General features: G+C 61.5%; 36 protein-coding genes, 1 pseudogene and 1 riboswitch. Of the genes and pseudogenes, 23 read left to right on the forward strand and 14 right to left on the reverse strand.

Annotated elements, in window-relative coordinates; genetic code table 11:
- The 4 genes and pseudogenes from ACFC20_RS14240 to glmS form a co-directional block, all read left to right on the forward strand.
- Positions 1 to 377: pseudogene (locus tag ACFC20_RS14240) on the forward strand (F0F1 ATP synthase subunit beta); the annotation flags it as partial.
- Between the two features lie 47 nt (positions 378 to 424).
- The gene (locus ACFC20_RS14245) at positions 425 to 847 is read left to right on the forward strand and encodes a F0F1 ATP synthase subunit epsilon (protein ID WP_008172596.1); all 423 of its coding nucleotides are present in this window, start codon (positions 425 to 427) and stop codon (positions 845 to 847) included.
- A gap of 149 nt (positions 848 to 996) precedes the next feature.
- Positions 997 to 2361 (forward strand): bifunctional UDP-N-acetylglucosamine diphosphorylase/glucosamine-1-phosphate N-acetyltransferase GlmU, encoded by a 1365-nt coding sequence (glmU, locus tag ACFC20_RS14250; RefSeq protein WP_375193591.1) that lies wholly within the window; start codon positions 997 to 999, stop codon positions 2359 to 2361.
- 29 nt (positions 2362 to 2390) lie between these two features.
- Positions 2391 to 4223, forward strand: coding sequence for a glutamine--fructose-6-phosphate transaminase (isomerizing) (glmS, locus tag ACFC20_RS14255; protein ID WP_375193592.1), 1833 nt, complete (start codon positions 2391 to 2393; stop codon positions 4221 to 4223).
- A 25-nt stretch (positions 4224 to 4248) separates the two neighbouring features.
- Here the strand turns inward: glmS and ACFC20_RS14260 are convergent, their stop codons facing one another.
- The 4 genes from ACFC20_RS14260 to ACFC20_RS14275 form a co-directional block, all read right to left on the reverse strand.
- On the reverse strand, positions 4249 to 5439 hold the full coding sequence (locus tag ACFC20_RS14260) for an MFS transporter (protein ID WP_375193593.1): 1191 nt from the start codon (positions 5437 to 5439) through the stop codon (positions 4249 to 4251).
- Positions 5440 to 5494: 55 nt separating this feature from the next.
- Positions 5495 to 7636, reverse strand: coding sequence for a TonB-dependent siderophore receptor (locus ACFC20_RS14265; protein ID WP_375193594.1), 2142 nt, complete (start codon positions 7634 to 7636; stop codon positions 5495 to 5497).
- Positions 7637 to 7708: 72 nt separating this feature from the next.
- Positions 7709 to 8626 (reverse strand): helix-turn-helix domain-containing protein, encoded by a 918-nt coding sequence (locus ACFC20_RS14270; RefSeq protein WP_375193595.1) that lies wholly within the window; start codon positions 8624 to 8626, stop codon positions 7709 to 7711.
- A 26-nt stretch (positions 8627 to 8652) separates the two neighbouring features.
- On the reverse strand, positions 8653 to 10728 hold the full coding sequence (locus tag ACFC20_RS14275) for a TonB-dependent siderophore receptor (RefSeq protein ID WP_375193596.1): 2076 nt from the start codon (positions 10726 to 10728) through the stop codon (positions 8653 to 8655).
- A 398-nt stretch (positions 10729 to 11126) separates the two neighbouring features.
- Here ACFC20_RS14275 and nhaB point away from each other — a divergent pair, with 398 nt between their 5' ends.
- On the forward strand, positions 11127 to 12632 hold the full coding sequence (gene nhaB / locus ACFC20_RS14280; RefSeq protein WP_375183366.1) for a sodium/proton antiporter NhaB: 1506 nt from the start codon (positions 11127 to 11129) through the stop codon (positions 12630 to 12632).
- A gap of 91 nt (positions 12633 to 12723) precedes the next feature.
- On the forward strand, positions 12724 to 13575 hold the full coding sequence (locus ACFC20_RS14285) for a substrate-binding periplasmic protein (protein WP_375193597.1): 852 nt from the start codon (positions 12724 to 12726) through the stop codon (positions 13573 to 13575).
- A 6-nt stretch (positions 13576 to 13581) separates the two neighbouring features.
- On the opposite strand, the gene ACFC20_RS14290 is transcribed toward ACFC20_RS14285, so the two are convergent.
- Positions 13582 to 14307 (reverse strand): DUF3047 domain-containing protein, encoded by a 726-nt coding sequence (locus tag ACFC20_RS14290; protein WP_375193598.1) that lies wholly within the window; start codon positions 14305 to 14307, stop codon positions 13582 to 13584.
- A 126-nt stretch (positions 14308 to 14433) separates the two neighbouring features.
- Positions 14434 to 14613: riboswitch (cobalamin riboswitch) on the forward strand.
- Positions 14614 to 14722: 109 nt separating this feature from the next.
- On the opposite strand from ACFC20_RS14290, the gene ACFC20_RS14295 reads away from it, so the two are divergent.
- The 4 genes from ACFC20_RS14295 (at position 14723) to ACFC20_RS14310 (ending at position 21092) form a co-directional block, all read left to right on the forward strand.
- Positions 14723 to 17500, forward strand: coding sequence for a ribonucleoside-diphosphate reductase subunit alpha (locus tag ACFC20_RS14295; RefSeq protein ID WP_375193599.1), 2778 nt, complete (start codon positions 14723 to 14725; stop codon positions 17498 to 17500).
- Between the two features lie 214 nt (positions 17501 to 17714).
- Entirely contained in the window at positions 17715 to 18773 is a 1059-nt protein-coding gene (locus ACFC20_RS14300) for a ribonucleotide-diphosphate reductase subunit beta (RefSeq protein WP_375193600.1), read from the forward strand.
- Positions 18774 to 18943: 170 nt separating this feature from the next.
- Positions 18944 to 19735 carry a substrate-binding periplasmic protein gene (locus ACFC20_RS14305; protein WP_375193601.1) on the forward strand — a complete coding sequence of 264 codons (792 nt, stop codon included), beginning with the start codon at positions 18944 to 18946 and terminating at the stop codon, positions 19733 to 19735.
- 79 nt (positions 19736 to 19814) lie between these two features.
- Positions 19815 to 21092 carry an ABC transporter substrate-binding protein gene (locus ACFC20_RS14310; RefSeq protein WP_375193602.1) on the forward strand — a complete coding sequence of 426 codons (1278 nt, stop codon included), beginning with the start codon at positions 19815 to 19817 and terminating at the stop codon, positions 21090 to 21092.
- A gap of 40 nt (positions 21093 to 21132) precedes the next feature.
- Here ACFC20_RS14310 and ACFC20_RS14315 read toward each other — a convergent pair whose 3' ends face one another.
- Positions 21133 to 21816 (reverse strand): DUF4396 domain-containing protein, encoded by a 684-nt coding sequence (locus tag ACFC20_RS14315; RefSeq protein WP_375193603.1) that lies wholly within the window; start codon positions 21814 to 21816, stop codon positions 21133 to 21135.
- A 176-nt stretch (positions 21817 to 21992) separates the two neighbouring features.
- On the opposite strand from ACFC20_RS14315, the gene ACFC20_RS14320 reads away from it, so the two are divergent.
- From ACFC20_RS14320 to ahpC, 6 genes are all read left to right on the forward strand, one after another.
- Positions 21993 to 22205 (forward strand): acetyltransferase, encoded by a 213-nt coding sequence (locus ACFC20_RS14320; RefSeq protein ID WP_375193604.1) that lies wholly within the window; start codon positions 21993 to 21995, stop codon positions 22203 to 22205.
- A 204-nt stretch (positions 22206 to 22409) separates the two neighbouring features.
- On the forward strand, positions 22410 to 23015 hold the full coding sequence (gene betI / locus ACFC20_RS14325) for a transcriptional regulator BetI (RefSeq protein WP_375193605.1): 606 nt from the start codon (positions 22410 to 22412) through the stop codon (positions 23013 to 23015).
- A 61-nt stretch (positions 23016 to 23076) separates the two neighbouring features.
- Entirely contained in the window at positions 23077 to 24546 is a 1470-nt protein-coding gene (gene betB / locus ACFC20_RS14330; RefSeq protein ID WP_375193606.1) for a betaine-aldehyde dehydrogenase, read from the forward strand.
- Positions 24547 to 24573: 27 nt separating this feature from the next.
- Positions 24574 to 26259: a choline dehydrogenase gene (gene betA, locus ACFC20_RS14335; protein ID WP_375193607.1), complete on the forward strand. Its 1686-nt coding sequence runs from the start codon at positions 24574 to 24576 to the stop codon at positions 26257 to 26259.
- Between the two features lie 160 nt (positions 26260 to 26419).
- Positions 26420 to 27676: a BCCT family transporter gene (locus ACFC20_RS14340; protein ID WP_375183337.1), complete on the forward strand. Its 1257-nt coding sequence runs from the start codon at positions 26420 to 26422 to the stop codon at positions 27674 to 27676.
- A gap of 180 nt (positions 27677 to 27856) precedes the next feature.
- Positions 27857 to 28420, forward strand: coding sequence for an alkyl hydroperoxide reductase subunit C (gene ahpC, locus ACFC20_RS14345; protein WP_091989094.1), 564 nt, complete (start codon positions 27857 to 27859; stop codon positions 28418 to 28420).
- A 75-nt stretch (positions 28421 to 28495) separates the two neighbouring features.
- On the opposite strand, the gene ACFC20_RS14350 is transcribed toward ahpC, so the two are convergent.
- Both ACFC20_RS14350 and ACFC20_RS14355 read right to left on the reverse strand, forming a co-directional pair.
- Complete coding sequence (locus ACFC20_RS14350; RefSeq protein WP_375183336.1) at positions 28496 to 28975, reverse strand: peroxiredoxin; 480 nt, start codon at positions 28973 to 28975, stop codon at positions 28496 to 28498.
- A 4-nt stretch (positions 28976 to 28979) separates the two neighbouring features.
- The gene (locus tag ACFC20_RS14355; protein ID WP_375183335.1) at positions 28980 to 29711 is read right to left on the reverse strand and encodes a DUF3581 family protein; all 732 of its coding nucleotides are present in this window, start codon (positions 29709 to 29711) and stop codon (positions 28980 to 28982) included.
- Between the two features lie 257 nt (positions 29712 to 29968).
- On the opposite strand from ACFC20_RS14355, the gene ahpF reads away from it, so the two are divergent.
- The 3 genes from ahpF to ACFC20_RS14370 all read left to right on the forward strand — a co-directional run bounded on the left by ahpF (position 29969) and on the right by ACFC20_RS14370 (position 33740).
- On the forward strand, positions 29969 to 31555 hold the full coding sequence (gene ahpF, locus ACFC20_RS14360; RefSeq protein WP_375193608.1) for an alkyl hydroperoxide reductase subunit F: 1587 nt from the start codon (positions 29969 to 29971) through the stop codon (positions 31553 to 31555).
- A 173-nt stretch (positions 31556 to 31728) separates the two neighbouring features.
- Positions 31729 to 32499 carry a hypothetical protein gene (locus tag ACFC20_RS14365; RefSeq protein ID WP_375193609.1) on the forward strand — a complete coding sequence of 257 codons (771 nt, stop codon included), beginning with the start codon at positions 31729 to 31731 and terminating at the stop codon, positions 32497 to 32499.
- A 101-nt stretch (positions 32500 to 32600) separates the two neighbouring features.
- A complete protein-coding gene (locus ACFC20_RS14370; protein WP_375193610.1) occupies positions 32601 to 33740 on the forward strand; it encodes an ABC transporter substrate-binding protein in 1140 nt (379 codons plus the stop codon).
- Between the two features lie 4 nt (positions 33741 to 33744).
- Here the strand turns inward: ACFC20_RS14370 and ACFC20_RS14375 are convergent, their stop codons facing one another.
- The gene (locus tag ACFC20_RS14375) at positions 33745 to 34413 is read right to left on the reverse strand and encodes a transglutaminase family protein (RefSeq protein ID WP_375193611.1); all 669 of its coding nucleotides are present in this window, start codon (positions 34411 to 34413) and stop codon (positions 33745 to 33747) included.
- A gap of 115 nt (positions 34414 to 34528) precedes the next feature.
- The gene (locus ACFC20_RS14380; RefSeq protein WP_375193612.1) at positions 34529 to 35257 is read right to left on the reverse strand and encodes a TrmH family RNA methyltransferase; all 729 of its coding nucleotides are present in this window, start codon (positions 35255 to 35257) and stop codon (positions 34529 to 34531) included.
- A 156-nt stretch (positions 35258 to 35413) separates the two neighbouring features.
- Here ACFC20_RS14380 and rlmE point away from each other — a divergent pair, with 156 nt between their 5' ends.
- The gene (gene rlmE, locus ACFC20_RS14385) at positions 35414 to 36034 is read left to right on the forward strand and encodes a 23S rRNA (uridine(2552)-2'-O)-methyltransferase RlmE (protein WP_375193613.1); all 621 of its coding nucleotides are present in this window, start codon (positions 35414 to 35416) and stop codon (positions 36032 to 36034) included.
- A gap of 1 nt (position 36035) precedes the next feature.
- Here the strand turns inward: rlmE and ACFC20_RS14390 are convergent, their stop codons facing one another.
- Entirely contained in the window at positions 36036 to 37070 is a 1035-nt protein-coding gene (locus tag ACFC20_RS14390; protein WP_375193614.1) for a histone deacetylase family protein, read from the reverse strand.
- Between the two features lie 118 nt (positions 37071 to 37188).
- Between ACFC20_RS14390 and ACFC20_RS14395 the strand changes: the two genes are divergently transcribed.
- On the forward strand, positions 37189 to 37737 hold the full coding sequence (locus tag ACFC20_RS14395; protein ID WP_375193615.1) for a YgjV family protein: 549 nt from the start codon (positions 37189 to 37191) through the stop codon (positions 37735 to 37737).
- Positions 37738 to 37744: 7 nt separating this feature from the next.
- Here the strand turns inward: ACFC20_RS14395 and ACFC20_RS14400 are convergent, their stop codons facing one another.
- Positions 37745 to 38614, reverse strand: coding sequence for a carbohydrate kinase family protein (locus tag ACFC20_RS14400; RefSeq protein WP_375193616.1), 870 nt, complete (start codon positions 38612 to 38614; stop codon positions 37745 to 37747).
- A 213-nt stretch (positions 38615 to 38827) separates the two neighbouring features.
- On the opposite strand from ACFC20_RS14400, the gene ACFC20_RS14405 reads away from it, so the two are divergent.
- Positions 38828 to 40354, forward strand: a complete 1527-nt coding sequence (locus ACFC20_RS14405; protein ID WP_375193617.1) for a flavin-containing monooxygenase — start codon at positions 38828 to 38830, stop codon at positions 40352 to 40354.
- Positions 40355 to 40367: 13 nt separating this feature from the next.
- On the opposite strand, the gene ACFC20_RS14410 is transcribed toward ACFC20_RS14405, so the two are convergent.
- A complete protein-coding gene (locus ACFC20_RS14410) occupies positions 40368 to 41435 on the reverse strand; it encodes a transporter substrate-binding domain-containing protein (RefSeq protein WP_375193618.1) in 1068 nt (355 codons plus the stop codon).
- Between the two features lie 52 nt (positions 41436 to 41487).
- Positions 41488 to 42861, reverse strand: a complete 1374-nt coding sequence (gene mltF / locus ACFC20_RS14415; RefSeq protein ID WP_375193619.1) for a membrane-bound lytic murein transglycosylase MltF — start codon at positions 42859 to 42861, stop codon at positions 41488 to 41490.
- Between the two features lie 357 nt (positions 42862 to 43218).
- Here mltF and ACFC20_RS14420 point away from each other — a divergent pair, with 357 nt between their 5' ends.
- The gene (locus ACFC20_RS14420) at positions 43219 to 44541 is read left to right on the forward strand and encodes a DEAD/DEAH box helicase (RefSeq protein ID WP_375193620.1); all 1323 of its coding nucleotides are present in this window, start codon (positions 43219 to 43221) and stop codon (positions 44539 to 44541) included.
- The last annotated feature ends 99 nt before the right edge of the window (positions 44542 to 44640 follow it).

The following is a 44640-nucleotide window of genomic DNA, read 5'->3' on the forward strand; positions in this document are numbered from 1 at the left end:
CTCGTCAGCTGGATCCGCTGATCATCGGTCAGGAGCACTACGAAGTGGCTCGTGGCGTGCAGACCAACCTGCAGCGCTACAAGGAACTGAAAGACATCATCGCCATCCTGGGTATGGACGAACTGTCAGAAGAAGACAAGCTGACCGTTGCCCGTGCCCGTAAGATCGAGCGTTTTCTGTCCCAGCCGTTCCACGTTGCTGAAGTATTCACCGGCTCTCCCGGTAAGTACGTTTCCCTCAAGGAAACCATCAGCAGCTTTAAGGGCATCCTGAATGGCGACTATGACGAACTGCCCGAGCAGGCGTTCTACATGGTTGGTACCATTGAGGAAGCGGTCGAGAAAGCGAAGGAAATGAAGGCCAAGGCCAAGAAGTAATTTGCGCTTGAGCCCTTGTTTCCGGATCGATCAAAGAGGCAACTGACATGGGTATGACCGTGCATTGTGATGTGGTAAGTGCCGAAACAAAGATCTATTCCGGATTGGTTGAAATGCTGATCGCGGCGGGTTCGGAAGGTGACCTGGGTATTGCCCCGGGTCACACTCCCCTGCTGACCCAGCTGAAGCCGGGCCCCATTCGGATTATCAAGCAGGGCGGTGAGGAAGAAATTCTTTACGTGTCCGGCGGGTATCTGGAGGTTCAGCCCAATCTGGTGACTTTGTTGGCCGACACCGCGGTTCGTGCAAAGGATGTGGACGAAGCCGCAGCGCTCGAGGCACAGAAAGAAGCCGAGAAAGCACTTGCCAACAAGACCGGTGAATTCGAGTACTCCCGTGCCGCTGCAGAGCTGGCCGAGGCTGTGGCCCAGCTTCGTACCATCCAGCAGCTGCGTAACAAGATGCGTTAAGCATCGTCGTTTCGGGTTTGCCGAACACCATAGCCGCATCCTGAGCGGCTGGAAGACCACGCGTTTGCCTGGGCTTTCCGGCTTCAAAGGATGCGGTTTTTTTATTTTTCGAAAGCTGACAGTAAACACTCCGGGAGCCTGACGTTGCCATGAGCCCGCTACACGTTGTCATTCTGGCCGCCGGCCAGGGGTCCAGAATGAAGTCCGCCCTGCCCAAGGTACTGCATCCGATTGCCGGTCGGTCGATGCTCCATCATGTCATTGCCACGGCCGAACAACTGGGTGCCGAGAGGATTCATACGGTGATTGGCCATGGGGCAGACAAGGTACGGGAAGCTACCCGGGCCGACTCGGTGAACTGGGTAACCCAGAGCGAGCAACTGGGTACCGGCCATGCAGTCGCCCAGGCGCTGCCGGATCTGCCGGACGAGGCGCGGGTGCTGGTGCTCTACGGTGATGTCCCGCTAACGCGTCATGAAACCCTCGAAGGGCTGGTGGGTACCCTGGATGATTCCACCCTCGGCCTGCTCACCGTTACCCTGGACAACCCCCAGGGCTATGGCCGCATCGTGCGTGACGCCGAAGGCGCGGTTCAGTCAATCGTCGAGCAGAAAGACGCCACCCCCGAGCAGCAGCAGATCCGTGAGGTGAATACGGGTATTCTCGCGGTCTCGGCGAAGCATCTGAAAGCCTGGCTGCCAACTCTCTCGAACAGCAACGCCCAGGGCGAATACTACCTCACCGACATCATCGCCATGGCGGTGGCGCAGGGCCTGAGGGTGGCGGTGTCCCAGCCGGAAAATCCGTTCGAGGTTCAGGGCGTGAACAACCGGTTGCAGCTGGCCGAGCTTGAGCGCTGGTACCAGCGTCGTCAGGCCGACCGGCTGATGACTGAAGGCGCGACCCTGGCCGATCCGGCCCGCGTGGATGTGCGCGGCGAACTCACCATCGGCAATGACCTCTGGATCGATGTAAACGTGGTGTTCGAGGGCAAGGTCGCCCTGGGCAGTTACGTCTCCATTGGTCCCAACTGCGTCATCAAGGACGCTACCATTGCCGACGGGGCAGAGATCAAGGCCAACAGTGTGATTGAAGGAGCCAGCGTTGGTGCCAATGCCCAGATCGGGCCGTTTGCCCGCCTGCGTCCGGGCACCGAGCTGGCTGCCAACACCAAAGTGGGCAACTTTGTGGAAACCAAGAAAGCCGTGGTGGGCGAGGGCAGCAAGATCAATCACCTCAGTTACGTGGGTGATGCCTCACTGGGCCGTAATGTGAATGTGGGTGCAGGAACCATCACCTGTAATTATGATGGGGTAAACAAGTACCAGACGGTACTCGGCGACGGCGTCTTTGTAGGCTCCAACACCGCGCTGGTGGCGCCGGTGACCATTGCCGCAGAAGCCACCATCGGTGCCGGCTCCACGATTACCCGGGATGTGGCGGACAGCGAACTGGCCGTGGCCCGGGCCCGGCAGCGGAACATCACCGGCTGGGAAAAGCCGAAGAAACACTGATCACGACGAAAACAGACAGGTAGAGCAGCATGTGTGGAATTGTAGGAGCGGTTTCGGAACGGGACGTCCAGGGCATCCTTCTCGAGGGCTTGCGCCGTCTGGAATACCGGGGCTATGACTCTGCCGGCATGGCGGTGATTGCCAGCGACCACAGTGTCCAGCGTGCCCGCGAAGTGGGCAAGGTCGCGTCGCTCTCAGACGCCATGGATGCCAGGCCCCTTCCGGGCCACCTGGGTATCGCCCACACCCGCTGGGCCACCCACGGCGAGCCCTCGCAGATCAACGCCCACCCGCACATGTCGGGCGATCGGCTGGCGATTGTCCACAACGGCATTATCGAGAACTACCAGGAACTGCGCGACGAGTTGCGGGCGGATGGCTTCACGTTCACGTCCCAGACCGACACCGAGGTGGTGGCGCACCTGATCGAAAAGAATTATCGCAGCCTTGGTAATCTTCATCAGGCCGTGCGGGCGTCCATCGCCCGGCTTCGCGGGGCCTATGCCCTGGCCGTGGTGCACGGCGACGAGCCCGACCATCTGGTGGTGTGCCGCGAGGGTAGCCCCCTGGTCATCGGCGTGGGTATCGGCGAAAACTTCATCGCCTCCGATCAGCTGGCGCTGCTGCCGGTGACCGACCGCTTCATGTTCCTGGAAGAAGGCGACATCGCCGATATCCGGCGTGATGGTGTGTCGATCCTGGACCGGGATGGCAAAACAGTGGAGCGCGAAGTCACCCGCTTCGAGCACGGTGCCGACTCCGCCGACAAGGGCGAGTACCGCCATTACATGCTCAAGGAAATCTACGAGCAGCCCAAGGTGGTCAAGGCCACCATGGAAGGCCGGGTGACCAGGACCCGGGTGCTCGAGCAGGCACTGGGCACCGAGGCGGCGAACCTCCTCGAAAACGTGCGCCACGTGCAGATTATCGCCTGCGGCACCAGTTACCATGCCGGTATGGTGGCCCGTTACTGGATTGAGGAGCTGGCCGGCGTGCCCTGTTCCGTGGAGGTGGCCTCGGAGTTCCGTTACCGCAAGCACGTAATCCAGCAGGACACCCTGTTCCTGTGCATCTCCCAGTCCGGCGAAACCGCCGACACCCTGGCGGCCCTGCGCCAGGCCAAGAAAGCCGGCTTCCGGGCCGCACTGGCCATCTGTAACGTGCCGGGCAGTTCCCTGGTGCGGGAGTCGGACCTGGTCATCATGACCCAGGCCGGTCCCGAGATTGGCGTGGCTTCCACCAAGGCCTTCACCACCCAGCTTACCGCGCTGCTGATCTTTACCCTGGCCCTGGCCCGCCATAACGGCCTGTCAGAGGAAAAGGAAAAAGAGATCGTGGAAGCCATCCATCTGCTGCCGGGCCAGGTCAGCGATGTGCTGGCCCTGGACGGCGAGATCTCAGAGATGTCCAAGGCGTTCATGGACAAGAACCACAGTCTGTTCCTTGGCCGGGGCTCCCAGTTCCCGGTGGCCCTGGAAGGGGCGCTCAAGCTCAAGGAAATCTCCTACATCCATGCCGAGGCTTACCCGGCCGGCGAACTCAAGCATGGCCCGCTGGCCCTGGTGGACAGCGAGATGCCGGTGGTCACCGTGGCGCCCAACAACGACCTGGTGGAGAAACTCAAATCCAACCTGGAAGAAGTGCGTGCCCGGGGCGGCCAGCTGTTCGTGTTCGCTGACAAGAAAGCCGACGTGAAGCCGGAGGAGGGCATCCACGTGATGCAGATTCCTTCGGTGCATCCGGTCACGGCGCCCATTGTCTACACCGTGCCGCTGCAGTTGCTGTCCTACCACGTTGCGGTGCTCAAGGGCACGGACGTGGATCAGCCCCGCAATCTGGCGAAAAGTGTAACGGTCGAATAGGGTTCCGGGCCTCGGGGGCGGTCCTTCAATCCCGCCCCCGCCGGACCCAGAGCAACACCATCACCACCACACCAACGGCGGCACCTGCCTGGAAGGTCAGGGCCGCCCCGCCCCAGACCCAGAGCAGCCCGGCCAGGGCGTTGGCCAGGAACAGGGTAACGCCGGTCACCAGATTGAATACGCCAAAGGCGGTCCCGCGCAGGGCCTCTGGTGCGGTGTCGGCCACCAGTTTGGCAAACAGCCCCTGGGTGATTCCCATGTGCAGGCCCCAGGCAAGGGCGGCCGCGAGGGTCCAGGCCCAGTGGTTGGCCGTAGCCAGCAGGGCGTCAGCGAGTATCAGCGGCACCAGCCCAATGATCAGCAGGGAATGGGCAGGGACCCGATCGGAGAGCTTGCCAAAGGGGTACGCCGAGAGGGAAAACGCCAGATTGAGCGCGACCACCACCAGTGGCAGCCAGGCCGGTGCCAGGTTCAGAGCCTCTGCGCGCAGCAGAATGAAGGCCTCGCTGAACCGGGCCAGGGTGAACAGGGCACCGATGGCGACGATGCTCCAGAACGCCCGGTTCAGTCGTTTGAGGTTGGCGCGCTGGATCGGATTGGTCCGTTGCCCCGGCGCCGTCCTGGCGGGTTCACGAACTCCGAATACGAGCAGCTCTACGGTCAGCACCGCCGGGATCACCGCTGCCCAGAACACCGCCTGGAAGTCGTTTTGCCAGAGCAGCATCAGAGCGATGGCCAGCAGCGGCCCGGCCACCGCGCCGGCCACGTCCAGGGATTGGCGCAGGCCGTAGGCTGCCCCGCGCAGGTCGGGCGGGGCCAGGTCCGCTATCAGTGCGTCCCGTGGGGCACCACGGATGCCCTTGCCCACCCGGTCCACGATCCTCGCCGTGACAATCCAGCCAAGGCCTGAGGCGAGGGCGAACACTGGTTTGGAGAGCGCGCTCAGGCCATAGCCCAGAATCGCAAGCCCCTTGCGCTTGCCCAGGTAATCACTGAGGGCGCCGGAAAACACCTTGATCATGGGCGCCGTAGCGTTGGCGGCGCCCTCAATCAACCCGACAGCCAGTGCGCTGGCCCCCAGTACTGAAACCAGATAGATGGGCAGCAGGCTGTGGATGATTTCCGAGGACACATCCATCAGCAGGCTGACGAACCCCAGAACCCAGATGCTCCGGGGCAGCCGGGAGGCCTGCGAAGGATCGGCAGGAGATAACATCGGTCAGTCCGCTTCCAGGGTCGTGATGCCATTCATGTCAGGGCCTTTCTGAGGCTCAGAACGTGTAGGAAACGGATGCTTCGACCGTTCTTTCCTCGCCAAACCAGCAATTGGAGCTGTCGAAACAGCTGTAGTAGCGCTCGTCGGTCAGGTTATTCACAGACAGGCCCAGCTCTGTGCCGCGGAGGCTGCTGGACACCCGTCCCAGGTTGTAGCGCAGGGCAATATCTACCAGGGTGGCGTCGGGTACCTTGCCCTCGTTGGTGGCGGCGTTGTACTCCGCCTCACCAATGTAGCGGGCGCCAATACCGGCCACCAGACCATCCAGCGGGCCCTGGTAGAAGCCGTAGTCCGCCCAGACCGACAGCAATTGTTCGGGCACCCAGACCGGTGTCTGTCCTTCCAGTCCGGTGTTGTCCCTGGTCACCTCGACATCCTGGACAGTGTAGCTCAGTGTCATCAACAGACTGTCGAGCGGCTGGGCCCGGGCTTCAAGCTCGACCCCACGGGACCGGACTTCACCGGCCTGTATCTTGTCGTAGGGGCCACCGTTGGGATCGCGGGTGGGAACGTTTTCCTTGGTAATCTGGTAAAGCGCCAGGTTAATGGAGGTGCGTCGATCCGATGACTGGTACTTCGCGCCCAGCTCCCATTGCTCGCCGGTAGAAGGGTCGAACTCGTTGCCGTTACGATCACTGCCGGTCTGAGGCTCGAAGCTCTCGGCGTAATTCAGATAGGGTGAGATTCCACTTGCCGCCTGGTACATCAGGCCCGCCCGTGTGGAGAGGTTGTCCTGCTCCAGCTTGCGGTCAATCGAGGCTCCGTATTGCTGACCCTGCTCTTCACCGGTGAAGTCGTCCCAGCGAACACCGCCGATCACCACAAACCGCCCGAGTTCGATCTGATCCTGCAGATAGAGGCCCAGCTGCTTTTTGCGGATGGTGAAATCGGAGGAGTAGGCGGTATCGGTAATGTCGATGGTGCTGCGTGAGATCTGGTAGTAGTCGGGGTCGTAGAGATCGATGGCCGGGGCGCCGCTGCCGAACGAGGTGTCTTCATAGATCACATCGGAGTCCAGGCTCAGGTAGTCCACGCCCAACAGCAGGTTGTGCCGGGCCATGCCGGTCTGGAACCGCCCGGAAAACTGGTTGTCGATCGTGAAGCCGATGGTGGCTTCGTCGGTGAGGTAGGCTTGCCGGGACAATGTCCGGCCGTCCGCTGCCAGTCCGGCGCCATAGGTGTTGGTCTGGAAAGCTTCCGCATCGGTATAGCGAAAGTTCTGCAGGAAGTTCCAGCTGTCGTTGATGTTGTGGTTGACCTTGTAGCCGGCCAGCAGCACCTCTTTATCAAATTCGTTCCAGTTGGCGTCGCCGGAGAAGGCATCTTTCGGCAGCTCGCCGTTGGGGTTGGGCAGGAACAGGCCGGAGGCGGGCAGGGTGGTGTAGATACCCATGGCCGGGTCTTTCTGGTAATAGAGGTTGACGTTGATGAGTGTGTCCTCGCTCACCTGCCAATCCAAGGAGGGCGCGATCATGTGGCGCTCTTCCTCGGATGTCTCGGCCTGGCCATCGCGGGTCCGGGTGAGACCTACCAGGCTGTACGACAGGTTGGAATCGCCCAGTTGGCCACGGCTTTCAATGGACGCCTCGGCCAGATTGCGGGAGCCGCCGGCCAGCTCGATCTTGTTGAAACTCCCGGTGGCCGGTTCCTTGCCGATCAGGTTGACCATGCCCCCGGGGGGCATGGCTCCGTAGAGGGTGGAGGTGGGGCCCCGGAATACCTCAACCTGCTCCACCGCTTTCAGATCAATCTGGGGCTGCAGGTTCCAGTCGTTGTAGAGCAGTTGCAGGCCATCGTAGTAATTCTGGTAATTGATAAAGCCACGGATGCTGAACAGGTCCAGTCGGCCGACGGCGCCGCCGCGCAATTCCGTGTTCACCCCGGGCACGTAACGGAGGGCAGTGGCCACTGAGTCCGCATCGCGCATTTCCAGGGCCTGCTGATCCAGTACCGAGATGCTCTGGGGTGTTTCGCCAGGCTCCAGCGCAGTCTTGGTGGCGGTGTTCCTGTAGGTTTCCCCGTACACCGTCATGGTGTCCAGCACCATGGGTTCATCGGATTGGGCGAAAACCAGCGGGCTGCTGGCGAGGCCTACAGCAACAGCAAGTAAAGACGGTTTGAGCAGGTGTGAAGGCATGTTGAGTCCTGTCTGGCGTGGGAATTATTAATTGCGAATCATTCCCATTATATTTATCTGGCGAAACAGGACTTAACCGATTGGTGCATGGCGGGCAATGAATGGCTCATTCAGGGTAACCGGGATCCAGTATTCCATGGTCACTTCCGGCGCCTCCGCGTCAAAGCCGGGCGGGTAGACCTCCAGATCGTAGCCGTAAACGGCGTTGCAGCCAGCGTGGGGCAGCCAGGCCTTGAAGAACCACTTGAGGATCTCCGACAGCGACCGGATCGGACCCTGGAAAGAGATAACCACATAGTTCTGGGCCGGTACCTCCAGGACCTCCAGATCCGTGCCGGTGCCGCCGCTGTCTGTCCCGAAGCCGGCCAGATAGCGGAATTCGGAATCCGGCCCCCGGGACAGATCGAGAACGCCGAACCTGGGCCGGTCATCGGGCAGCATCTCGCGGTCTGACAGTTCAGCCCAGAGGGCGGGGACCTTGATACCAAAATCGGGACTGGGCGAGAACAGCCCCCGGACTCTGTCGGAACGACCGGCCACCGAAAACGCGGGTTTCGAATCCAGCCGGATGGCGGGCACCCGTGCCCTGAGTGCGGCATCCGGCAACATGGCCGGGTCGAGGCAGAGGGGAGTGGTGAGCAGGCAGGGGAGTCCTCGCCGGCGGTACCGGGCAGGTGGACACCCGAAATGCTGTTTGAAGCTGCGGGTAAAGCTGATGTCCGAGCTGAAACCGCAGGCCAGGCCAATATCGATGATGCGCTGGTCGGTGAACAGAAGCAGTTCCGCCGCCAGGCTCAGCCGCAGTTCCCGGACATACTGTCCGACGGACTGTCCGGTTTCATCCGAGAACACGCGGTTGAACTGCCAGCGGGACCAGCCGCCAATCCGGGCGAGGCTGGCCACGGCCAGCGGCTTGTCCAGGTTCAGGTGGATGTGCCTCAGAACCTGATCGATCCGACCCAGGTGGGCCTGTCGGCTTGCCGTCGTCACGTCAGGTTCCGGAAGTGGTTCGCCCATTACCAGCGATAGCGCAGGCTGGCCACCACACTGCGCTCTGCGCCGTAGTAGCACCAGTAATCGCAGCTCGCCACGTACTCGCGATCGGCCAGGTTGCTCACGTTCAACTGGGCCTGCCACTGGGGCGCGAGAGCGTACTGGGCCATCATGTCGAACACGGTGTAGGAAGGCACTTCCGTACTGCCGTCTTTGGTTTCGCCGACGAAGCGAGCGCCGGCGCCTACCTTGAGGCCCGGGGCCAGTTCGGTGAAGCTGTAGTCCAGCCACGCCGACGCCTGGTGGCGGGGAATCAGCGGGGCCTGGCGTTCGCTGCCGGCGGTGGCCTGGTCGCGAACCTTGGCGCTGTTGTAGGTGTAGGCGGCGGTCAGCTCGAGCTGCTCGGTGAGGTAGCTGACACTCTCCAGCTCGAAGCCTTCAGTGGTGCGCTCGCGATCCTGGATCTGGAAGCCACCCTGGCTGGTGCCCAGGGAATTCTCCTCTTCAATCCGGTAGACCGCGGCGGTTACGTAACCGTCCAGGTTGCGGGGCGCAATCTTCACACCCAGCTCGATCTGCTCGCCAGTGCGCGGCTCGTAGAGATTGCCGTTGCCGTCGGTGCCGGCAATGGGCTGGAAGGATTCAGTGTAGGACACATAGGGGGAGACGCCGTTTTCGGCCAGGTACATCACGCCACCCGACAGCGACAGCTGATCATCGTCCGCCTCCTGACGGGTGTTGGCGTCGCGGTTGATGTTGTCCACCTTCGCCTGGTCGTAGCGTGCGCCGGCCAGGAACACCCAGCGGTCGTCCAGGCGCAGCTGATGCTGGAGGTAGTAGCCGGTCTGCTGCTTGTCGATTTCGGTAACGACCAGATCGGCGGGCGTGATTGGTGTGAAATTACCGTACTGCGGATCGAACAGATCAATGGGGCTTCCGAACATTGAAAAGCCGCCGACACCGTTCTGTTGACCCTTGTTATTCAGATCCTGGTAATCGACTCCCGCCAGGAAGGTGTGCTCGGTGCGATCCGTGTACCAGTTGCCCACCACGCGGTTATCGACCGTCCAGCTGTCGATCTTGCCGTCCCGGTAGGTCAGGTAGCGCTGGCCTTCCCGCGGACCGGTCTGGAAAAAGATGTAGCTGCTGCGCAACAGCAGATCCAGCTCGCTGTACCGGAAATCCTGCTCGAACCGCCAGACATCGTTGATCTGGTGGCTCAGGGCATAGCCCAGGGAAGACTGGGTGCGCTCATTGGTGTCGTAGCCGGGCTCACTGTAGTTGGTGGACGGATCCACCTTGCCAAACGGCGTGCCCTGAACGGTGCCGTAGGCCAGTTTGAACGGATTGGTGGGAACGGCGTCGTCCTTCTGGAAGCTGGCCAGGAGCGTTAGGCTGGTCTGGTCCGTGATATCCCACGCCAGGCTGGGTGCCAGGTAGTAGCGCTCGTTCTCGGTGAAGTCCAGGTCGCCTTCGCCATCGCGATACAGGCCCACAAGCCGGTAGCGGACGTTATCACTTCCGGCGACCGGTCCGGAGGTGTCGACGCCAAGCTGGCGGTGCTTGTCGGTACCCGCCTGCACCAGCACCTCGCCCTGAGCCTCCTTGGTCGGGCGTTTGCTGATGGCGTTGATCACGCCGCCCGGAGGTGCCTCACCGTACAGGATGGAGGCCGGACCCTTGAGCAGTTCGACCCGTTCCAGGCCATAGGTCTCCGGCAGCCACTGGTAAAAGCCCTCGCGGTAGATGCGCAGGCCGTCCTGATAGGTGGCCTGGTCAAAGCCCCGGATCTTGAGCCAGTCGGTGTCGTTATCGTCACCGTAGTGGCCCGACAGCACGCCGGCCCGATACTGGAAGGTTTCATCCAGGGACTGCACGTTGCGCTCCCTGAGTTCTTCCTCCTCGACCACCGACGCGGGCCGCGGGGTTTCCACCAGCGGCGCCTCCACTTTGAGCGCCGTGGCAGAGACCACCAGGGCGTCCAGACTTTCTGGCGAGTCATCCTGCGCCAGGGCGGGCATCGACGTGGCAACAATACCCAGGCTCAGGGTAAGTCGGATGGCGTGTGCCAGGGGAGTGGGTAAGAAAGCGGCAGACATAGGGAGAGCACCTTTGCATCACGGATGTTGGTCGGGCGGTGAAGAACTCACCGAAATTCGCCGAATCTTATTCTTTAAGAAATCGTAATGCAAACCAATATCATTAACATGAATCCGGTGAACTGCACGGACACCCGGCCCTGCCGGTTAAATATTCATGAAAACACCGAATGTGGCGGGAAATCGGTTAGAATGCGGTCGCCCCTGGGGTGTTAATTAAGTAATATTACGAAAATAATGCTGGTGGCCAGACCTGTTCCCTTTTCTTTTTGCTATTAAGACCAAAAGCGGTTGGGAGTTTGTACCTTTGAACCATACCCTGGTACGCAAATATCAAGGAAGATGCGGGGCCTCTGGCACACAATACCAACAAACCGCTTTCTCAGAAGATGTTCGCCATGCCCACAACCGTTCTCTCCGGCTTCACCCACAATTTCCTTGGTAAAGCGCCCGTCTGGTACAAGCAGGTCATCCTGCTGTTTCTGGCTGCCAATCCTATCGTGATGTGGACCCTGGGCCCCGGAACCGCCGGCTGGCTCCTGATTGCCGAGTTCATTTTCACCCTGGCCATGGCACTCAAGTGCTACCCGTTGCTGCCGGGTGGCCTGCTGGCGGTGGAGGCGTTGCTGATCGGGCTGACAACGCCGGATGCGGTCTACCTGGAGGTACTCACCAACTTTCCGGTGATCCTGCTGCTGATGTTCATGGTTGCCGGCATCTACTTCATGAAAGAACTGTTGCTGGTGACGTTTACCCAGATCCTGGTGGGCGTGCGCTCCAAGTCGGCGCTGTCGCTGTTGTTCTGCAGTGCTGCGGCCCTGCTGTCGGCCTTCCTGGATGCCCTGACGGTAACCGCCGTGATCATCAGTGTGGCGGTGGGTTTCTACTCGGTGTACCACAAAGTGGCCTCGGGCAAGGGCTACCAGCACAAGGACCACAACGCTGGCAGCGATGACGAAGTGATCGAGCTGCACCGGGAAGACCTGGAAAACTTCCGGGCTTTTCTGCGCAGTCTACTGATGCACGGCGCCATCGGCACTGCCCTGGGTGGCGTTGCCACCATGGTGGGCGAACCCCAGAACCTGCTGATTGCCAAGGTCGTGGGCTGGGACTTTGCCGGGTTCTTCCTGCATATGGCGCCGGTAAGCCTGCCGGTGCTGGCGGCGGGGCTGGTTACCTGCTGGGCCCTGGAGAAGCTGCGCTGGTTTGGTTACGGCGGTCGGCTGCCCAAGCCGGTGCGCCGGGTGCTGGAGGAGTTTGCTGAAAACGAGCGTGCCAAACGCACCAAAGCTGACCAGGCCGCACTCTGGGTGCAGGCGGTTGCCGCCGCCATCCTGGTGGTGGGCCTGGCCCTGCACCTGGCGGAGGTAGGGCTGATCGGCCTGTTGGTGATCATCCTGATTACCTCCTTTACCGGCGTTACCGACGAGCACCAGATTGGCAAGGCCTTCCAGGAATCGCTGCCGTTCACCTCCCTGTTGGTCGTGTTCTTCGCGGTGGTGGCGGTGATCCACGAACAGCACCTGTTCAAGCCGATCATCGATTACGTGCTGTCGCTGCCAGAAGCCCAACAACCGGGCATGTTCTTCATCGCCAACGGCGTGCTCTCGATGATCAGCGATAACGTGTTCGTAGCGACTGTGTACATCAGTGAGGTCAAGCAGGCACTGGAAGCCGGCGCCATCAGCTACGAGCATTTCCAGGAGCTGGCGGTGGCGATCAACACCGGTACCAACCTGCCCAGTGTGGCCACGCCCAACGGCCAGGCGGCGTTCCTGTTCCTGCTGACCTCGGCAATCGCGCCGCTGGTTCGGCTGTCTTACGGCAAGATGGTTATCATGGCGTTTCCCTACACCCTGGTGATGGGCGGCGTGGGCCTGTACATGGTGGTTAACCACATTTGACATCCCGGCCGGATTTTTTGCGGCCTGGGTCAGTGCAGATCTGCGGGTGTCTGTTAATCTTCCCTTAAATAAAAGCGGATAAACGGACTCCATGTACAGCTGTTGTTTCGACGTTCCCGAGTTCAGGAGGCTGGCGAACGGGCGTGTGTTCATCGCTCGGCTCGCCGGCCTGTGCCTTTTGATGTTCGCGGCGTGGGGCGCTTTCGCCCAATCAGATTCCGAACCGGGGGCGGCGGCCCCGATCCTGCGGGTGGCGTACCTTGAGTTTCCCCCGATTACCTATCAGGCCAGCAACGGCCAGCCGGCCGGCAGCTTTATCGAGCTGACCCGCAAAGTAGCGGTTGAGGCCGGCTATCAGCCCGAATTCATCTACCTGCCGGTGAGCCGCGTGTACCTGTATCTGACCAACGGCCTGATTGACGTGTGGCCCGGGGTCACCGACGTACCAAGATTGCAGGGCAATGTTCTGGAGAGCTGGATAAGTCCGGCGCCCGTCCATCTGAGCGCCTGGTACCTGGAAGGTTCGCCACCGCTGAGCCATCTGGATGAATTGCGCGGCAAACGGGTCATCGTTATTGGCGGCTATACCTACGCGGGGCTGCTGGACTGGCTGGACGCCCACCCGGACATTCGCATCACCGAGGCGCCCAACCACCGATCGGCCGTGGATATGCTCAAGCGCAGGCGGGGGGATTACCTTCTGGATTATCGCCAGCCTGTACGACAGGTACTGGTTCCGGGATCCGATGACATGCTCCGGGAATCGGAAGTGCGCACCCGGGATCTCGCCTGGATTTTCTCGCTGGCCCATCCCCGGGCGGCACTGATGCGGGATGAGTTCGATGACGCCTATCTGCGTCTGGTGGAAAGGGGCGAAGTGCCCCCGGTTCGGGACCTGACCGGCGCCTACGTCATTCCCGGCTACCCGGAGCAACTCCAGTGACTGTGATCAGGGTGCCAGCCGGACATCGCCATACCAGGCGGTGGCCTGTTCGCCCGTGTTGTCTGAATCCGACATGATGGCCACCCCCACAATGGGCGGCGGCGCCTCGCCAAACGCCTGCCGATAGTCGGCTACAATGTCTCGTTCCACCGTTACCCAGTCACCGACCCGTTCCCTGCCGGAATTGACCGCCACCATCATGGTCTTGTCGGTGTAGGCGTTGGCGATGAAGGTGCCCTCCGGCAGGGTGTTGGCCCAGATGTAGTTCAGGGCATTGCCGGGCAGGGACTCACCGAACAGCACTTCCACGGTCTTGCGCTTTGCCCGCTCGAAAAAGCCAGCCTTTTCCGGTTGGAACTCGAACGCCACGTAAATCCGGGCCGGGTAGTCGTCCCCGGATTTGCTGCGGGCGTTGCCTTTCTCGAAAACGTTGGAAACCTTCCAGCGCCACTTAAGAATCAGCGAATCACCCGGCTCGACGCTGACCCGGGCAATCAGACCGGATGCGCTGCCATCGGTGGTGGCCTTGACCACCTGCTGGCCGTCGTCGGTGACCAGCTCATAGCGGGTGTGCTGCTCGATATTCGGGAAATTCAGGGGTTCCCAGCCGTCGGTAATCGAGTTTATGGCCGAGAAGGGCTTCAAAGTAGCGTCCTGAGCCTGGGCGAGGTTGGGGCTGAAGAGTCCGGCGAGCAGCAGCGCCGCCCATACCGGGTAAAGGTTCCGGACCATGGTGTTCTCTCGAGTCTGAAAGTTAACGGTGCAGACAGGGGTTTTACCGAAAAGTGCCTTGTTGTTGAAGGGTGACCTGTATATAGTGTTCGTATCCTTGGTCAAATACCAGATATTGTGATTACTTCGTAATCAACGCATTCTGGTATCGGGAATCCGGTGAGACTCCGGAACTGACGCGCAGCGGTATTGGGGAACAAGCACGGCATTACGACACTGGTTGGTACCGGGAAGTCGCCGAGCGAGGCCGAATCCAACGATTCACGCCCCTGAGTCCGAAGACCTGCCAGGGAGATAACTGCACCTTCGCGTTTCAAGGTGAGCAGACCGGTGTCGCCCAGCCATGCCCATGGCGAGGTGTGCCCCTGCGTACGCGAAGGTGAAAGGAACTCAACGCGTATTCAGGAGAACAACCATGTCCGCCTCCGCTCTGGCCGAAGCCCAGCCCGAATCCCAGTCCAAATCGAACACCTCCACCCAGGCCCTGCAGGTGATCAAACGCAACGGCACCCTGGTGGGCTTTGATGCCTCCAAGATCACCGTGGCCGTCACCAAGGCCTTCCTGGCCGTGGAAGGCGACCAGGCCGCCGGTTCCGCCCGGATCAACCACGCCGTCAAACTGGTCACCGACCAGGTGGTGCAGGCCATCAGCCGGCGCCTGAAAGCCGGTGGCAAGGTGCATATCGAAGACATCCAGGACCAGGTGGAACTGGCGCTGATGCGCGCCGAGGAACAGAAAGTGGCCCGCGCCTACGTGCTGTACCGGGAAGAACACGCCCGCCAGCGGGCCATCGATGAGCCGGTGGAAGCCCACCCGCACCTGACCGTGAAAAAGGCCGACGGCACCATCGCGCCCCTGGACCTGGGTCTGATGAAACTGCAGGTGGAGCAGGCCGCCGCCGGGCTGGAAGGCATCGACGGTGAGTCCCTGGTGGACGACGCCCTGCGCAACCTCTACGACGGCATTGAAGAAACCGAAGTGCTCTCGGCCCTGATCATGACCGCCCGGGGCCGCATCGAGCGGGAGCCGGACTACAGCGCCGTGACCGCCCGCCTGCTGCTGGAACAGCTGCGCCTGGAAACTGGCGAAGCCCTGCAACTGCCGCGCAACCAGTCCCTGGCGGAGGTATACCCTCAGGCGTTGACCGCCTTTATCCACGCCGGCATTCGCCACGAACTGCTGGACGAAGCCCTGGTCGGCTTTGATCTCGAGCGCCTCGGTGAGGCCCTCAAGCCCGAGCGCGACCTGCAGTTCGGCTTCCTTGGCCTGCAGACTCTGTACGACCGCTACTTCCTGCACTGGAACAAGGCCCGCCTGGAACTGCCCCAGGTGTTCTTCATGCGTGTGGCCATGGGCCTGGCGCTGCGCGAGGACGACCCGAACCAGCGGGCCATCGAGTTCTACAACCTGCTGTCCTCGTTTGACTACATGGCCAGCACGCCCACCCTGTTCAACAGCGGCACCCGTCATTCCCAACTCTCCTCCTGCTACCTCACCACCGTGCAGGACGATCTGGAAGGCATCTACGGCGCCATCAAGGACAACGCCCTGCTGAGCAAATGGGCCGGCGGCCTGGGCAACGACTGGACGCCAGTCCGTGCCCTGGGCTCCCACATCAAGGGCACCAACGGCCAGAGCCAGGGCGTGGTGCCGTTCCTGAAAGTGGTCAACGACACCGCCGTGGCGGTGAATCAGGGAGGCAAGCGCAAGGGCGCCGTGTGCGCTTACCTGGAAAGCTGGCACCTGGACATCGAGGAATTCCTGGAGCTGCGCAAGAACACCGGCGACGAGCGCCGCCGAACCCACGACATGAACACCGCCAACTGGGTGCCGGACCTGCTGATCGAGCGCATGCGCGAAGACCGGGAGTGGACCCTGTTCTCCCCGAGTGACGTCCCGGACCTGCACGACCTCTACGGCAATGCCTTCCGCGAGCGCTACGAGCACTACGAAGCGCTGGCCGAACAGGGCCAGATCAAGCTGTTCCGGAAAATCTCCGCCAAACAGCTCTGGCGCAAGATGCTCACCGTGCTGTTTGAAACCGGCCACCCCTGGATCACCTTCAAGGACCCCTGCAACCTTCGCTCGCCGCAGCAGCACCGGGGCGTCGTGCACAGCTCCAACCTGTGCACCGAGATCACCCTCAACACCAGCGCCGACGAAATTGCCGTGTGCAACCTCGGTTCGGTAAACCTGGCCGCCCACATCAAGGACGGCGAGCTGGACGTCCAGCGCCTGGAACGAACCGTTAACACCGCCGTGCGCATGCTCGATAACGTCATCGACATCAACTACTACGCCGTGCCCCAGGCGAAGAACTCCAACCATAAACACCGCCCGGTCGGCCTCGGCCTGATGGGCTTCCAGGACGCCCTCTACCAGCTGGGCCTGCCATACTCCAGCCCGGAAGCGGTGGAGTTCGCCGACGTGGCCATGGAACAGCTCAGCTACTTTGCCCTGCGCGCTTCCGCCAATCTGGCCGGCGAGCGCGGCGCCTACGAAAGCTACGAAGGCTCCCTCTGGCAGCAGGGCATCCTGCCGATTGACTCCATCAACCTGCTGAAAGAAGCCCGCCGCGACGGCGACCTCTCGGTGAACACCAACGTCCGCCTGGACTGGACCCCGGTGCGCGAGCTCATCGCCAAAAACGGCATGCGTAACAGCAACGTCATGGCCATCGCGCCCACGGCCACCATCTCCAACATCGTGGGCGTGTCCCAGTCCATTGAGCCTGCCTACCAGAACCTGTTCGTCAAATCGAACCTCTCCGGCGAGTTCACCGTGGTCAACCCGTCCCTGGTCCGCGACCTCAAGGCCGAAGGCCTGTGGGATAACGTGATGGTCAACGACCTCAAATACTTCGACGGCAGCGTGCAGCAAATCGACCGCATCCCGGCCGAACTCAAGGCGAGATACGCCACCGCCTTCGAGATCGACGCCCGTTGGCTGGTGGAAGCCGCGGCCCGCCGCCAGAAATGGCTCGACCAGGCCCAGAGCCTCAACCTCTACATGGCCGAACCCAGCGGCAAAAAACTGGACGCCCTGTACCAGCTCGCCTGGGAACGCGGCCTGAAAACCACCTACTACCTGCGCTCCCTGGGCGCCACCGGCGCAGAAAAAACCACCCCGGTGGCGGCACCGCAGCCACAGGTATGCAGCATCGACAACCCGGACTGCGAGGCCTGTCAGTAGGGCGTTAATCCGACCTGCAACGGGCACATACGACTACAACTGCCAAGCCTGAGAACCTGGCTGGTACACCCTCCAGAAAATGTCTGTGGCCATGGATGGCCACAGCCAAGCCCTACAGAGATGTATTCACGGGCATTTTTCGGGAGGGTGTACCAGACAGGTTCCGCCCCCAAGCCCAGTAGGCTGGGAGACAAAGAACTCGGAGGTAAAAAACATGCTCGATTGGGACGACGAACCAAAAACCCAAACCAAGGCCGCCAACCCGAATGGCCCGGCCCCCGTCAATGTCGACGACAAGCGCGTGATCAACGGCGAGACCGACATCAACCAGCTGGCCCCGTTCAAGTACCCCTGGGCCTGGGAGTACTTCATGAACGCCAACAAGAACCACTGGACCCCCCTGGACGTGAACATGGCTCAGGACGTTTCCGACTACCACCACCGGCTGACCCCGGCGGAAAAGCACGTCTACGAGAACGTCCTGGCCTACCTCACCACCTCGGACATCCTCGCCATGCGCAACATCGGCCTGGCGGTGATGGAGAAAATGAGCGCCCCGGAACTGCAGATCTATCAGGCCCGCCAGGTGTACGAGGAAGCCATGCACACCTGGGCCTACCAGCACTGCATCGAGACTCTCAACCTGGACCAGAGCGAAATCTACAACCGCTACCGCGTGGTGCCGGCCATCAACGGCAAGATCCAGATCGCCAACCGCCGCCTGGACGCCGCCATGCGCCCGGACATGAACCTGCGCAACCGCGACGACCTGCAGGAGTTCATCATGAGCTACCTGTTTTTTGCCGCCGTGTTCGAGGGCACCTGGTTCTACAACGGTTTCAGCCCCATCTTCGCCCTGCAGCGCCGGGGCCTGATGCGCGGTACCGGCGAGCAGCTCCAGTACATCCTGCGGGACGAAGCCATGCATTTCTCCTTTGGCCTGAAAGTGGTGAACCAGATCGTCGAGGAAGAAAACATCACCTTTGACCCTAAAGCGGTGCGCGAGATGTGGGACGAATCCGAGGCCGCCGAAACCGCCTACGCCAACTACATCCTGCGGGACCCCATCCTGGGCTACTCTGCCGAGTATCACAGCGAGCAGTTCCGCTTTGTGGCCAACCGCCGGGCGCGCACCGTCGGGCTTGAGGAGCCGTTCCCGGGGGCAAAAAACGTCTCTCCCTGGCTCGACGAGCAGGCCACCCTGCGCAAGGAGAAGAACTTCTTTGAAACCCGGGTGATTGAATACCAGACCGGGGCGCAGCTGGAATGGTAGATTATCGATAAGCGTTGGTGCCGTGCGCCCTCGACCGGCCTGAACCATCCGGGGCCAGAGGGCGTATGGGTTTGGTAGAAGTGGCTTTGGGATTGCCCGGCTTTTCGATATTGTCCATGGGCGCGCCATCGTTCGCGTGACAGGCCGAGAGCTCTCCAGAGGTAAACCAGGTGAACAAACGACTTTCAAGTGCAATCGCCGCAACCCTGCGTCTTGCGTTCCTGGTTGTGCTCCTTGCGTCGCCGGGTGTTTCGACGGGCGACGACAGGCTGACGTTTGCGTTTGCCGAAAATGCACCACCCTACAGTTACTCGCTGGACAACCGGGCAGCGGGGCTGTTTCCCGAGTTGGTGCAACTGGCGTTCAGTTTTACGCCAGATTACTCCGTTAACAGTACGGTGATGCCCTGGTCCAGGGCTCAGCACAATGTCCGACGGGGCCTTGCCGATGGGTTCCTCACCTATCCGTCGGGGGAGCGACAGGACTACGCCATTTTTTCCGAGAAGCCCCTCTTTACACAGGACTTCGGCCATCTGGTGTACTCGGCCGACAATCCCAACGCCCAACTGATTGAATCCGCTTCTGGTTTTGCCGATCTCGCCGATCTCAAGGTGATTGTTGAAAAGGGTTCGAAATGGGAAGACGAGAATCTTCCAGCCTATCTGGAGCGGGTGCCAGGCCGCGACCTTGAGACCATGATGCACCTTCTCATGTTGCGGAAAGCCGGTGATTTTTTTGTGCAGCCCGCCGAAGACGCGAGATTCATCGCCCGAAAACTCGGCTATGGGGACCGTCTGAAAGTTCGCAAGGTGGATTTTATTCCCAATGCCCTGATCCCGTTTCACATCGGCGTGTCGCGGAACGCCCGCTCCGCGGCGCAGGTGATCCAACAGGTGGATGAGGTGATGCAGACCCCGGAATTCGTGTTGCAGCGGAACCAGCTGATTGAACGCTATCGATAAGGTCAGCCGGGTTCGTCACCTCCGGATTACCACGCTACACTTATCAAGCGACTGACCCGTTGTGAGAGGAGTCCGGCGGATGCCTGTAGGTCGATGTACCGCGGCCCTGTTGATAATCATCCTGACCCTGCCTGTCCTGGCCATTGCCAAAACCGTGCGTGAGCCGCTCGATGTGGTGCTGATGGTGTCCGGTGGCGAGCAGCGGCAGGTATACATGGAGCTGCTCCGAACATTCGAGGCGCAGCATCCTCACCTGGACGTACGCCACCGTGAATACGAACAGGAGGACTACAAGGCCAACATTGAAGGCTGGCTCACGGGCGGCAGCCAGGCCCCGGACGTGATGTTCTGGTTTGCCGGGCACCTGATGAACGATTTCTACAGCAAGGGGCTGATCCGGCCGGTCGGTGACCTTTGGCAGGCGCAGAACTGGGACACGGCGTTCCCGGAAGGTATTCGCAGGGTAGTCAGCTTTGCCGGACAACCCATGGGCGTGCCGATTGCCTATTATCACTGGGGGCTTTACTACAACAAGGCCCTGTTCCAGCGTCTTGGCCTGAACCCGCCTGCGACCTGGGACGCATTGCTGGAAGCGGGCAAGCGCCTGAAAGCCGAGGGTATTACGCCGGTGGCGGTTGGTACCAAGGCTGGCTGGACGGCCGCCGCCTGGTTTGACTACCTGAATCTGCGTCTCAATGGTCTGGCCTTCCATGAGCGCCTGATGCGCGGCGAAGTGCCCTTTGACGACGACCGGGTTCGGGCCGTGTTCGAACACTGGCAGCAGCTGGTAAAGGGCGATTTTTTCCTGCAGGGCCATGCCGGAATGTCCTGGCGCAATGCCCTGCCGTTCCTGTACCGGGGCCACGCCGGCATGATGCTGATGGGTGGTTTTGTGAAACCCCAGTTTCCGGATTCGGTGCTGGACAATATCGGTGTGGTGCGATTTCCCCTGCTCCAGAGCAACCTCGGCGTTTATGAAAACGCGCCCACCGATATGTTCTTCATACCTGCCGGTGCCGATAACCCGGAGGGCGCGGAAACCTTGCTGGCCTACATGGGCGAACCAGAGACCCAGGCCTGGTTTAATCACCGCCTGGGTACAACGGCACCCAACCTCAACGTGACCGGCTATCAGGATTCGATCGATGAGCAGGGCGGCAAGGTGCTGGCAGGCGCTGATGGCTACTCACAGTTTTTTGATCGCAACACCCCGCGCACACTGTCCAATCCGGCCATGGAGGTCTTCGTGGATTTCATGGCCGGTGACATGGACGTGGACCGTGCCTTATCGCGCCTTGAACGCCTGCGTGCGACGGTGTTCGGGTCGCCCGCAGAGGAGCCATTGGTTGCAGAGTGACCGCCGCCGGGGTTGGCGGCGACCGCACTCGGGTCCGGGGTCAGTGGCAGTGCGCGTGCGCGGCCGCGTCTTCATCCCGCGGATCGCCCATGCCACCCTTGAGGCCGTATTTGATCAGCAGCAGGTTGGCAGGCCAGGCCGCGAACAGACCCAGTGAGAGGGATACATACAGCGAGGACCAGAACAGGGCGTCGCCCATGGTGGACTTGCCGCCCAGGTAGAGGTCGGTGGTGATCGCCACAGACTCCATGACCACGATGCTGATGGTCTCGGCCACAAAAGCGCCCTTGAAGGCTTCCTTGAAAGGCATGCCATTCTGCATCATCGGCCCGATGTTGAGGGCAAAGCCAAAGATGTAGGCCAGACTGAAGGTGATAATCGCGGCCCAGAAGTTGCCCATGGCAAACAGGCCAACGGAAATGATCACACCCAGAATCTCACCGATACCACAGCCCGAGTAACAGTGCGCAACGGAACGAAAACCCTTGCGCGCAAGGCTGTCGGTGGGAATCTGTTTGCGCCCCGAAAAGCGGTAGATAGCGAGACCGATGGGCCCGGAGTAGAGCACGGTCAGGCCCCACACCCATTGCATCATGGAGGCAATGTGGCTGTTGCGGGTCCGAAGATCGTGGATGACCCAGGCAACGCTGGCAGCCACCAGGGCCAGCCAGATGCCAAGACCGGTCCAGGTGTCGATCAGATTCTGGATGTACTCGAGGCTCACGATCGGGACCCTCCTGTCGCTGGAAAATGAGCTTATAACCCTAGTCGTTAAGAAGGAGTTTCGGTTTTTCAACCCCGCGCCTGTTGCCGACCCGGCGTGAGGTTGCCTCCGACCTGTCTGTAAGTCCGAGCCTCTGCTACGTTTAAAGGAGTATTTTCCCGCTTTCGGAGGTTCCTATGTTTGTCGCTGAGAAAGCAACCGGACACCTGATCGAGGTGCTGGACACCCAGGCGTTGTTTGACCCCCACATGCCCGAAATTCGCGGCAGCCTGCACTATGGTGAGGAGGCCCAGGACCCTGAGCCCTTTGCCAAATCGGAACTGGCCTTTCCCTCCGGCGAGTCTCTGCCCCGGTGCTGGACCGATCCTGACTATCGCCGCCATGGCTGAGCGCTGCGGCGTCGGTTGAATCGCTGTGGCCCGTTCCCGACGGGCCCGGCCCTGTTCATTTTCTGTACCGATTTGAATTTCCCATCACGCTTCTGTAAGCTTTTTATTAATTGAACGTTCAATTAAAAAAGATCGACCGAATGTCTCCGGAAAGAGCGAACAAGACTTCGACGATCGAAGCGGTCATCAGGAAACGACATCGCCATGCCGAAAGTAGGAATGAAAGACACCCGCCGGCAGCAACTGATTGACGCCACCATGGCCTCGATCGCCGAGCTGGGCATGCAGAACACCACCATCGTGAGCATCAGCAAGCGGGCGGGGCTGTCGTCCGGCATCATCAGCCATTACTTCGGAGGCAAGCAGGGGCTGATCGAGGCGGCGTTGAGGTACCTGCTGGACCAGCTGGGCAAGGAGCTTCGGGAGCGCATGGCGAAAACCGACGGTTCGCCCGAGCAGCGGCTGAACTGCATCATCGAGTCGAATTTTTCCGAGTTCCAGCGCTCGGCGCTGGCGGCGAAAACCTGGCTCAGTTTCTGGGCCCGCTCCATGCATGAGCCCGGGCTGAAGCGACTGCAGCAGATCAACAACGCCCGGCTGTATAGCAATCTGCGCTATTCCTTCGCCCAGGTGCTCGCGCCCGAAGCCGCCACCGAGGCCGCCCGCCAGACCGCCGCCATGATTGATGGCTTCTGGCTGCGCAGCGCCCTGAGTCTGGACCCGGCGGAAAGCTTCGAAGCCGGCGAGCGGCTGTGCAAACAGTTTGTCCACGAGACCATCACCGGCACACACGCTCGGGTCACCGCCTGAGCACGCACGAATTCAGCGGCCCACAAGGCCCGAAGACATCGAATCGAGGTAAGCACTGACTATGTCTGCATCCGTTCCCGTTGTTCAGAACTTTGTCCATGGCCGGTTCCTGGCCAACAGCACCGGAGAAACCTTCCCGGTGGTGAATCCGGCCACCGGCCAGGTGATCTACGAAGTGGAAATCGCGGACGACGCCGTGCAGCAGGCGGCCATCGAAAGCGCTCGCGCCGGCTTTGCCGAATGGTCCGCGATGACGGCCATCGACCGTAGCCGGATTTTGCTCAAGGCTGTGGGCCTGTTGAGGGAGCGCAACGATGAGCTGGCCGCCGTGGAAGTGCGCGACACCGGCAAACCCTGGCAGGAGGCGGAAGCGGTGGACGTGGTTACCGGTGCCGACGCCATCGAGTTCTTCGCCGGCCTGGCGCCGTCCATCGAGGGCAACCAGCAGGATCTGGGTGGGGATTTCTACTACACCCGCCGGGAGCCGCTGGGCATCTGCGCCGGCATCGGTGCCTGGAACTACCCGATCCAGATCGCCTGCTGGAAATCCGCGCCGGCCCTGGCCTGCGGCAACGCCATGATCTTCAAGCCGTCCGAGGAAACCCCCATGGGCGCGGTGAAGCTGGCGGAAATTTTCATCGAGGCGGGCGTGCCGGCGGGCGTGTTCAACGTGGTGCAGGGCGCGGCCAAGGTGGGCCAGTGGCTGACCCATCACCCGGACATCGCCAAGGTGTCCTTCACCGGTGAGGTGGCCACCGGGAAGAAGGTGATGGCCGCGGCCGCGTCGTCCCTGAAAGACGTGACCATGGAGCTGGGCGGCAAGTCCCCGCTGATCATCTTTGACGACGCCGACCTGGAGAACGCCATCTCCGCGGCCATGGTGGGCAACTTCTACACCCAGGGCGAGATCTGCACCAACGGCACCCGGGTGTTCGTGCATGAGGACCTGTACCCGCGCTTTATCGAACGCCTGCTGGAGCGCACCCGCAACAACATCCAGGCCGGTGACCCGATGAACCCGGCCACCAACTTCGGTGCGCTAATCTCGAAAAAGCACCAGCAGCTGGTGCTGGATTACATCGCCAAAGGTCTGGCCGAGGGCGCCACCCTGAGCTACGGCGGCCGGGCGTTCGAGCCGGACGATTCGAAAGGCGGCTTCTTTGTGGAGCCGACCATCTTCACCGACTGCACCGACGACATGACCATCGTGAAGGAAGAAATCTTCGGTCCGGTGATGTCCGTGCTCACCTTCCGTGATGAAGACGAGGTGATCGCCCGGGCCAACAACACCGACACCGGCCTGGCCGCCGGCGTGTTCACCAACGACATCCGCCGGGCGCACCGGGTGATTCACCAGATTCAGGCCGGCATCTGCTGGATCAACAGCTACGGCGCTTCGCCGGCGGAAATGCCGGTGGGCGGCTACAAACTCTCCGGCATTGGCCGGGAAAACGGGCGCGAGACCATCGCTCATTACACCCAGCTCAAATCCGTTTACATCGGAATGCAGGATCTGGACGCCCCGTTTTAATCCCAGAGGCCACCGAGGAGCGTGCGTATGACAGAAAACCACTACGACTACATCATTGTGGGTGCGGGCTCGGCCGGCTGTGTGCTGGCCAACCGCCTCACCGAGGATGGCGACAAGCGGGTGCTGCTGCTGGAAACCGGCGGCAGCGACAAGAGCATCTTCATCCAGATGCCCACCGCCCTGTCCATTCCCATGAACACCAAAAAGTACGCCTGGCAGTTCGAGACCGAGCCTGAGCCGTACCTGGACAACCGCCGCATGCACTGCCCCCGGGGCAAGGTGCTGGGGGGCTCTTCGTCCATCAACGGCATGGTGTATGTGCGCGGCCACGCCCGGGATTTTGACGAATGGGAAACCGAGGGTGCCGCCGGTTGGGATTACCAGAACGTGCTGCCCTATTTCAAAAAAGCCGAGCAATGGGCCTTTGGCGGCGACGACTACCGGGGCGATAGCGGGCCGCTGGGCGTCAACAACGGCAACAACATGCGCAACCCGCTGTACAAGGCCTTTATACGGGCAGGGGTAGATGCTGGATATCTGGAAACCGACGATTACAACGGTGCCCGGCAGGAAGGCTTCGGCGCCATGCACATGACGGTGAAGAATGGCCGGCGCTGGTCCACCGCCAACGCCTATCTGCGCCCGGCCATGGACCGTCCGAACCTGACCGTGGTCACCCACGCCCTGGTGCACAAGGTCTTGCTGGAGGATAAAACCGCCACCGGCGTACGTTACGAGCAGGGTGGCAAGGTGCATGAGGTGCGGGCCAGCCGGGAGGTGATTCTCTCGGCCGGCTCCATCGGCTCACCCCACCTGTTGCAGCTCTCCGGTATCGGCAAGCGCGAGGTGCTGGAGCAGGCCGGTATTGAGGTGCAGCACGAGTTGCCCGGCGTCGGCGAGAACCTGCAGGACCACCTGGAGTTCTACTTCCAGTTCCGCTGCAAGCAACCGGTGTCGCTCAACGGCAAGCTGGACTGGTGGAACAAGCTCAAGATCGGCGTGCGCTGGATCCTGCGCAAGGATGGCCTGGGCGCCACCAACCACTTCGAGTCCTGCGGCTTTATCCGTTCCAAGGCAGGCGTCGAGTGGCCCGACCTGCAATACCATTTCCTGCCCGCGGCCATGCGCTACGACGGCAAGGAGGCCTTCGATGGCGATGGCTTCCAACTGCACATCGGCCACAACAAGCCGAAAAGCCGTGGCTTCGTGCATGTGCAGTCCGCCGATCCCAGGCAGGCACCGCGCATCCGCTTCAACTACCTGGAACACGAAGCCGATCGCGAGGGCTTCCGGGATTGCGTGCGCCTGACCCGGGAAATCATCAGCCAGCCGGCCATGGACGAGTACCGGGGCGCGGAAATCCAGCCCGGTGCCGAGGTTCAGAGCGATGAGGAAATCGATGCCTTCGTGCGCCAGGCGGTGGAGAGCGCCTATCACCCCTCCTGCTCCTGCAAGATGGGTACGGACGAGCGGGCGGTGGTGGGCCCGGATACCCGGGTACACGGCATCCAGAATCTTCGGGTGGTGGATTCGTCCATCTTCCCGACCATACCCAACGGCAACCTGAACGCGCCTACCATCATGGTGGCCGAGCGGGCGGCCGATCTGATCCGGGGCAGGGAGCCCCTGCAACCTTCTGGCAAACCTGTGGTGATGGACGACCAGTGGCAGGCACGCCAGCGACCGGGACAGCCAAAGCGCGCGCTCGCCTAGCGCGTGGCCATCCCGCCTGGGCGTGCAAGGCGCCCGGGGTTTTGCAAGCCCTCAGGATTTCCCTATCAGCGCGACGGCATCCCGCCGTTTTCGGGCGCCGGATAGGCAAGTCCTGGGTTTGTGTCCGATTCGAACCAAGTAGAGGAGGAACACCCATGCTGTGCACTACACTGACAAGGAACAACCGGAGGGCAATCCGATGACACTCTGGTTATCCTCAGGACTCATTTTTACCTTCGCCGCCATTGCCCTGATTCTGTACAAATGGTGGGACATGCAGTGCATCGGCGTAACGCCGGTGCGTACGCTGACGTTTATTGCCATCCTGTTCACCTCCGGGCTCGATGTGGGGCTGATCATGTTCCCGCTCACCGAGTTCGGCGGCTATGGCGACCTTTCAGCCAGTCCGGAATACGGCTTCGCCAACCCCCTGGCCATCGAATTCGGCTTCTGGGCCTTCCTGATCTGGGGCTTCTATTTCCTGACCTGTTTTTACTTCGCCATCATCGAACCGCGGGTCAAATTCTTCGAGATTCCACTGGTCAAGCTGGTGAACAACGTGGTGATTATCGGCACCTGTGCCTTCACCGCCTACCTGCTGCTGGTAAACCTGCCCTGGTACCTGCCGCAGCTGGGTGACGGAGAATCGGTGGTGCCGGCGTTCTACGTCATCGTGTTCCTGTCCATCGCGCTGGCGGTGTACTCGAGCTCGAAGATCAAGTACGTGCGCATTCTGTCCATTGGCTCCAGCATTCTGTTCATTGCCCTGATTGTGGGGATGTGGTTCCGGGCGTTTGTCCTGGGCAAGGGTTCTCCCGGGGATTTCTTCGGCACTGCCGGTATGCTGGGGGAATACTTCGCCAACATTCATCACTTCGTGCTGCCGATCAATGACTACCACGCCTTCTACCTGTTCTGGTGGTTTGCCTGGAGCATCATGATTGGCCAGTTCACCGCCCGGTTTGTCAGCGGCATCAAGACCTGGCAGCTGCTGATTGCCATGCTGGTGGTGCCGTCCATTGCCATCGGGGTGTGGTTCAGCGTGCTCTACTATTACCACGCCGAGGGCCTGAAGATTGCCGCCTTTACCAACATCGCGATGATCTCGGTGGGCGTGTTGATGGTGGTCAATTCGCTGGATTCCCTGATCCGCCTGTACACCGATAACCTGAACCTGACCGCGCAGCGGCTTGGCCGGGTGAACTACGTGATCTTCAACCTGGTGGCCATGATCGGGCTGACCATGCTGTTCCAGCTGGATTTTCTGCGCATCCAGTGGGTGGGCGCGTTGGTCATCGCCCTCTACTTTGCCTGCTTTGTGTATATCCTCGCTCGCAAACGAGAGGCCGTGGCTGCCATCAAAGCGTCACCGAAGGAAAATATTCTGGATTTCCGAAAGATTGAACTTGCCGGTTAAGGCCCCATGAATAAGGCGCGGGCAGGAATTTCCCGACCCCGGATTGGAAGAAGGGGTTGCCATAGGCTTTCCCTATCTGTGGTTTGGGAATTATCAATTTTATCCGCGCCATCATTATCCGTACTTTATGCGCCGTAAATTCATCGACTTAGAAATCCACTAAAAAGGAGATATCTTTAGATGGGCATCATCAACAGCGAGATCAAGCCGTTTAACGCCACTGCTTTCAAGAACGGCGAGTTCGTTGAAATCAGCGAAGCCGACGTAAAAGGTAAGTGGGCTGTCTTTTTCTTCTATCCGGCCGACTTCACCTTCGTCTGCCCCACCGAGCTGGGCGACGTGGCTGACAAGTACGAGGAGCTGCAGAAGCTGGGCGTGGAAGTGTTCTCTGTGTCCACCGACACCCACTTCACCCACAAGGCGTGGCACGATACGTCCGAGACCATCGGCAAGATCCAGTACTACATGGTGGGCGACCAGACCGGCACCATCACCAACAACTTCGGTGTGATGCGTGAAGGCCAGGGCCTGGCAGACCGCGCCACTTTCGTGATCGATCCGGACGGCATCATCCAGGCCGTTGAGATCACCGCCGAAGGCATCGGCCGTGACGCCGACGACCTGCTGCGCAAGATCAAGGCTGCCCAGTACGTGCGCAAGCACCCGGGCGAAGTGTGCCCGGCCAAGTGGAAGGAAGGCGAAGAGACCCTGGCTCCCTCCCTGGACCTGGTTGGCAAGATCTAAGCCTCTCTACCGAGACGCTTATCCACAAAAAACCCCGGATTTTCCGGGGTTTTTTGCGTCTGCAGGAACCTGCGCTTACTGGAGGGCCTCAAGGATGGCCTCGGCGCTGGTCTGGTCCAGGCCCTGGGGATCCACGTTCAGCAGCTCCACCTTGCCGTCGTTCACGATCATCGCGTAGCGCTGACTGCGGATGCCCATGCCGTTGGCCGTGCGGTCCTGGGTCAGGTCCAGGGCTTTGGCAAACTCGCCCAGGCCGTCGGCCAGCATCACGATTTCCTCGGCGTTGTGGGCCTTGCCCCAGGCGTCCATCACGAAGGCGTCGTTGACGGATGTGCAGACAATGGCATCCACACCCTTGGCGCGCAGCTTGTCGGCATTCACCACGAATCCCGGCAGATGGGCCGCAGAGCAGGTGGGGGTGAAGGCGCCGGGGACGGCAAACAGCACGGCTTTCTTGCCGGCAAAGAGGTCTCGGGTGCGGACCTTTTCCGGGCCTTTAGCGCCCATCACCTGAAGTTCGATATCGGGCAGGGCATCACCTGGCTGAATCGGCATTGCGTTAGTCTCCGTTGTTGTCGTTGTTGAAATAGTCCGCGCCGCGGGCCTTGAGACGATAGAACTCCTCGATCACCCCGGCCATCGCGTCCGGACAGTAAGGGCGCAGACCACTGAGCACCAGTCGCTTGGTTACCTCCCCCATGGGCCGGTTATCGGCCATCAGGCGGTACTCCAGGAGCACATTGCCACGTTTGCCGGCGGCGTCCAGGCTGGCGTTGTGCAGCTCCAGTCCCGGCGAGGGCAGCTCAAGGCTGTCGAGGGCCAGGCTCATGCTCTCGTACATCACCATGGGGCGATCGGGATTGAACATGACCCCGTTCGACTCCATTAAAGGTTTCAAGGTGTGCGGGAAGTTCTTGCCGGAAGCCGACACATAGGCCCGGGTGATGTCCTCAATCAGGCCGTCGTCCCGGGTGGTGGCGCCGCTGCGGTCTACTTCGATATATACCTTGTCGGCGTCATCCCGGATTTCCAGGCCGCCTTCGGTTTCCACAAAGTGCAGGGGCACGTTTTCGCCAAGCAGGCTGCGGAAGCGGAACGTCATTTGCTCCGACAGTCCGTAGCGGGCCAGCACCAGGGCGAACAGCAGGTCGCCCGGCACGCAGAAGCGGCGGGCATCGGGATCGTGGATGGGGTTGAAATCCCCGGCGATCTCCTTGGCGAACTGGCTGGCCTGGCGCGCTGAAATAACGATGCGTCCGTCCTGGACGGAGTGGAAACGGTCTAGAAACATGCGTTGCCTATTCTGAATGCCGAAGAATGATGTTACGTCAGTCTGACACCATGATACTGCGGCATCCGGCGGGGGCATATGCGCTATTGGTCAAGCGCCTGATACGTGGGATCAAGCTATATAGGGATGCCCTATTAATCCATTTGTGGCAATTAATTTGAGCCTTTTTTTGACAGGCCGTATCGTTGCGCCAACTTTTAAATAACCCCTATTCAATTCAACTACTTGCTATTAACACATAAAGGAGAAGCGCGAACATGTTGGATGCCAACATCAAGGAGCAACTGAAGGCGTATATGGACAAGCTGCAGCAGCCCATCGAGCTGGTGGCAGCCTACGACGACAGCAAGAAGTCACAGGAACTGCGTGCGCTGCTGGAAGAGCTGGAGCCGATGTCCCCGAAAATCAGCCTGCGCACGGAAGAGGCCGAAAACGTGCGTCGTCCCTCCTTTGCCATCAACCGTGTTGGTACCGAGATTGGTGTGCGCTTCGCCGGCATCCCCATGGGCCACGAGTTCACCTCCCTGGTGCTGGCCCTGCTGCAGGTGGGTGGCCACCCGTCCAAGGCGTCCCAGGACGTGATCGAGCAGATCCAGTCCCTGGAGGGCAAGTTCGAGTTCGAGACCTACTTCTCCCTGTCCTGCCAGAACTGCCCGGACGTGGTTCAGGCCCTGAACCTGATGAGCGTGCTGAACCCGAACATCAAGCACACATCCATTGACGGCGCCCTGTTCCAGGACGAAGTGGAGCAGCGGGAAGTCATGGCCGTGCCCAGCGTGTACATGAACGGTGAACCCTGGGGCCAGGGCCGGATGACGCTGGAAGAAATCGTGGCCAAGCTGGACACCAGCTCCAGCGAGAAGGATGCCGAAAAGATCAACCAGAAAGACACCTTTGAGGTGCTGGTGATCGGTGGCGGCCCGGCCGGCGCCTCGGCCGCCATCTACGCGGCCCGGAAAGGCATTTCCACCGGCATTGCGGCCGAGCGTTTCGGTGGTCAGGTGGCAGACACCATGGGTATCGAGAACCTGATTTCCGTGCCCTACACCGAGGGCCCGAAACTGGTGGCGGCCATGGAGCAGCACGTCAAGGAATACGATGTGGACATCATGAACATGCAGCGCGCCGAAAAGCTGATTCCCGCTTCCCGCCCGGGCCAGCCACACCAGGTGCGCCTGGAGAACGGCGCGACCCTCAAGGCCCGCAGCCTGGTGCTGTCCACCGGTGCCCGCTGGCGCCAGCTGGGTGTGCCCGGCGAGGCGGAATACCGGAACAAGGGCGTGGCCTACTGCCCGCACTGCGATGGTCCCTTGTTCAAAGGCAAGCGTGTGGCCGTTATTGGCGGCGGCAACTCCGGCGTGGAAGCGGCGATCGACCTGGCCGGTATTGTCGGCCACGTGACCCTGATCGAGTTCGGTGCCGAGATGCGCGCCGACGAGGTGCTGCAGAAGAAGCTGCGCAGCCTGAAGAACGTGGAGATCATCACGTCCGGCCAGACCACCGAGATCACCGGTGAGAACGGCAAGGTGAGCGGCCTGAACTACACCGATCGCAACAGCGGTGAGTCTCATCACGTCGCCCTGGAAGGGGTCTTTGTCCAGATCGGGCTGGTGCCCAACACCGAGTGGCTGAAAGGCGACATCGAGCTGAGCCAGCACGGCGAGATCATCGTCAACGACCGCAACGAGACCTCCATTCCGGGTGTGTTCGCGGCCGGCGATGCCACCACCGTGCCCTACAAACAGATCGTGATCTCCATGGGTGAGGGTTCCAAGGCGGCACTGAGCGCCTTCGATTTTCTGATCCGCAATTCCGTGGAAGAGAGCGAAGACGAAGCAGCGTAATCAATCAACAGCCGCCTGATGAGAGGGAAGGCACCGGAGTCATCCGGTGCCTTTTTTCTTATACCCACATTTTTAACAAGGTTTTTCTGGCCTACAGGAAACAAGATCGTCATACTGTGAAACCTGTACATAAAGTGGTCACTAGAGCGGCGTCACGGACCGATGGGCGAGTCATGAAAGGTTTCCTGTATCCCCTCCAGATTCTGCTGTTCAGCGCAAGCCTGCTGGGCGCGCCTGTGATGGCGCAACCGGTGGTCCGCATTGCGGTCCCGGACATTACCAGCCTGCTGTCGGATAATCGTGACGGTGTTTACCAGAAGATCCTGCACAGGGCTCTCCAGGGGCTCGACGTGGCGGTGACCGAGCAGTTCTTCCCCTACAAGCGGGCGATGATGGTGTTCGAGGAGCGCGGCACCGATTGTATTTATTCCTTCTCGGACGTGCTGAAGCGTCGACTGGGCGAAGACGCCGTGATAGCGAGCTTTCCGCTCGGCAAATTCACCTATTACCTGTTTACTCCCCGGGAAGCCGATCCGGTCAGCAGCCTGGCACAGCTTGAGGGCAAAGCCGTGGGCGCGGTGATTGGTCACGAGGTCTACCTGGATGCGGTCCTGGAAGACCGGGAGCTGAAGGTGATCTGGTCGAAGAGTGATGCCCAGAATCTGGCGATGCTCGAGCATCGGAGATTCGGCGCCATGATCGCCGCCGTGCCGGATGTTCGGCCATTGCTGGACAACCTCAGCTACGATCCGCAAGCTCCCCTGCTTGAAAGTTATGATCGTCTGACCTGCCACAACACCCCAGACAACCGGCAGTTCCTGAGCCGGCTTTCGACCCGCCTGAAGGCCCTGAAAGAAACCGGCGTGTACCGGGAACTGGCCGGAGATCTGTACCTTGAGTTTGAAGACCGGGTGCCAGAGCCCGGGTCTTCTGTTCTGAACTGAGACATTGGTAACGCCCACCTGCTTGTCTGTTACCCGACAGCTCGGTAGCTTATTGCCGTATAAGCCAATGCTGCCAGATCATCCAGAGGGTGATGCGTTACATGAAGTCCTATCCAGCCCTTTTGCTGATCGTTTTTCTGTTTCTGCTTGCAGGCTCGCCGGCTCAGGCCGGACAGAGGCCGAGTGTTGTCTTCCTCTCCCCGGACGATTCCCGCTTCTGGCAGATGGTATCCGGATTCATGACGGCAGTGGCTGGAGACCTCGACATGGATCTCGAGGTGCAGGTAGATCGCGCCAGTCACCGCTTCAGCTATCTGAGGATGGCAGAACGGGTGCTACGGCGGGAGCAAAAGCCGGACTACCTGGTATTCATGTGCAAGGAGCATGTGACCGAGGCCATGCTAAGGATGGCCGATGAGGCCGGTGTAAAAGCCTTTACCTTCAACACGGATGTGCCGGAGGCTGCCCGGGCGGCTATCGGTACGCCCCGCACCGCCCTGAAGGGCTGGATCGGCCACCTCGCGCCGGACAATCTTGCGGCCGGCCGCGCGCTGGCGACACTGCTCGGGCAGCGGGCCGGTCAGATGGGGCTGGGGCCCGGGCCGAGCCTGCCCATGGTGGCCCTCTCCGGAACCCTGGATTCCTCCGCCGCCAAGGACAGGAACCGTGGTTTGCTGGCCGCCGCTGTTCAGCAACGCACCCGATTGCTCCAGCTCCTCTACGCAGACTGGAGTCGTGAGCTGGCCCGGGAAAAAACCGCTGTCCTGCTGAAGCGCTATCCCGACCTCGTCACCCTCTGGAGCGCCAGCGATGGCATGGCCCTTGGCGCCCTTGAGGCCGCGCGGTCTGCCGGCCGGAAGCCTGGTGAAGATCTGCTCGTGGGTGGCGTCGACTGGGAGCCAGAGGCGCTGGAGAAGATCCGTGAGGGCGAGCTTCTGGCCAGTTTCGGTCGGCATTTCATGGGCGGAGGCCTGGTCTTGCTGCTACTGCACGATTACCACCTGGGGTGGGATTTTGCGGATCTGTCACCCGACTACGTGTTCAGCTACCAGCTGGAGCCGGCAACCCGGGAAAATGTCGATCAGGTGCAGCGCATCATGGCTCCGGAAAACTGGAAGACCGTGGATTTCCGGCGTTTCAGCCGGACCAGGGGCGAGTCTTCCAGTACGCCCGTCAGCCGTGTCGACGATCTGATGAACGCCTTTTCCCGGGCCCTGGTGGCACACCCGGCGGGATCCTGAAGCCTCAGGCCCCGGGAATCTCCTGCTCGAGACGGCGGAGGCCGGCCTCTTCCAGCTGTTGCCCACTGAACAGGTGGCCGTAGGCGGCCCGCACACCCGAGACGATGAAGTCGTGGGGCACGTCGTCGAACAGACCGTGGTCGTTGACGTATTCCATGTGGGCCTCACCTTCCTCGGTGTATTCCTGGAACATGGAGTCGTGCACGCCATCAAACTCCAGCGGCGCCACCTTCATCAGTTCGCACAGCTGGCGATTGAAGGCCGGCGTGGCTTTTACCCACCGGTCGTTGAGAAACAGCTCGATGTAGCCGTGCATCCGGAAGATATCCGAACGCAGCCATTCGATCAGCCTGGGGCTGGAGAGATGGTTGCGGACATCGGCCAGGCCCAGCCGGCTGGGAATGCCCAGGGAGCGGGCGGCGGCGCCCAGCAGTACCGCCTTGGGAATGCAGTAGGTTTCGCCGCTTTTCAGCGCGTAGCTGGCGCTGAAGGTGTGGGCGTCGGTCTGGAACACGTAGGGGTTGTAACTGATGCCATCGCGCACCGCCAGGTAGAGCGCTTTGACCTGTTCTACCGGGTCTTCGGGCACGCCTTCCAGCCGGGATTCCATCCAGGCTTGCACGTCGGGGTGCTCGTAGTCGAAGAAGTCGGTGGGCTGGAGGTAGCGTTGCATAATCGTGGTCCGGTCTTTTGATCAACCCCCGATCCTGGGCAATCCACACCCGGGAGGCAATGGCGGGATCCGCCAGAACCATTGCCGAAACTGCTCAGATGGTGAGATTTGCAGCTTAACGGTCCCGCATTAATTCGTAGGTGCACATATTCACCGCCGACGCCAGATTCAGCGATTCAATCTGTCCCTGGCCGTGAATGCTGTAGGGCACGGCCTGCAATTGGTCCAGTGCCTCCCGTGGCACGCCCCGGGCTTCGTTGCCGAACAGGTAGCAGTCGTGACGGTGGAAGCCGACGGCCGTCGTGGACTCGCCGTTGAGGTCCAGGTAGGCAAGGCTCTGGTAGCGGGTGCCCAGGTCCGACAGGCCCACATCGGTTTCCAGTGGCACATGGAACAGCGCGCCCATGCTCGCCCGCACCACCTTGGGATTGAAGGGGTCCACGCTGCCCGGACTCAGCAGGCAGCGGAAACCGCCGAACCAGGCCAGGGTGCGCAGAATGGTACCCAGATTTCCCGGGTCCTGAACTTCGTGCAGGTAAATGGCGTTCTCGCCCGGCACCGGCTCGGCCGGACGCGCCGGCATAGGCACCACAGCCAGGATGCCCTGGGGTGTGCGGGTGTCGGCCAGCTGGGCCATCTGGCGGTCGTTGATCACGTGGGTTGTAAACGGGCTTTGCCATTGCTCGTAGGCACCGGTGACATAGAGCTGTGCAGCCGCCAGCGCCGGTTCCCGGGCCGCCGCTTTCTGCAGCTCCAGGATCAGGTGCTCGCCCTCCACCAGGTAATGACCAAACGACTGCCGGTACTTTTTCTGGTGCAGTTTTTTGATGTCGGCGAGGTTCACAGGGCCGGTCTCCCGTCGGGTGGGCGTGGTCGGTGGCAGAAATCACCGGAAGCTGGCGGAATTGTACGTGTGGCCGACCCGGTTGTCAGGATTTTGCCGCTTCCCCGCGCGCCACGTACAATTAATCCCACGCGTTCCCCGATCTGAAGAGACCCAATGGCCCGATCCAAAAGCAGTAACCGCTGGCTGGAAGAGCACGTTAACGACCCCTTCGTGAAACAGGCGCAGGTGGACGGCTACCGCTCCCGTGCCAGCTACAAGCTCCTGGAAATCAACAAGAAAGACCGGTTGATTCAGCCGGGCATGGTGGTGGTGGACCTGGGTTCGGCGCCTGGCGGCTGGTCCCAGGTGGCGGCCAACCTGGTGGGCCACAAGGGCCGGGTGGTGGCCTCGGACATCCTGCCCATGGACGCCATTGCCGGTGTCGAATTCATCCAGGGCGACTTCACCGAAAATGACGTGTTCGATGCCCTGATGGCCACCCTCGGAGACAACCCGGTGGACGTGGTGATCTCCGACATGGCGCCAAACATCAGCGGCGTGACCGTGGCCGACCAGGCCGCCTCCATGTACCTGGTAGAGCTGGCCCTGGATATGGCCAGCCAGGTGCTCAAGCCCAAAGGCAGTTTCCTCGCCAAGGTGTTCCAGGGCGAGGGCTACGACGAGTACCTGAAATCGGTGCGCGCCGTGTTCGACAAGGTGGTGGTGCGCAAGCCCGATTCCTCCCGGGCACGGTCCCGGGAAGTCTACATTCTGGGCAAGGGCTTCAAGGGCTGACTCAGCCGGCAGCCCGGTCAAACCCCTGCATCACATTCACCGCATTCACGCCGATGGCGTCGACATCGTAGCCGCCCTCCATGGTGAACACCGTAGGCAGCCCGAGCCGGGCCAGGCGCTCGCCCAGGGTCAGGTAGTCGCCGGAGGTCAGCTTGAAGAAGGAAATCGGGTCGTCCTCGAAGGTATCGACGCCCAGCGCCACCACCAGCGCGTCCGGCTGGAACCTGGCGATTCGCTCACAGGCGGTTTCCAGGCCCTGGCTCCAGACGCTGTAGGGCGTGTTGGGCGGATACACGATGTTCAGGTTGTAACCCTCCCCGTCGCCCTCGCCGGTCTCGTCTTCAAACCCCAGGAAATGCGGAAATACCAGGTCCGGGTCGCCGTGCAGGCTGAGGGTCAGCACGTCGTTGCGCTGGTAAAAAATAGCCTGGGTGCCGTTGCCGTGGTGAAAATCCACATCCAGCACGGCCACCCGGCCATACCCCTGGTCCCGGAAGGCCTGGGCCACGATGGCCGCGTTGTTGAAGAAACAGTAGCCCCCGAACAGGTCGGCATGGGCGTGGTGGCCCGGCGGTCGGCATAGGGCAAAGGCGGCGCGCTCGCCGCCGGCCACCAGCTTCTGGGCGGTGAGGGCAACGTTGGCAGAGGCCCGGGCGGCTTCCCAGGTGCCGTCGGAGATGGAGGTTTCCGCGGCGAAGCTGTAATAGCCCAGGCGGCCGTCGATGTCTTTGGGCAGCCGGTGGCGCATACCACGCCCGGCCCACACCGCCGGAATGGCTTCACCCGGCTTGCCGGCCGCCTGCCAGTCCTGCCAGCAAGTCTCGAGAAAAGCCACATAGTCGGCGGTGTGCACCCGCTGGACTGGCCCAAGGCCGAACTCTTCCGGCTCAAGGATCTCACCGAGCCCCTGGTCCTTCACCCGCGCCAGAATGGTTTCCGCCCGGGAGGGCTTCTCGTGGGGTTCGATCAGCAGGCCGCCGTCCAGTTCGGTTTTTACATGGCGGCGGCTGTGCAGGGGCGAGAAAACGGTTTTCATAGTCGGGTCCTTGCTGAGTGTTCCGGGGGCCTCGTGGCTCAATACCGGCAAGTGTGGCAGGCTGGGAGCGTAAACAGGGACAAGGGATTACCGCAATGGCACGCAACACCGGTGAACCATGACAGAGCTGCTCACGGAACCGACCCTGGTGGAAACACTGGGCCAGATATGCGGCCTGGTGGCGCTGGCGTTCTGCATCGCCGGCTTTGCCAACAAGAACGACGACCGGCTGCTGGTGCTGCTGATCTCCGCCAACGTGGCCTTTGCCCTGATGTTCGCGTTCTTCGAGAGCTGGACCGCCTCCGCCCTGACCGTGCTGGTGATCGTGCGCATTACCCTGGCCCGCAAATACCAGGGCAACTGGCCGATCATGCTGGCGATGCTGGCAGTGAACCTGGTGGTGGCCTGGTTCACCTGGAAATCGCCCACCGACGTGTTTCCCCTGGCCGCTGCCGTCTTTGGCACGGTGGCCATGTTCATGCTTCGCGGCATTCCCCTGCGCATCGTGCTCGGGCTGGCGGCCCTGTGCTGGATGCTGAACAACATCGTGATCGGCTCCGTGGGCGGCACCCTGGCCGAGGGCATGGTGCTGGTCACCAACCTCATCACCATCATCCGCCTGTACCGGCTGCAGAAAAAGTACCCGGACTTTTCACCGGGCCGCTGATCCCGCTCTACCCCAGCCGGTCCGGACCTAACCCGGGAGAGGCCAGGGCCCGACTGGTCACACACAGCGCCCCGCAGATGGCCGCCGCCCGCAGGCACTCCGGCCAGTCGGCGCCTGCCAGGTACCGGTACAGGAAACCACTGAAAAACGCGTCGCCTGCCCCATTGGTGTCGACCACCTCGGCCACGGGCACCACGGGCTGTTCGAACCGTTGCCCGCCCTTGGTCAGCAAGGAAGCGCCCTTCGATCCGTGGGTGCAGACAACAAATGCCTTACCACGTTCGATCAGCCGTTCCATGGTGCTGCGATAGTCCGGCAGGTTGTCGCTGGACAGGAACACCGCGTTCGCGGCCTCGATGAACGGTTCGTGATAAGGATTGCGGCCGTCGTAATCGTGCAGGTCGGTCCAGATCGGAACCCCGGTTTCAGTCAGCCAGGGCAGGGCGGAGCGCACGTAGCCCAGGATATTGACCACTGCCAGAGAGCAGCCGGCCAGTGCTTCCTGTGCCGGAGCCCAGTTGACCTCAGGAGGTTCTGGCGGCGGCTGGACGAACAGCGAAAGGCGTTTGCCGTCTGCCGCCATCAGGTTCACGTGCTGCTCGGTTGGCGCCCGGGTTTCCTCCGCCAGCAGGTGGATTTGCCGGTGGCGGAGGGCATCACGAATCTGCCCAGCCTCCGGATCCTGGCCGAGCAGGGTATGGAACACCACGGGCTGGCCGAGCGCCGCCAGGTTCAGGCTCTTGCCGGCACCGGTACTGCCGACGGCCCGGTAGCTTTCCCGGGGCCAGAGGGTCTGGGGGCGTGGCTCGGGCAGCTGCGCCAGGTGAATGATGGTATCGAGGGATGCGCCCCCGAGAATCAGGACCGGTTGTGTCATCTGGATTTCTTCCCTATGGCTGGTATTGCATCATTCTGGGCCCGGCGGCTGGCGTCGTGATCCTCCCTCGCCCTACGCCTCTGCCTGGTAGCGACTGGCTGAAACAACCGGTGCCGGTGTCCGTTCTGGCCAATTTCCGCGCAGCCACCCCTGGGCTATCTTGAAACCACACCATCAATGATAAAAAGCGGACAGCAATTCCAGAGGACAGGTATGAGCAACCAGCACTTCGATGTTCTGATCATCGGCGGCGGCGTTTCCGGCATCGGCATGGGGTGTCACCTCAAGCGCGAGTGTCCCGGCAAGTCCTTTGCCATTCTGGAACGGCGCCAGTCCCTGGGAGGCACCTGGGATCTGTTCCGTTACCCGGGTATTCGCTCGGATTCCGACATGTTCACCTTTGGCTATAACTTCCGGCCCTGGACCGGTGGCAAGGTGCTGGCCGACGGCGCGTCGATCAAGAACTACGTGGCCGAAACCGCCCGGGAACACGATGTGGAGCGTCATATCCGCTATGGCCTGGCCGTGAAGAGTGCAGACTGGTCGAGCGTCGACAAGTGCTGGAAGCTCACAGCCCTGAACGAGGCCACCGGAGAGACCGAGCACTACACCGCCAGCTTTATGGTCGGCTGTACCGGCTATTACAACTACGATCAGGGTTATAAGCCTGATTTTCCGGGTGAAAGCGATTTCCGCGGCCAGATTGTGCATCCCCAGCACTGGCCGGAGGATCTGGATTACACCGGCAAGAAGGTGGTGGTCATCGGCAGTGGCGCCACCGCCATCACCCTGGTGCCAACCATGGCCGAAAAGGCAGCCCACGTGACCATGCTGCAGCGCTCACCGACCTACCTGATGCCATTGCCCTCAACGGACAAAATCACCCTGGCGCTGCAGAAAGTGCTGCCAGAAAAAGCCGCCTACCGGCTGACCCGGGCCCGCAACATTTCCATCTCACGGTTCCTGTACCAGCGATCGCGTAAGAGCCCCCAGTTCATGCGGAAGCTGTTCCTGGGGATTATCAAGCGGCAGGTCCAGGGCAAGGCCGACATGCGCCACTTTACTCCCGACTACAACCCGTGGGACCAGCGCCTGTGCGTGGTCAAGGACGGCGATCTGTTCCAGGCGATCAAGTCGGGTAAGGCCTCCATCGCCACCGATCATATCGAGCGCTTTACCGAAACCGGCATCCGCCTGAAATCCGGCGAGGAGCTGGCGGCTGACATCATCATCCCGGCCACTGGCCTGGAGATCCAGATGCTGGGAGGCATCAGGCCGACCGTGGACGGCCAGGAGGTGGTGATGAAAGACAAGGTCATCTACAAGAACGTGATGGTGGAGGGCGTGCCCAACGCCGGCATGATCTTCGGCTACACCAATATTTCCTGGACCCTGAAGGTGGACATTGCCGCCGAGTACCTGTGCCGGCTGATGAACCTGATGGACAAGCGGGGCTACCGAATGGTGGCGGCCCGGGATCTCGAGAACAGTCGGGGCGAGGAGACGGTGCTGGGCTCACTCAACTCCGGCTACATTCGCCGCGCCGCGGACCGGCTGCCCCGCCAGGGCACCCACGGGCCCTGGCGATCGTCACAGAACTACCTTGAGGACGTGAAAATCCTGCGGTTCGAGCCAATCGAGGACGGTTATCTGGAGTTCGACGGCAAACGCACCCACGCCAGCAGCCGTGACACCGGCGGGTTCCTGAAGCCCCTGCGCTCGGCCCTGTTCGGAGCCTGAGCCGGGGCTTTCCTCAGTCCCTGCCGAGATAAGCCGCCTTGATAGCCGACCAGTCGTCAGACTCGGTCACCCGGAGTATCTGCTGGGACACCGGTGCCCGCAGCGGGCTGCCTTCCGGTAGCGCCAGGGCATACAGCTGCTCGGCAAACACGCCGGGCAGCAGGCTCAGGCGCCTGGGCCCCAACTGCTGGTTCCGGTACTGCAGCAACGGGCGGTCGTAGACAATGGCATCGCTTTCGCCGTCCGCCACCGAGGTCATCGCCGCAGTCAGGTTCGGATAGGTCTGATAGCGAATGCGCTGCTCTTCCAGATAACGCTGGCTGGCGGTCTGGCCGATGGTGGCCACCACTTTGCCCGGCAGGTCGCTCACGCCCTCGATTCCGCTGCGCAGGTTGCTGACCGTCAGGGATGAGGTAATGGCTGCAGTAAAGCTGGCCACCATGATCAGTCCGGCAAACATCCACACCAGCGCAATCACTCGCCCGGTGAAGGTGGTCGGTGCCTTGTCGCCATAGCCCACGGTGGTCATGGTGACCGCCGCCCACCAGAAGCTGGCACCAATGCCCTGGGCGGCGGAACCGCCAAACTGTTCCGGGTTGCGCCGACGTTCGGCCAGCCAGAGTACGAAGCCGACCGCCAGAAGCAGGACGCCCAACGCCAGGATCACGCTCACGAACTGCCAGCTGATCAGGGCCCTCAGACTGGCCAGAAGCCCCTGCTCGGGCACTGGCGGTACGGCAATGGACAGGCCGGTCTGGTAAAACGGGTGACTGAAGTCGAACCGACTTTCCCGGTCAGCAGTCATGGTCAGCGCGCCAACGGCGACATCAATCTCGCCGGCTTCGGTGGCGTCGAGCAGTTCCCGGAAGCCCAGGGGAACCCATTCGTACTCGCGGCCCATCCCGGCCGCCACCTGTTTCCAGAGGTCGATGCTGATGCCCTCCCAGCGACCGTCCTCGGTCTGCATGACAAAGGGCGGTACTTCGGTGATGCCCACTTTCAGGGGGGCATCCTGGGCGTGCAGGGGATGGCTGGCGGTCAGGGCCAGCAGGGTGATGACAAAAAGAATCCGTTGATGCATGGCTGCGTGCGGCCCCGCCCTGGGGCCGCGCTCCTTGTGGTTGATCGGTACATTATTCGAAGGCGGAACGTATCACGTCCCGGTAGTTACGGATGCGCTGCACGTAGTGCACGGGCTCGTAGCCACGGGCATAGCCGTAACGGGTGCTGGGATAGTATCGCTTGTCCGCCTTCAGGGGTAAAACCTCGCTCATGTCTTTCCAGGAATCGGGGTTCCTGTCGAGGCTGCGGGCCAGTTCCCGGGCATCGAGCAGATGCCCCCGGCCAATGTTGTAGCTGGCCAGGGCCAGAAAAGTCCGGTCCGGTTCCGGAATGGTCTCAGGCAGGCGGCGGTGCCGGTCCGCCAGGTAACGGGCCCCGCCATCAATCGCCGCTTCCGGATCCAGGCGGTTGTCGACGCCCAGGGATTCGGCCGTGCGCTGGGTCAGCATCATGATGCCGCGAACGCCGGTGGGCGATTTCGCGTCCGGGTCCCAGTGAGACTCCTGGTAGGACAGGGCGGCCAGAAGATCCGCAGGCATGCCGGTTTTGGCCTCGGCTTCCCGGAACTCGTCAATGAATTCGGGCAGGCGTTCCTCGATCCGACGGTTCAGGGCCCGAAGATCGACGAAATCGAAGTCTCCGATGTAGGCGTAGTAGCGGTTTTCCATGTCGGCCAGGGCCTCGTCGCCGTCCCGGCTGTTCATCCATTCCCTGGCGTCGTCAGCCAGGTCTGTGGATCCCGCGGGCAGATACCAGCCCAGGTTTCGGCCTTCTGTGAGGGTCATGGCCACCTCAAGGTGGGGGAAGTGGCGCCGCATCACCTGCACGATGTTGGAATCGGCCACGGTACACCCGACATCCTGCTCCGCCACCGCTGAAAGGATCACCTCGGTGGTGCGGTCGGCATCTTCGCGGAAGCCAATGCCCGGATACTGTTCATTCAGTGCGTTCAGGGTTTCCACATAGCTTGAGCCGGCCGTTACCACAATGTCCGTTCCCGGCAGATCTTCCGGTTTTCGCGGCATGGGCCGGGCGTCCCGGTGACATACCAGCTGTTCGGTGATCTCGGTGTGGGCCGGCCCCCGGGCAAAGCGCTTATCCCGGGAGGGCAGGTGCGTCAGTCCGGCGGCCGCCAGGTGCGTATTGCCGGAGGCCAGCGCATCGAGCACGTTGCTGGTGGAATCCAGCATGGTCCATTCCACTTCCCAGCCCCGGGCCTCGGCGTAGGCGCTGATCAGGGCGTGTTCCGGACCAATCGGGTTTTCATGGCGATCAAGATAGTAGGTGGTGGAGCCATTGCGGGTGGCCACTTTCAGAACGCCCGTTTCCGAGGGTGGCTGAAGCGCGGTCTGCGCCGGCTGCTGGCTGTTATTGTCGCTGCAGCCCGCAAGGATCAGGGGCGCGAGGCTGATGGCGAGGGCAGCGAGAAATCTGGAATGGGACATAACAAACGGGTCTTCCGGTTGCGTGAATTCTACGTATTTCTACGTACCTCCCTAGTCGATACTGACCGCTGGTGGGTTTGGATTAGTCTGATCGGGCCCGTCGGCTCTCGTTGCAGAGGCACAATCACCTATGGCTTATTCGCGAAGCCTCTGTTAACGTGCCCGCATCCTGCCTCTAGGGATTCCGCAGTTCCGGGTTTTTACCCTTGCGACCTTTCCGTACGACCTGTCAGAGGACGTCACCCCGTTACCGGCGCGTGACTGTAGTCGTCTCTTATTCCATGACTGTTCATGGCATCTGCCCGCATTCACCGAGCACGGTGTTCGTGGAGGCAGCACAATCAAGGTTTGATTTATATGAGTTTTTCTTCACTCGGTTTGTCCGAGCAGTTGGTTCGTGCCACCGCAGACCAGGGTTACGAAACCCCGTCTCCCATCCAGGCCCAGGCCATTCCGGCGGTATTGTCGGGAAAGGACGTGATGGCGGCTGCCCAGACCGGCACCGGCAAGACGGCCGGCTTTACCCTGCCCCTGTTGCAGCGCCTGGGTGAAAACCCGCGCACCGGCAAGGGCCCGCGCGCGCTGATCCTGACTCCGACCCGCGAACTGGCGGCCCAGGTGCACGACAGCGTCACGCTCTACAGCAAGTACATTCCCACCCGCTCCGCGGTGGTTTTCGGGGGCGTGAAAATCAATCCCCAGATGATGAAACTGCGCAAGGGTCTGGACGTACTGGTGGCCACGCCAGGGCGCCTGCTGGACCTGTATCAGCAGAACGCCGTGCGCTTCAACGAGGTAGAAATCCTGGTGCTGGATGAAGCCGACCGCATGCTCGACATGGGCTTTATCCGCGACATCCGCAAGATCCTGGGGCTGCTGCCCGCCAAGCGGCAGAACCTGCTGTTCTCGGCGACTTTCTCCAACGAGATCCGTACCCTGGCGGAAGGCCTGCTGGACAACCCGGTGCAGGTGGAGGTTGCCGCCCGTAACACCACCGCCGAGAAGGTCAAGCAGTCGGTGTACCCGGTGGACCAGAACCAGAAGACCGCGCTGCTGAGCAAGCTGGTGCGTGACAACAGCTGGGACCAGGTGCTGGTGTTCACCCGCACCAAACACGGCGCCAACCGCCTGACCCAGAAGCTGGAGAAGGACGGCATCACCGCCGCGGCCATTCACGGCAACAAATCCCAGGGTGCCCGTACCCGGGCGCTGGCGGACTTCAAGGCCGGCGAGATCCGGGTGCTGGTGGCCACCGATATCGCGGCCCGTGGCCTGGACATCAAGCAACTGCCGCAGGTGGTGAACTTCGAGCTGCCCAATGTGCCGGAAGACTACGTGCACCGCATTGGCCGTACCGGCCGGGCGGGCGAGAGCGGCTATGCCTTGTCACTGGTCAGTGCCGATGAGGGCAAGCTGCTGGCGGGCATCGAGCGGCTGATCAAGAAGCAGCTGCCGCGCACCCAGGTGGAGGGCTTCGAGCCCACCAACAACCTGCCCCTGAAACCCAAGGCCAAGGCGGACCCCAGCCGTGCCCGCAATCGCAGTGGTAACGGCGGCGGTAATGGTCGACCCGGTGGGAAGCCGAAGAGCTTCGGTGCCCGGCCCGGTGGACGCAGCGGTGGCCGAAGCCAGAACGGCGGTGGTCAGCGCGGCCGGTCAATCCAGCGCACCAGCGCGTGACGGCCAGCCTGAATGACTGAAAAGCGGAGCTTCGGCTCCGCTTTTTTTTTGGTGCGCCCGGCACGGGCGCACTCCTGGAGGTGCAAGTCCTCCCGTGAG

The organism is Marinobacter sp. (genome assembly GCF_041984545.1).
Taxonomy (GTDB): domain Bacteria; phylum Pseudomonadota; class Gammaproteobacteria; order Pseudomonadales; family Oleiphilaceae; genus Marinobacter.

Excerpts from the sequence above, each read along its gene's own strand:
- betA (WP_375193607.1), top strand. The coding sequence starts at position 24,574 with ATGACAGAAAACCACTACGACTACATCATTGTGGGTGCGGGCTCGGCC.
- ahpC (WP_091989094.1), top strand. The coding sequence starts at position 27,857 with ATGGGCATCATCAACAGCGAGATCAAGCCGTTTAACGCCACTGCTTTC.
- glmS (WP_375193592.1), top strand. The coding sequence starts at position 2,391 with ATGTGTGGAATTGTAGGAGCGGTTTCGGAACGGGACGTCCAGGGCATC.
- ACFC20_RS14290 (WP_375193598.1), bottom strand. The coding sequence starts at position 14,307 with ATGGTCCGGAACCTTTACCCGGTATGGGCGGCGCTGCTGCTCGCCGGA.
- mltF (WP_375193619.1), bottom strand. The coding sequence starts at position 42,861 with ATGTCCCATTCCAGATTTCTCGCTGCCCTCGCCATCAGCCTCGCGCCC.
- ACFC20_RS14395 (WP_375193615.1), top strand. The coding sequence starts at position 37,189 with ATGACAGAGCTGCTCACGGAACCGACCCTGGTGGAAACACTGGGCCAG.
- ACFC20_RS14405 (WP_375193617.1), top strand. The coding sequence starts at position 38,828 with ATGAGCAACCAGCACTTCGATGTTCTGATCATCGGCGGCGGCGTTTCC.
- ACFC20_RS14350 (WP_375183336.1), bottom strand. The coding sequence starts at position 28,975 with ATGCCGATTCAGCCAGGTGATGCCCTGCCCGATATCGAACTTCAGGTG.
- glmU (WP_375193591.1), top strand. The coding sequence starts at position 997 with ATGAGCCCGCTACACGTTGTCATTCTGGCCGCCGGCCAGGGGTCCAGA.
- ACFC20_RS14310 (WP_375193602.1), top strand. The coding sequence starts at position 19,815 with ATGCCTGTAGGTCGATGTACCGCGGCCCTGTTGATAATCATCCTGACC.
- ahpF (WP_375193608.1), top strand. The coding sequence starts at position 29,969 with ATGTTGGATGCCAACATCAAGGAGCAACTGAAGGCGTATATGGACAAG.
- ACFC20_RS14260 (WP_375193593.1), bottom strand. The coding sequence starts at position 5,439 with ATGTTATCTCCTGCCGATCCTTCGCAGGCCTCCCGGCTGCCCCGGAGC.
- ACFC20_RS14400 (WP_375193616.1), bottom strand. The coding sequence starts at position 38,614 with ATGACACAACCGGTCCTGATTCTCGGGGGCGCATCCCTCGATACCATC.
- ACFC20_RS14375 (WP_375193611.1), bottom strand. The coding sequence starts at position 34,413 with ATGCAACGCTACCTCCAGCCCACCGACTTCTTCGACTACGAGCACCCC.
- ACFC20_RS14300 (WP_375193600.1), top strand. The coding sequence starts at position 17,715 with ATGCTCGATTGGGACGACGAACCAAAAACCCAAACCAAGGCCGCCAAC.
- ACFC20_RS14365 (WP_375193609.1), top strand. The coding sequence starts at position 31,729 with ATGAAAGGTTTCCTGTATCCCCTCCAGATTCTGCTGTTCAGCGCAAGC.
- ACFC20_RS14275 (WP_375193596.1), bottom strand. The coding sequence starts at position 10,728 with ATGTCTGCCGCTTTCTTACCCACTCCCCTGGCACACGCCATCCGACTT.
- rlmE (WP_375193613.1), top strand. The coding sequence starts at position 35,414 with ATGGCCCGATCCAAAAGCAGTAACCGCTGGCTGGAAGAGCACGTTAAC.
- ACFC20_RS14320 (WP_375193604.1), top strand. The coding sequence starts at position 21,993 with ATGTTTGTCGCTGAGAAAGCAACCGGACACCTGATCGAGGTGCTGGAC.
- ACFC20_RS14285 (WP_375193597.1), top strand. The coding sequence starts at position 12,724 with ATGTACAGCTGTTGTTTCGACGTTCCCGAGTTCAGGAGGCTGGCGAAC.
- ACFC20_RS14245 (WP_008172596.1), top strand. The coding sequence starts at position 425 with ATGGGTATGACCGTGCATTGTGATGTGGTAAGTGCCGAAACAAAGATC.
- betB (WP_375193606.1), top strand. The coding sequence starts at position 23,077 with ATGTCTGCATCCGTTCCCGTTGTTCAGAACTTTGTCCATGGCCGGTTC.
- ACFC20_RS14295 (WP_375193599.1), top strand. The coding sequence starts at position 14,723 with ATGTCCGCCTCCGCTCTGGCCGAAGCCCAGCCCGAATCCCAGTCCAAA.
- ACFC20_RS14355 (WP_375183335.1), bottom strand. The coding sequence starts at position 29,711 with ATGTTTCTAGACCGTTTCCACTCCGTCCAGGACGGACGCATCGTTATT.
- ACFC20_RS14265 (WP_375193594.1), bottom strand. The coding sequence starts at position 7,636 with ATGCCTTCACACCTGCTCAAACCGTCTTTACTTGCTGTTGCTGTAGGC.
- betI (WP_375193605.1), top strand. The coding sequence starts at position 22,410 with ATGCCGAAAGTAGGAATGAAAGACACCCGCCGGCAGCAACTGATTGAC.
- nhaB (WP_375183366.1), top strand. The coding sequence starts at position 11,127 with ATGCCCACAACCGTTCTCTCCGGCTTCACCCACAATTTCCTTGGTAAA.
- ACFC20_RS14420 (WP_375193620.1), top strand. The coding sequence starts at position 43,219 with ATGAGTTTTTCTTCACTCGGTTTGTCCGAGCAGTTGGTTCGTGCCACC.
- ACFC20_RS14410 (WP_375193618.1), bottom strand. The coding sequence starts at position 41,435 with ATGCATCAACGGATTCTTTTTGTCATCACCCTGCTGGCCCTGACCGCC.
- ACFC20_RS14370 (WP_375193610.1), top strand. The coding sequence starts at position 32,601 with ATGAAGTCCTATCCAGCCCTTTTGCTGATCGTTTTTCTGTTTCTGCTT.
- ACFC20_RS14390 (WP_375193614.1), bottom strand. The coding sequence starts at position 37,070 with ATGAAAACCGTTTTCTCGCCCCTGCACAGCCGCCGCCATGTAAAAACC.